Genomic DNA, 57,457 nt, shown 5'->3' with positions numbered 1-57,457 from the left:
GGCTCCCTGGGTGACGAAGGCATCGAGTACGCGGCGGTAGGGCGCGTGCGTCACTCCGATGGCGACGGGGGCGGGGCCGTCCTCGTCCTCGGACCAGGGGACCTCGCCGCGCATCTCGTCGACGTTCGTGGGGAGCAGATCGAGCCGGTCCCAGTCGCGGTGCGCGTCCGAGGTGCCGAACAGCTCGAACCGTGAGCCGCGGAGCTCGATGGCGTGTGCGTGGTCGTTCAGGTCGAGCCACCCGAGGGACTCGAAGAACGCCGTCTGCCGGTCGATGTCGAGCTCGACGGGCTTCGCCTCGCTGTGCATGCGGCTCGGGCCGGAGAAGTACTTCAGCGGGTTGCGCGGCGACGGTCCGAAGAAGTCGTTCGACCCGTACGCGAACACGCCGGGAACACCCCGGAACGGCTCCAGTGCGTACTCCACGGCGGCGTTCGCCGTGGGGTGCCCGAGGTTGTCGCCGGTGTTGACGATGAAGTCCGGCTCGACCAGGGACAGGTCGCGCAGCCACTGCTGCTTGTCGGCCTGCCACGGAGCCATGTGGATGTCGGACAGGTGCAGGACGGTGACGTCACGGGACCCCGGAGGGAGGACCGGGACGGTCTCCCACCGGATGCCGAAGCGTCGACGCTCGACCAGGGAACCCCAGGCGAACGAGGCGGCCCCGACGGCCGCGCCGGCTGCGAGGACCCCGAGCGCGGCGCGACCGCGGGTCACTTGCAGTCCTTGGGCGCCTTGCCGTTCTTGTCGCCGTAGAGCTGGATCGTCACACCGGCGTTCTTGTCCGCTGCCGAACTGATCGCCGGGTCGACGGCCGCGACCTTGCAGGTCTTGTTGCCGCCGCCCTTCGCGAAGTCGTCCGACACGCTGACGTTGCCGAAGCCGGCGTCGTTCAGTGCCGAGCGGGCATCACCGAGCGAGTCCCCGCCGATCTCGGGCACGTTGGCCTGCGACCCGTCCGAGGTGTAGACCGTCACGCTCGAGCCGGAGGACAGGAGTGCACCGGCGGACGGCGAGGTCGACGACACCGAACCGGGGTTGCCGGTGCCGGGGCGGGCGCCACCGTCGACGTAGTTGAAGCCGGCGCCGGAGATCGCTGCGCGGGCTTCGTCAGCGGTCTTCCCCTGCAGGTTCGGCAGCGCCTTGGCGTTGCCACGGATCGCCGTCGGCTGCGGGTCCGTGAAGGCACCGGCGGGGTAGGTGGCGTTGACCGCGGTCATCGCTTGACGCCAGACGTCGGCACGGGATCCGGCGTACGTGCCGTTGACCCCGTTGCTGTAGTGCCGGAGGTTGTTCTTCTTGCCGTCGGTGTTGCCCTGCCAGTAGGCGGTGGCGACGCGTGAGCTCGCGCCCACGAGCCAGATCTGGTCAGCCTCGTCGGTCGTGCCCGTCTTGGCGAACATCTGGGTGCCGTCCGGCGTCTGAGCACCGCGCGCGGTACCGCTGGTGATCGTGCCCTTCATGGCGTAGATCGCTGCCTGTGCGAAGGCGGGGTCGACAGCCTGCTGGCAGTCCTTCGTCTGGCCGCCGAGCTGCTTGCCGGACGGCGAGGTGATCTGGTCGATGGCGATCGGCTTGCAGTAGATGCCGTTGTTGGCGACGGCGGCGTAGGCCGCGGCCATCGTCATCGGCGCGATCTCGTTGGTGCCGAGGATGGCCGACGGGTTCTGGTACTGCAGCTCGCCACCGTCAGCGCGGTGCACGCCGAGCGACTGGGCGATGTCCCGGATGTCGCAGAGGTCGAGCTTCTGGGCCATCGACGCGAACGCGCCGTTGATCGACCCAGCGGTGGCCCCGAGCACGCTCCAGTTCCCGCCCTCGCCCGGAGCGTCGTTCGAGACGTCGAACTTCGTGTAGTCGGTCTGACCGCAGATGGTCCACGGCGTGACCACACGTTCAGCACCACTGACGGTCTCGTTGAGCCCGTGGCCGGTCTTGATCCAGTCGAGCAGCGTGAAGAGCTTGTACGTCGAGCCGGTCTGGAACCCGCCGGAGTTGCCGTACTTGTAGTCGACGCTGTAGTTCAACGAGGTCGAGGTCGGTGCCGACTTCAGGGACTCGTCGAAGTCCTTGTTCTGCGCCATGGTGATGATGCGGCCGGAACCGGCCTCGATCGAGTTGAGCGTCGCACCCAGGGCCAGGCTCGTCTCGGCCTTGTTGTCGTACGTGTTGAGGAGCTGCTTCTGCTCGGCGTTCAGGTCGATGTTCAGCGTCGTCTGGATCTTGTAGCCGCCGTTCCGCCACGCGGTGTCGCGCGCCTTCTGCGACGAGCCGAGCTGCGACATCTCGAGCACGACCTTCTTGGCGTAGTCGCAGAAGAACTGCGAGCCGTCGCCGACCGATGCCCGGCAGCCCTGCGAGGGCTGCGTCAGGTGCACGTAGTCCGCCGGCTTCGACAGGCGGGCCGTGCGGTACTCGGCTTCGGTCAGGTTCTTCTGGTCGTACATCGAGCGCAGGATGACGTTGCGCCGCGCGACGTTGGCGTCGTACTTCTTCGGGGTCGACAGGTTGCGTGCCTCGGGGTACTGCACGATGGCCATCAGCGACGCGGCCTCGGCTGGCGTCAGCTTCGTCGCGCTCTTGTTGTAGTAGTGCTGCGCCGCGGCCTGCACGCCGTAGGTCTGGTCGCCGAAGTAGGCGATGTTCAGGTAGGCGGTGAGGATCTCCTTCTTGGAGTACTTCTTCGCCAGCCCGATCGCGAGCTTCATCTCCTCGAGCTTGCGGGGGATGGTCTGCTCGACGGCCTCGTTGTAGGCCTTCTCCTGCTCCTTCTTGGTCGGCAGGTTCAGGGCCTCGTTCATCTTGATGTTGCGGACGAGCTGCATGGTCAACGTCGACCCACCGCCCGAGTCGCCGAGCCCGCCAGCGATGCTGCCCACGCCGGCACGGATGAGCGAGGTCATGTCGACGCCGCCGTGACTGTAGAAGCGCTTGTCCTCGCCGTCGATGGCGGCGTTCTTCAGCTGGTCGCTGATCTGGTCGTACTTCAGTTCCTGCCGGTTCTGGTCGTACAGCGTCGCGAAGTGCACCGACTTGCCGCCCGAGTACGCGTACAGCTCGTTGCGCTGCGGCAGGTCACCGATCTCGATGTACTCCGGCAGCGACTCGAACACACCGATCGTCGACGTCGTCGTGACACCGGCGACCGCGATGGCCGGGGTGACCCCGATCGTGACGAGCAGGCCGGCGAGGGCACTGAACCCGACGAATCCGATGAAGGCGCCGACTGCTGAGACGGGCTTGGTCCGCGAGGCAGACGTCTTCTGGGCAGACATAGGATGCAGCCTAAACGACACCCACGACTGAAAGGCTGGCAAGGAACCGCATGACTCGCTGGGAGTACTTCACCACGCCCCTGATGATCCACAACACCACCGCCATCCTCAACAACTACGGGGACGAGGGCTGGGAGCTGGTCCAGATCGTCACCGGCCCCGAGGGTGGGCTCGTCGCGTACCTCAAGCGCCCGAAGGCCGACGCATGAGCGTCGCGGACCGCCTCGCCGAGCTGGGGCTGACGCTCCCGCCGGTCGCCGCACCCGTCGCCGCCTACGTCCCCGCGGTCGTCACCGGCCAGTACGTCTACACGGCCGGCCAGCTGCCGTTCGTCGACGGCGCACTCCCCGTCACCGGCAAGGTCGGGGCGTCCGTCGACGCCGAGACCGCCACCGCACAGGCCCGCGTGGCCGCGCTCAACGCCCTGGCCGCCGTCGAGTCGGTCGCCGGCTCGCTCGACCGCGTCGCCCGGGTCGTCAAGGTCACCGTGTTCGTCGCGTCGGAGCCGTCCTTCACGGGTCAGCCCGGGGTCGCGAACGGCGCCTCCACCCTGGTCGGCGAGGTCTTCGGCGACGCCGGCGTCCACGCGCGCAGCGCGGTGGGTGTCGCGGTCCTCCCGCTGGACGCTCCTGTCGAGGTCGAGCTGGTGGTGGAGCTCACCGCCTGACGGCGGCGACCGACGGAACGAACGTGAGCAGGGCCTCCAGTCCGGATGTGACTGGAGGCCCTGCTTCCGTTCCCCGGACTACATGAGTTCCGCGATGGTCGCCATGATCGTCGGGTCGGCCAGCGTCGTCGTGTCGCCGATGCGGCGGCCCTCGGCCGCGTCGCGCAGCAGGCGCCGCATGATCTTGCCGGAGCGCGTCTTGGGCAGTTCGGGGACGATGACCACCTGGCGGGGCTTCGCGATCGCACCGATGCGCTTGCCCACCCAGTTGCGGAGTTCGGTCGATGCGGATTCGCGGTCGACGTCCGCCGCTGCCTCCGCCGTCAGGATGACGTACGCGACGACCGCCTGTCCGGTGGTCTCGTCGGCGGCTCCGACCACGGCGGCCTCGGCGACGCCCTCGTGCCCGACCAGGGCGGACTCGATCTCGGCCGTCGACAGGCGGTGTCCGGAGACGTTCATGACGTCGTCGACGCGGCCCTGGATCCAGATGTCGCCCTGACCGTCGAGCCGTGCACCGTCGCCGGCGAAGTACCGGCCGGGGAACCTCGACCAGTACGTCTCGACGAAGCGGTCCGGGTCGCCCCAGATGCCGCGCGCCATCGACGGCCACGGCTCGGTGATGGTGAGGTAGCCGCTCTCGCCGGGGTCGGCACGGTTGCCGTCGTCGTCGACGATCTCCGCGACGATGCCGGGCAGCGGCGTCTGCGCTGCGCCGGGCTTGAGCTTCGTGACGCCGGGCAGGGCGGAGATCATGATCGCGCCGGTCTCGGTCTGCCACCACGTGTCGACGATCGGCGTGCGGTCGTGGCCGATGACCTGGCGGTACCAGTTCCACGCCTCGGGGTTGATGGGTTCGCCGACGCTGCCGAGCAGACGGAGGGTCTCGAGGCTGCGCGCCTCGGGGATCTCGCGGCCGGCTTTCATCGCCGCACGCACGGCGGTCGGCGCGGTGTACAGGACGGTGACGCCGTAGGAGTCGACGAGGTCCCACCAGCGGCCGGGCTTCGGCTCGTCGGGCGTCCCCTCGTAGAGCACCTGTGTCACACCGTTCGCCAGGGGGCCGTAGACGACGTACGAGTGCCCGGTGATCCAGCCGATGTCGGCGGTGCACCAGTAGACGTCCCTGTCGGGGTGCATGTCGAACACGTTCTTGTGCGTGTACGCGGCCTGGGTCAGGTACCCGCCGGAGGTGTGCACGATGCCCTTCGGCTTCCCGGTCGTGCCCGAGGTGTACAGGATGAAGAGCGGGGTCTCGGCGGGGAAGGCCTCGGGCGTGTGCTCCGGGGCGGCCTTCGCGACCTCGTCGTGCCACCACAGGTCGCGGTCGTTCCAGGCGATCTCGTTGCCGCCGCGCTTGACGACCAGGACGTGCTCGACGCTGTCGGTGCCCTCGCCCTCGAGCGCCTCGTCGACCGCGGGCTTGAGCGCTGACACCGCGCCGCGGCGCCAGCCGCCGTCCGCCGTGACGACGAGCTTCGCGCCGGCGTCCTCGATGCGGGCGCGGAGGCTCTCCGCGCTGAACCCGCCGAAGACGACCGAGTGCACGGCGCCGATGCGGGCGACGGCGAGCATCGTCACGACGGCCTCGGGGATGAGCGGCAGGTAGACGACGACGCGGTCGCCCTGCCCGACGCCGAGGTCGGTGAGCATGTTCGCGGCGCGCTGCACGTCGGCGGTCAGTTCGGCGTAGGTGATCCGGCGGGTGTCGCCGGGTGCGCCCTCGAAGTGGATCGCCACCCGGTCCCCGTTGCCCGCGCGGACGTGCCGGTCGAGGCAGTTCTCGGCCACGTTGAGCGTGCCGTCGGCGAACCACTTCGCGAACGGGGCGCCGGACCAGTCGAGGGTCTGCGTGAACGGGGTGCGCCAGTCGAGCAGGCTGCGGGACTGCTCGGCCCAGAAGGCCTCGCGGTCGGCGGCGGCGGACTCGTGCAGGTCCTCGTGCGCGACGGCGTCGGCGACGAACTCGGGTGTCGGCGGGAAGGTGGCGCCGTCGTCCTCGCGGTGGTCGGTCTGGGTCGGAGTGGACATCGATGTCCTTTCGCGTCGTTGCGTCCTCAGGGTGCGCCACGGAGACTACCCCTCGGCCCGTGCGCTGCGCGGTTCCGTGACGAGCGGTGGCTTGGGCGGGGCGCGGGGCGGGTCCGGGTGTGTCCTGGTCGCGGCGGCACGCCCGGCGGTCGTGTCGGGGGTTGCCCCGAGGGGCGGATCGTGGGGTACAGTAGTTCCTGCTGGACTCGTTTCCGGCGGCATCGAATCGGATTCCCCCCAATCCTTCGATGTCCAGGCGGCACCAGTTCCCCCCAACCGGTGCCGCCTCTTCTTTTGCCCGGAGTCCGACTCGAGCGATCGACGCTCGTCGGCCGCCGGCGATCGGCGGCGATCCGCGCAGGCATGCCGGTCGAGTGGACAGACCGGTACATGCTCACGCATGGAGCGCGCAGCTCCGTCGTAGCAATTGCTACTCCCGTTCGGTAGCCCTGCGTCCGGGGTCCTGTCGCGATCAGCCGTGGCGAGGCCCGCCGACATTCGCGCCGTGGAGTGGGGTACGACTTTCTGTTTCGGGGGACAAACCGGTCCGTTGCTCGCTCGCGTCCATACCGCTCCACAGGCTGCTTGTGGCACCGGATGCCGAAAGCGGCTCGCCTCGTACGCTCTGGCGTCATGCACCGTCACCGCGCCGCGCCCTTCCTGCCCGGGGCTGGGCCTCTGCTTCCCGGGACCGCCACCGTCCTTCGACGCCGAACGCACGGTGTCGTCGAGTTCGAGGAACTCGCCGGACTCGTCTCCGATGCCGGGGTCACCGACGTCCTGGTCGTCGGCGGTGTCGGCACCTGGACCGACCGTGGCGGCGGACTCGAAGCCGCCGCGCCGCGCCTGACCGAGTCGCGCACCCGCGAGCTCGCCACGCGCCTGGTGGCGCTCGGCGGACGCCACGTCGACGAGACCACGCCGTGCGCCGACGTCCGGCACGGCGACGGCATCCGGGTGCACGTCGTACTCGCCCCGGTCTCGGTCGGCGGCACCGCGGTCTCGATCCGACTCCCGCACCCCGAGCGTCCGACCCTCGCAGCGCTCGAACGCGCCGGCACCTTCGAGCAGGTGCCACGCTCCGTCGTCGAGGCCGCCGTCGCCGCGCGCCGCAACGTCCTGGTCACCGGTGCGACCGGCAGCGGCAAGACCACCCTGCTCGCCGCGCTGCTCGGCGCCGTCCCTGCCGACGAGCGGATCGTCACGGTCGAGGACGTCGCCGAGCTGCGCATCGCCCACCCGCACGTGGTCGCGCTCGAGGCACGACAGGCGAACGCCGAGCGCGTCGGAGCGCTCGGCCTGGACCGCCTCGTGCGCGAGGCGCTGCGGATGCGACCCGACCGGATCGTCGTGGGGGAGTGCCGGGGCGCCGAGGTCCGCGAGCTCATGTCCGCGCTGAACACCGGCCACGACGGCGGTGCCGGCACCGTGCACGCGAACGGTGTCGCGGACGTCGCCGCTCGGCTCGAGGCGCTCGGTGCCCTCGCCGGGCTCGGGGTCGAGGCGCTGGCCCGACAGGCGGTCAGTGCGTTCGACCTGGTGCTCCACGTCGAGCGCCGGGCAGGCGGACGACGGCTCGCCGCGGTCGGCGCGTTCCACGTCGGGTCGGACGGGAGGCTCGGGGTCCGCCCGGTGGACGGCGCACCGTGAGCAGGTGGCCGCCCCGCCGGGGGCGCCGCGATCGGCGTCCGGCGCCGTTCGACCCGGCGCGCGTGGCCGGCACCCTGGACCGGGTGGCGACACTCATCGCGGCCGGGGTCCCTCCGGCACGGGCCTGGGAGCTCGTCGGCAGGCTCCCGGCCGGGAACGCCCCGGCCTCCGCGGACATCGCCGTCGTCCTCCGGGTCGCGGAACGGACCGGCGCCCCCGTCGCGGAGACGCTCGGCGCCCTCGCCGGCGCGCTCCGTCGATCGGCGGCATCGGACCGGGCGATCCGGGTCGCCCTCGCCGGCCCGCGCACCAGCGCCCGCGTGGTCCTGGCACTGCCGCTCTTCGGGCTCGGGCTCGGAGCTTCGTGGGGATCCGGAGCCGTGCAGGTCCTCACCGGATCGCCGCTCGGCTGGGGGTGCTCGGCGGTCGCGGCGCTGCTCGTGCTGCTCGGGCGGGCGTGGACCGCGCGGCTCGTCCGGTCGGCGACGCCGGACGGGCGCGTCCCCGGGGTCGTCCTCGACGCCTGGGCGGTCGCCGTGTCCGGTGGCGGTTCGTGGATCGCGGCCGGAGAAGCGGTCCGTCGTGCCACCGGCGGGAACGTCCCTCCGGCCGCAGACGCGGTCCGCCTGCGCGAGGTGCTCGACCTGGCCCAGCGCGCGGGCGTCCCCGCCGCGGGACTGCTGCGTCGTGCCGCGGAGGACGTCCGTGACGACGCCGCTGCCGCCGGACTCGCAGCGGCCGAGCGCCTGGCGGTCCGACTGGTGCTGCCGCTCGGCACCTGCGTCCTGCCCGCGTTCGTGCTCGTCGGGGTGGTGCCCGTCGTGGTCGGCGTCCTCTCCTCCACCGTCGTCGGTGCGCGGTGACCTCTCCACAGATGCCCATCGAGGTCCCGACCGGGCGGTGACCGCGCGCCACGCTGGGAACCACGCAACAGAAGGGACGAAACCCATGAGCACCACACCGAACCGCATCCGTCGCACCCACCGCGTCGTCGACCGGCTCCACGCCGCCGCCCAGGACGACCAGGGGTCCGCGACCGCCGAGTACGCGGTCGTCATCCTCGCCGCCGTGGCGTTCGCCGGCGTGCTCGTCGCCGTCATGCGCTCGGGCGAGGTCCAGACCATCCTCACCGAGCTCGTCCGCGGTGCCCTCGCGCTGTGACCGTGCTGGATCCGGTGACCGGGGCTCGGTCACGGTCGAGTTCGCGGTCGTGCTGCCCGTCGTCGCACTCGTCCTCACGCTGCTCGTCGCGGCCGTCCTCGTCGTCGACGGACAGGGACGCCTGCAGTCGGCCGCGGCGGTGGCTGCGCGGGGTGTCGGACGCGGGGACGACGCCGTCGGACTCGCCGCCGCCGAGCGGATCGCGCCGGGATCCTCCGTCACCGTCCGGCGCACGGCCGACCTGGTGTGCGTCGACGCCACGCGCGGCGGCACCGGTCCGTTCGCAGTGCTGCCGCTCCGGGCGACGGCCTGTGCTGCGGCACGAGGACGCTGACCCCGAGCGCGGATCGGTGACCGTGCTCGTCGCCGCGGTCCTGGGCATCGGGGTGCTCGTCGGGTCGGCGGCGCTCGCCGCGGCCGGACACCGCACGCAGGCGGTCCGGGCCGGGGACGCCGCCGACGCCGCCGCGACCTCGGCCGCCGCGACGTCGATCGGGCTCCTCACCGGACAGCCGTGCGACGTCGCCGAGCGGGTCGCGCGGGCGAACGGCTCGGCGCTCGCGAGCTGCGACCTCGCCGCCACGACGGCCCGGGTGCGCGTGGTCGTCGGCTCCGGACCGTTCGCCGTGGGCGCATCCGCGGTCGCCGGTCCGGCGGACTGCCAGCCCGAGCACTGTGTGTATGGTGTGCCTGTCGGCCACCGGTCACCGATGTCCCGGGCGACCCGGACACGTTCGTGTCCAGGGCCGACCAGCACCACGGATCAAGGAGACACGTGCCAGGCACGAAGAAGCTCGTGATCGTCGAGAGCCCTGCGAAGGCGAAGACGATCGCGCAATACCTCGGTGACGGATACGAAGTCCAGGCCTCGGTCGGACACATCCGCGACCTCGTCGAGCCGAAGAACCTGCCGGCCGAGCTCAAGAAGGGCTCCCTCGGCAAGTTCTCGGTGGACGTCGACAACGGCTTCGAGCCGTACTACGTCGTGTCCGACGCCAAGAAGAAGACGGTCGCCGAGCTCAAGCGTGCGCTCAAGGACGCCGACGAGCTCTACCTCGCAACAGATGAAGACCGCGAAGGTGAAGCGATCGCCTGGCACCTGCTCCAGGTCCTCAAGCCGAAGGTCCCCGTCAAGCGGATGGTCTTCCACGAGATCACGAAGGAGGCGATCCAGCGGGCGCAGGAGGCCACCCGTGAGCTCGACACCGCTCTCGTCGACGCGCAGGAGACCCGCCGCATCCTCGACCGTCTCTACGGGTACGAGGTCTCGCCGGTCCTGTGGCGCAAGGTCGCTCCCGGCCTCTCCGCCGGTCGTGTGCAGTCCGCCGCGACCCGGCTCGTGGTCGACCGTGAGCGCGAGCGCCTCGCCTTCGTCTCCGCGAACTACTGGGACCTCTCCGCGCGCTTCGAGAAGACGGGGGAGTCCTCCTTCTCCGCGCGACTCGCCCGGATCCAGGGCACCCGCGTCGCCTCGGGCCGCGACTTCGACGACCGCGGTGCGCTCAGCGGCGACGTCGTGCGCCTCGACGAGGCCGCAGCCGCCTCGCTGACCACCGTGCTCGAGCGCGCCGGGGACGCCACCGTCCGCAGCGTCGACTCGAAGCCGTACACCCGCCGTCCGGCGGCACCGTTCACCACGTCGACCCTGCAGCAGGAGGCAGCGCGCAAGCTGCGGCTGTCGCCGCGGCAGACGGCGCGTGCAGCCCAGACCCTGTACGAGAACGGCTACATCACCTACATCCGTACCGACTCCGTCTCGCTCTCGAAGCAGGCGATCGACGCCGCACGCAAGCAGGCGGCCGACCTCTACGGCGCCGCGACCGTGCCGGACAAGCCCCGGCTGTACGCGAGCAAGAGCAAGAACGCGCAGGAGGCGCACGAGGCGATCCGTCCGTCGGGTGACTCCTTCCGCACCCCGCAGGAGCTCCAGGGCACGCTGACCGGCGTCGAGTGGCGGCTCTACGACCTCATCTGGAAGCGCACCATCGCGTCCCAGATGGCGGACGCCAAGGGTTCGACCGCGTCGATCGTGCTCGGCATCGCGTCGACCGAGTCCGTCGAGGGCATCACGTCGACCGCGAACGGCACCGACGCCGAGTTCACCGCGTCCGGCACCGTCATCACGTTCCGCGGCTTCCTCAGCGCCTACGAAGAGGGCCGCGACGAGGACCGTCACGAGTCGAGCGAGCGTGCCGGGCAGGACGTCGCCCTGCCCGACGTCAAGCAGGGCGAGCACCTCGAGGTGCACGACGTGCTGGCGAAGGGCCACGACACCACGCCGCCGCCACGCTTCACCGAGGCCAGCCTCATCAAGACGCTGGAAGAGCTGGGGATCGGGCGTCCGTCGACGTACCCGACGATCAGCCCGACGATCATCGACCGCGGCTACGTGTCGCTGCGCGGTACCCAGCTCGTGCCGAACTGGATCGCGTTCAGCGTGGTCCGGCTGCTGGAGGAGTACTTCGGCGAACTGGTCGAGTACGACTTCACCGCCGAGATGGAAGAGGACCTCGACCGGATCGCCCGCGGCGACGCCGACCGGGTCGACTGGCTCAAGGGCTTCTACTTCGGTGGGGGCGACGACGACCAGCGCGGCCTGCGGACCGTCATCGACAACCTCGGTGAGATCGACGCGCGTGAGATCAACTCGGTCGAGCTCGCACCGGGCCTCACCCTGCGGATCGGTCGGTACGGCCCCTACATCGAGGTGCCGAGCGACGACCCGGAGAAGCCGCGTCGCGTCAACGTCCCCGAGGACCTGGCCCCCGACGAGCTGACCGTCGAGAAGGCGAAGGAACTCGTCGACGCCCCCGTCATCGGCGACCGCGTCGTGGGCATCAACCCGGACACGGGCAAGGAGGTCCTGGCGAAGGACGGCCGCTTCGGTCCCTACGTCACGGAGCGCACCCCGGAGCCCGAGCCCACCGTCGACCCGAAGACCGGTGAGGTCGTCGAGGCCGCGGCTGTGCCCGAGCCCGCAGCGGCCGAGGCCCCCGCCGAGACCACGACCGGCAAGAAGGCACCGGCGAAGAAGGCCCCGGCGAAGAAGACGACGAAGAAGGCCGCGGCGCCCAAGGAACGGACGGCCTCGCTGTTCAAGTCGATGGACCCGGCGACCGTCGACCTCGAGACCGCGTTGAAGCTCCTCGACCTGCCCCGCGTCGTCGGCCAGGACCCGGAGACCGGCAACGACATCACCGCGCAGAACGGTCGCTACGGCCCGTACCTGAAGAAGGGGACGGACACCCGGACCCTGCCCGGCGAGGACGCGATCTTCGACATCGACCTGGCCGGTGCGCTCGAGATCTTCTCGCAGCCGAAGTACGGCGGCAACCGTGCCGCGAGCTCCGCGCTGAAGGAGTTCGAGGCGGACCCCGTGTCCGGCAAGCCGATCAAGATGAAGGACGGCCGCTTCGGCCCCTACGTCACCGACGGTGAGACGAACGCGACGATCCCGAAGGGCGAGGACGTCGAGGCCGTCGACCACGCCCGTGCCGTCCAGCTCATCGCGGACAAGCGCGCGAAGGGCCCGGTCAAGAAGAAGACGCCGGCCCGACGGGCGCCGGCCAAGAAGAAGTGACCGGACGGTTCATCACGCTCGAGGGCGGCGACGGTGCGGGCAAGACGACCCAGGCCGAGCTGCTCTCGGCGTGGCTCGTCGAGCACGGTCGCACCGTCCTGCGGACCCGCGAGCCCGGTGGCACCGAGCTGGGACTGCGGATCCGCGAGATCGTCCTGCACGAGCGCGGGCACGTGTCGCCCCGAGCCGAGGCGCTGTTGTACGCGGCGGACCGCGCCCACCACGTCGAGACGGTCGTCCGTCCGGCGATCGCCCGCGACGAGGTCGTGCTGCAGGACCGGTACATCGACTCGTCGGTCGCCTACCAGGGGGTCGCGCGCGGTCTGGGCGCCGAGCACATCCGCTCGGTGTCGGCGTGGGCGGCGGACGGCCTGGTGCCGGACCTGACGATCCTGCTCGACCTCGACGTGACGGTCGGCCGCGCGCGGGTCGCCGCGGCCCGCGGGGACACGTTCGACCGCCTGGAGTCCGAGGCCGAGGCGTTCCACGAGTCGGTACGGCAGGCGTTCCTCGACATGGCGGCGGCCGAGCCCGACCGGTTCCTGGTGGTCGACGCCGGCGGCTCCACCGAGGACGTCCAGCGCGCCATCCGCGCCGCGGTCGCCCCGCTCGTCGCGATCGACCCGGCATGACCGTGGCCACCCGGACGACGATGGTCGGCCGCCTGACGGTGGTCGCTGACAGGATGGTCCCGTGAGCGTGTGGGACGGCCTGACCGGGCAGGAAGAGGCAGTCGCCTCCCTCCGGAACGCCGCGGAGTCGACCGACGGCACCGGTGGCATGACGCACTCGTGGCTGATCACGGGCCCTCCCGGATCCGGCCGGTCGAACGTGGCGACGGCGTTCGCGGCGGCTCTCGTGGGCAACGGTCCAGACGACGACCACACCCTGCAGCAGATCACCGCAAAGACGCACCCAGACGTGTCGGTGCTCACGACACAACGCGTGATCATCACCATCGACGAGATCCGGCAGCTCGTCACGTCGTCGTACTACTCGCCGTCGGTCGGGCGGTACCGCATCGTCATCATCGAGGACGCCGACCGCATGACGGAACGCACCTCGAACCTGCTGCTCAAGGCGCTCGAGGAACCACCGGAGCGCACGGTGTGGATCCTCTGCGCCCCGAGTGAAGCGGACCTGCTGCCCACGATCCGGTCGCGCGTCCGCTCCGTGCGACTCCGGGTCCCCGGCATCGAGTCCGTCGCCGACCTGCTCGTCGCGCGCACCGGCATCGACCGCGCCCTCGCGATGGACGCAGCACGGCAGGCGCAGAGCCACATCGGGATGGCGCAGCGTCTGGCGACGAGCGAGGACGCCCGCGATCGCCGTCGCCGCACCCTGACGACCGTGCTCGGCGTCCGGAGCGTCGGCGACGCGGTGATGGCCGCCGCCGACCTGCTCGCCGTCGCGGACGAGGACGCCAACGCCATCACGCAGCAGCGCGACTCCGAGGAACGCGACGCGGCGCTGCGGTCGCTCGGCATCGAGCCCGGCGGCACGATCCCGCCAGCCCTCCGCTCGCAGCTCCGCCTGCTGGAAGAGGACCAGAAGCGCCGCGCGACCCGCAGCCTGCGCGACGGCCTCGACCGCATCCTGGTCGACGTGTCCTCGCTCTACCGCGACCTGCTCCTGCTCGGTCTCGGTGCGCCGGCCGAGCCGGTCAACCTGGCGATGCGCGACCACCTCGACCACGCCCTGCAGTCGGTCACGCCGGCCGCGGCGCTCGAGGTGCTCGACGCGATCGCCCTCGCCCGGCAGCGGATCGCCGCGAACGTGGCGGCGTTGCTCGCGCTCGAGGCGCTGCTCGTCACGATCGCCCGCGTCCGGCACTGACCGCCGCCGACGCTCCCCGCGCCGATCGGGGCGTGGGACAATCACGGCATGCCCGACGCTGAACCCGGCCTGCGCGAACGGAAACGCCGCGCCACCCGCCGCGCCATCCAGGCCGCCGCGCTCCGCATCGCGATCGAGGACGGCCTCGGCGCGGTCACCGTGGACGAGATCTCCCGTCGGGCCGACGTCTCACCCCGCACGTTCTTCAACTACTTCCCGAGCAAGGAACAGGCGATCCTCGGGGACGACCCGGAACTGCCCGACGACGCCGCACTGCAGGAGTTCGTCGACGGCGGGCCCGGGGGCGACCTGCTGTCGGACCTCGGCGCGCTGCTCGTCCACTCGACGCAGGAGCTCATCGAGGAGCGTGGACTGATCGAGGAGCGACAGCAGGTGCTCCGAGCGAACCCCGAGCTCTTCAGCCGTCGCATGGAGTCGATGAAGGAGTTCCAGGCCGAGATCCAGGCCGCAGTCACCCGGCGGATCGAACGCGAGGACCCCGAGCTCGCTGCAGACCCCGATGCGCTCCGTCGGCGGGCGCGCCTGGCGTCGATCGTCGCCCTCGGCGCACTGCGGCACGCGTGGTGGGAGTGGTCCGGGTCCGAGGGCGGTTCGCACCTGGTCGACGAGCTCCGCCGGTCCTTCGCCGAGCTCGGCGTGCTCGTTTCGCGTTCACTCGTCTGAACCTGTATAGTCATTGCTCGTGCCGCTCCGGAATCGGAGCGAGCGCGCCGCCTTAGCTCAGTCGGTAGAGCGATTCACTCGTAATGAATAGGTCGTCGGTTCGATTCCGACAGGCGGCTCGGAACACGTCCCCGGTCACGGATCTGCATCAGGTCCTGACCGGGGATTTCTGCGTCTGCGGGAAACCGCACCCCTTGGCTCCGGACCAGACAGCGGGGTACGGCGCGGGATAGCCTTTCGGCGTTGCAGGGATCCCCGCGACCACCACCCGCACCGCCCCGCACCCCTCGGCGGCCGACCGACGGAGGCACCGTGTTCAAGCGCGCGACGACCGTCGTCCTGGTGGCTGCTGCGGCTGCCGCGTTGGCCATCACCGCCGCCGCCGTGCCGGAGTCGCGGGCGACGTCCTCGGCGACCGCGGCCGGGGGATCGACCAGCAGCGCGAGCGCGACCCCGCAACCGACCACCGCCGCGACCGACCCGACCATCGGGCGCACACCGACCTTCTCGGTGGACTTCGACACCCCGGCAGCGGCGGACGGTCCCTTCGCGGCGACGTACGCGCAGTCGTGGCAGCCGTACCCGGACGGCACCGGCGGCAAGTACTACCCGAGCAAGATGGTCAGTGCGCACGACGGGTACATGGACATCGCCCTCGACGGCGAGCACGGCTCAGCCGGCACCTTCGGCACCCCGGAGGACGCCTGGTCCCACGTCGGCGGGTCGTTCAGCATCCGTGCTCGGGCGACGGGCGGCGACAAGAACGGTGCCGCGATCATGCTCTGGCCGACGTCGAACGACTGGGCGGACGGGGAGCTGAACTACCCCGAGGGGAACTTCGACGGTTCGCCGCGGGTGTTCCACCACTCGATGCTGCCCGGGCTCGAGAAGGCCTCGGACAACTACAACACCCGGGTGTCCTGGCGCGACTGGCACACCTACACGACGGAGTGGATCCCCGGGCGGGCGATCCACTACTACCTCGACGGCAAGCTCGTCTTCACGGTCGCGCGGAACGTCCCGACGACCCCGCACCGCTACATGGTGCAGGTCGGCAACTGGGGCAAGGCCGGCCACCTGCAGATCGACTGGGTCCGCACGTACGACGCGCAGTGACGCCGACGCGCTCCCCGTTCTGGGGCTGCGCGGAAGCGCCGCCGTGCGCGACGATCGAACCGAAGCCGCGTTCTCCGTTCGAAAGGTCGTCATGCTCCTGTCACTCGTCTACATGAGCGCCGCCGACGAACCGTTCGACCAGGATCGCCTCGATGCGCTGCTCGAACACGCCAGAGCACGGAACGCCGCATCCGGCCTGTCCGGCCTCCTCGTGTACAAGGACGGTCGGTTCATGCAGCTGCTCGAGGGCCCGGAGGCCGCCGTCCTCGAGACGTACCAGCGCATCATCGAGGACCCCCGGCACACCGACGTCGGGCTGCTCGTCGAGGAGCGGATCCACACCCCGCGGTTCGGGGAGTGGACGATGGCGTTCGACCGCGGCCACGAGGCCGCGCTCCCCGACGGCTTCGACACGTTCCTGACCGACGGTGACCGGAGCGCGGACACCAGCAAGGCGCGAGCGCTGCTGCGCTGGTTCCGCACGCACCCGATGGCCGCCCCCGACGCCGCACTCGGCAAGCACCGACGCTGAGCGCACGCGCCGACGCGACCGCGCGGACGCGACCGCGCCGGCGCGGCCGGCTCAGGGCAGGTAGTACGTCGGGTTCGGCAGCTTGACGCTGCGGTCCGCCGAGCCCCCGAGCAGGTCGCTGTACTGGTCACCGAAGTTCGCGACCACGTCGTACCGGCCACCCGCTCGTGACTCGATGTGCGCCCGGGTCTGCGACTTGTACTCGACGGTGGTGCACTTCGCCGTGGCGCAGGTGATGTACGACGGCTGCTGCGACGCCCCGACCCCGGTCCACTTCGTGTAGTAGGTCTCGGTCCCGCGCTTCGTGGCCGAGAACTGCGGGTACCCGACCCGCTGCAGGTTGTCGATGGTGGCGGTCTCCTGATCGGCGTTCCGGCCGGTCAGCCCGATGATCGTGCAGCCGGAACGCTGGGCGATCGACACGAGCGAGGTCATCGACGGGGTCGCCGGGAACCGTTCGTCCTGCACCCATTCGTCCTGCAGCGCGGGGTCGAAGACGAAGTGCATGTCCGCGACCTCCATGTCGTAGGTCCACAGGGTGGTGTCGTCGGCGTCGAGCACGATCGCGGGGTTGCGGTGCAGCTTCCGACCGACGGCGCACTGGGCGGCGACGACGGGGGCCTGTCGCTGCACGATGGACCGCATCTCGCGGATGTACGGGGAGTCGGTGCGGTTCGCGAGTCCGGTGCCGGGGTCGCCGTAGTACGTGGCGATGGTCTTCTTGACGGAGTCGATGTTCGGGATGCCCTCGCCGGACTGCGTCGCGCCGGAGGAGCCGTCGGCCGCCATCGTGAACTGCGTCCGTGGGGACAGCCGGGGTTCGGAGACGCCGGGCAGGTCGGCCGAGGGCAGGTAGTAGGTGGGGTTCGGCAGCTTGAGGGACCGGTCGGCGTACCCGCCCTGCAGGTCGCTCCACTGGTCGCCGATGTTCAGCGTGATGTCGTAGCCGAGGTCCTGTTCGATGTGCTTGCGGGTGAGGGCCTTGTACTCGACGGTGGTGCACTTCGCCGTGGCGCAGGTGATGTACGACGGCTGCTGCGAGGCGCCCGTGCCGGTCCACTTCGTGAAGAAGCGGTCCTCGGCGAAGGCCGTGTACCCGACCTTCGACAGGTTCTGCACGGTCGCGGTCTTCTGGTCGTCGTTCCGGCCGGTCAGTCCGAACACGGTGAAGCCCATCGCGGCGGCGCGGTTGACGAAACCGACCATGGACGGGGTGGCGGCGAAGCGTTCGTCCTGCACCCATTCGTCCTGCCGCGCGGGGTCGAACACGAAGTGCATGTCCGCGACCTCCATGTCGTACGTCCACAGGGTGGTGTCGTCGGCGTCGAGGACGATCGCGGGCTTCTCGCCGTGCCGGACGGCCCGGTCGTGGATGCGCTGCAGCGACGCTCCCTGGCGGGCAACGATGGACCGCATCTCACGGATGTAGGGGGAGTCGGTCCGGTTCGCCAGGCCCGTGCCGGGGTCGCCGTAGTACGTGGCGATGGTCTTCTTGACGGAGTCGATGTTCGGGATGCCCTCGCCGCCCTGCGTCGCACCGGACGTGCCGTCGGCGGCCATCGTGAAGTGCGTCCGCGGCGTCAGGCCGGCGTCGGCGGAGTGCCCTGGCGAGCGCCCCGGTCCGTGTCCTGGTCCTCCCCACCCGTGTGCGCTGGCCGGGCCGCCGACCAGGGTGGACGTGAGGACGATCGCCGCGCTGGTGGCGACGACGGTGAGGACGGAACGGCGCATGGAGGACCTGCACACCTTCGACTCGGGGAGGAGTGACCCCCGGATGGGGGATCTCGCAGCACGTTAGCTGGCAATCACCCGTGGAGTCCATACCAAAGTGCTGCGGCCCGTCCTGGTAGACATGGCCGCATGACGGTTCGCTGGGGAGTCATCGGCACGGGCGGCATCGCCCGGTCCTTCGTGGGCGACTGCGTCGCCGCGGGCATCGAGTTCACGGCGGTCGGCAGTCGCACAAGCGGCGGCGCCGAGGCGTTCGCGGCGGAGTTCGGCATCCCCCGGGCGCACGGTTCCTACGAGGACCTCGTCGCCGACGACACGGTCGACGCCGTGTACGTCGCGACCCCGCACGTCCGGCACGCCGAGGACGCCCTGCTCGCGATCCGCGCCGGCAAGCACGTCCTCGTCGAGAAGGCCTTCACGATGACCGCGGCCGAGGCACGCACGGTGGTCGACGCTGCCCGTCGAGCCGGAGTCGCGGTGACCGAGGCGATGTGGACCCGCTTCCTGCCGCAGATGGCGATGATCCGCGAGGTCCTGGCCGAGGGGCGCATCGGACGGCCGGTGCTCGTCGAGGCGACGCACCACCAGGCCCTGCCCACCGATCCGTCGCACCGGCTGCGCGACCCCGCCCTCGGGGGTGGGGCCCTGCTGGACCTGGGCGTGTACCCGGTGTCCTTCGCCGTCGACGTGCTGGGGGTGCCCACCTCGCTCGTCGCGGCCGGCACACTGAGCGAGCAGGGCGTCGACACGCAGATGGGCGTCGTCCTCACGCACGACGGCGGGACGCAGTCGATGATCCACTTCGGGATGGACCTGCGCAGTCCGAACACCGCGTCGGTCATCGGCGAATCGGGGCGCATCGACCTCGACTCGACCTGGTACACCCCGACGACGTGGCGGATCCGGGACCGCGACGGTGTCGTGGTCGAGGAGTTCGACGCACGCGAGGAACTCGCCGGCTACGGGCACGAGGCCCGTGCGTTCGAGGCGATGATCAGGTCGGGTGTGCACGAAGGCGGTCCGATGGACGCCGAGCAGTCGGTCGCGATCATGGCCGTCATGGACGAGGCCCGCCGACAGGTCGGCGTGCGCTATCCCGCGGACGACGCCCCCACAGCACCCTGATCCGGGTCGCGTCGTCCACACGGCGACGATCCGGCCTGGAGGCTCCTGCCGCAGTTCCGTAGGATCGGTCGCGATGTCCGAGCAGCAGCCCACCCCGCCTTCCGTACCGGAGCGTCTCCGCGCCGCCGTCGCAGCAGCGCGCGCCTCCGCCGTGCGACGTCCGGTGCCCTGGATCGCCGGTGGGCTCGCCGCCCTGCTCGTGGTCGGTTCGGGCGGGGCAGTCGCGGTCGCCGCGGCGATGACACCGGACACCCGCACGTCCGCCGCACCGCCGACGACCTCGAGCGCGACGTCGACGCCGAGTCGCTCGACCGCCGCGACGAAGCGACCGACGAGCACGCCGACACCGACCCCGGACGCCCGCGCGGTGCCGAAGGACCCGGCCGGCCCGTCCGCGCTGCGCACCTGCTCGATCGCGGGCGCGGCGTCGGCGAGCGGTCTCGGCGCGTTCGAGGGCTACGTCATGGACGCGAAGACGGGCGAGGTCCTGTTCTCGAAGAACGGGGACACGGCAGCCCAGACCGGCAGCGTCATGAAGACCCTGACGACGGCGACGGCACTCTCGGTGCTCGGGGGCGACCACCGCATCCCGACCACGGTCACGCAGGAGTCCGGCGGGACCATCGCACTGGTCGGACACGGCGACGCGACCCTGTCGGCGGGCAACGGCACGGTCTACCCGGGCGCCCCGACGCTCGCGCAGCTCGCCCAGCAGGTGAAGGCGAAGGTCGGCGACGCCGCCGTCAGCACGATCGTGACCGACGACACGTACTGGAGCGACGCCGACGCGTGGGACCCCACGTGGCCGGTGTCCGAGCGCACCATCGGGTACCAGCCGAAGGTCACCGCATTGATGGTCGACGGTGACCGGGCGAACCCGGCCGCGGCGACCTCGCCCCGGTCCGAGGACCCGGTCGGTCGGGCCGGCGCGGCGTTCCGGACGGCACTGGCGAACGCCGGGGTGGCGGGCGCCGCGAACGCACAGATCGTCAAGCGTGCCACGACCAGCACGGACACCATCGCGACGGTGTCGTCGCAGCCGGTGTCGACGCTCGTCGGGCAGATGATCCCGAACTCGGACAACACCCTCGCCGAGATGCTCGCCCGGGTGTCGTCGAAGGAGTCCGGCTCGAACGGCTCGGCGGCGTCGCTCACCTCGGTGTACCAGTCGGCGCTCGGCTCCTACGGCGTCGACCCGGCCGGGATCGTCATCAAGGACGGGTCGGGCGAGAGCGCTGCGAACGCGGTGTCGCCGAACTTCGTCGCCCACCTCATGGTGCAGGTCGCCTCGGGAGCGAAGGGGCTCGGGACCCTGGCGAACGCACTGCCCGTGTCGGGCCAGTCCGGCACCCTCGCCAGCCGCTTCACCGGCGCGAACGCCGTCGCGCGCGGCAAGGTGCACGCGAAGACCGGGTGGATCGACAGCGCGAACACACTCGGCGGGTACATCGACGCCGCGGACGGATCCCGCCTGACCTTCGCGTTCTACGCCATCGGGTCGTCGCGAGCGGCCGCGCTGCCGGCGCTCGACGCGGTGACCGCGGCGACGTACTCCTGCGGGAGCAAGCTCACCGACTCCTGAGTCACCGGGTGTTGGATGGGTCCATGGCACGGGCACTCCTCATCGTCGACGTCCAGAACGACTTCACCGAGGGCGGTGCGCTCGGGGTGGCCGGCGGTGCGGCCCTCGCGGAACGGATCAGCGCGTTCCTCGGCCGGCACGCCGAGGAGTACGACCTGATCGTGGGCTCCCGCGACTGGCACCACGGGGACGACGACAACGGCGGACACTTCGCCGGACCGGAGGGCCCCGACTTCGTCGACACGTGGCCCGTGCACTGCGTCGCCGGCACACCGGGCGCCGAGTACCACCCGGAGCTCGACACCGATCCGATCGACGTCGACGTCTTCAAGGGCCAGGGCACGCCGGACTACTCGGCGTTCCAGGCGAGGACCGAAGACGGCGTGCCGTTGCCGGAGATCCTGACGGACCACCGGGTGCACTCCGTCGACATCGTCGGCATCGCCACCGACCACTGCGTCCGGGCCTCGGCGCTCGACGCGCGCGCCGCCGGCATCGACGTCGCCGTCTACGAGGACCTGGTGGCCGGCGTCGACCCCGAGCGCAGCGACCGCGCGCTCGACGAGATCCGAGCGGCCGGCGGACACGTCGACCGCAGCGACATGGACGAGGGGCTCGCGAACCCCGGAGGAGCACAGCTGTGACCGACACCACGAGCACCGACACCGACACCACGACCGGCGACCTCGTCACGACCGTGGGCGACGACCACGTCACCGTGCGGGGCGTCCCGACCGGCCTGTTCATCGGCGGGGCGTGGCGGTCGTCGACGAGCGGCGCCACGTTCGCCGTCCGCGACCCCTCGACCGGCGACGTCCTGGCCGAGGTCGCCGACGCCACCCCCGAGGACGGCATCGCCGCACTCGACGCCGCGGTCGCCGCGCAGCAGGAGTGGGCCGCCACCGCACCGAGGCAGCGCTCCGACCTGCTGCGCCGCGCGTTCGACCTGGTCCGCGCGCACGAGGACGACCTGGCCGCCCTGATGACGCTCGAGATGGGCAAGCCGCTGGCCGAAGCCGGCGGCGAGGTCGTCTACGGCGGCGAGTTCCTCCGCTGGTTCTCGGAAGAGGCCGTCCGCATCGGCGGCGACTACCGCACGAACCCCGAGGGCACCGGACGTGCCATCGTGCTGAAGCGTCCGGTCGGCCCGGTGTACGCGATCACCCCGTGGAACTTCCCGCTCGCGATGGCCACCCGGAAGATCGGTCCCGCGCTGGCGGCCGGCTGCACGGTCGTCGTGAAGCCCGCCGAGCTCACACCCCTGACCACGCTGTTCCTGGTCGAGCTGTTCCGCCGTGCCGGGCTGCCGGACGGCGTCCTCAACGTGGTGCCGTCCCTCGACGCCAAGGGGCTGTCCGAGCCGATCATCGCGGACCGCCGACTCCGCAAGCTCACGTTCACCGGGTCGACGCCGGTGGGGTCCGCGCTCCTCAAGCAGGCGGCGGACAACGTGCTGAAGACGAGCATGGAGCTCGGCGGCAACGCGCCCCTGTTGGTCTTCGACGACGCCGACCTCGACGCCGCGGTGGACGCCGCGATGCTCGCGAAGTTCCGGAACGTCGGCGAAGCCTGCACCGCCGCGAACCGGTTCTTCGTGCAGGAGGGCATCGCCGACGCGTTCGTCGCCGCACTCACCGCGAAGGTCGACGCGCTCCGCATCGGCCGTGGCACCGAGGACGGTACGACGATGGGTCCGCTCATCGACGACCGCGCGGTCGACAAGGCCGCCGGACTCGTCGACGACGCCGTCGCCCGCGGCGCCCGGCTCGTCACCGGTGGACACCGCGTCGAGCGGCCCGGCACCTACTTCGCGCCGACCGTGCTCGACGAGGTGCAGCCGGGGTCGGAGATCCTGACGACCGAGATCTTCGGACCGGTCGTGTCGATCACCCGCTTCGCGACCGAGGACGAGGGCATCCGGCTCGCCAACGACACCGAGTTCGGGCTCATCGCCTACGCCTTCACGACGGACTTCCCCCGTGGGCAGCGGCTCGCCGAGCGCCTGGAGACCGGGATGCTCGGGCTGAACACGGGCGTGGTGTCGAACGCGGCGTTCCCCTTCGGCGGGGTGAAGTCGTCCGGCCTCGGCCGAGAGGGCTCGCACGAGGGCATCGAGGAGTACCTCGAGACCGTGTACGTGCTCACCCCGGACCCGTTCGCCGCCTGAACGAGCCCGGCGGCGGGTCTCAGACCAGCAGCTGGTGCTTCGCCAGGTCGCGGTAGAGCGGCGTCGACTCGACGAGCTCGGAGTGCGTGCCGGCACCGACGACCCGGCCGTGCTCGAGCACGACGATGACGTCGGAGTCCACGACGGTGGACAGCCGGTGCGCGATGACGAGCAGGGTGCGGTCCTCGGCGACGGCGTCGATCGCCAGACGCATCTTCTGCTCGTTCACGCCGTCGAGCGACGACGTCGACTCGTCGAGCAGCAGGATCGGGGGAGCGGCGAGCAGCGCGCGGGCGATCGCGAGGCGCTGCCGTTCCCCGCCGGAGAGCATCACCCCGTCCTCGCCGACCTGGGCGTCCAACCCGCGCGGATCGCGGTGCAGCACCTCGCCGAGGTTGACCGCCTCGAGCACCCGGACGCAGTCGTCCTCGGTGGCGCCGGGCGACCCGAGCAGCAGGTTGGCGCGGATGGTGCCGGCGAGCACCGGGGCGTCCTGTTCGACGTAGCCGATCTGGGCACGGAGCTCCTGGCGGTCCATGCCCCGGACGTCGATGCCACCGAGCCGGATGACGCCCTCGGTGGGGTCGTAGAACCGCTCGATCAGCGCCAGGGTCGTCGACTTGCCGGCACCCGACGGACCCACGAGTGCCACACGCGAGCCGCGGGGAACGCGGAACGACACGTCGTGGAGCACCACGTCGTCGGCCGGACGTTCGTCGGCGAGGCGATCCGGGCCTCCTGGACGGTCCGCGGGGTCGGACGCGACCGCGCCGTCTGCTCCGGACGCATCTGCCGCGGCGGCGTAGCGGAAGGTGACGTGCTCGAACGTGATGGCGTCGTCGGAGGCGACCGCGGCGGCGGGGCGTGCAGCCGCGTCGTCCTGCGCCTCGGTCGGCAGGTGCAGGATCTCCTCGATGCGGCCGAGCGCACCGAGCGCCTGGGCGACCGCGACCGCGGCACCCATCGCCTGACCGAGCGGCATGATCATCATGAAGAGCAGCAGGATGAACGTGATGAGCGTGGCGATGGTGATGGTGCCCGCAGCGACCTGCGCGCCGCCGACGCCGAGCACGGCGATGAACGCCACCTGCATGACGATGCTCGCGACCGGCACGACGAACGCGGACATCTTCGCGATGTCGAGGCCGCGCTGGTAGGCCTCGGTCGCGTGTCCGTCGACCTCGTGCACCTCGCGCTCGGTCGCGCCCGCGGCGCGGATGGTGCGGACGGCGCCGATGCCCCGCTCGACGGCCGCGGTCAGGTCACCGACCTTCTCCTGCGCCCGCTTCGACGCGACCCGGATGCGACGGCTCAGCCCGCCGACGACGACGATCGCGACCAGGACGATGACGACCACGATCACGAGGAGCAGCGGGTCGATGATCGCCATCGCGATGATCGCGCCGATGAAGGTGAGGGCGCCGCCGATCGACTCGATCAGGCCCTGGGTCAGGACGGCGCGCAGGAGCGTGGTGTCGCTGCCGACGCGGGACACCAGGTCGCCGGTGCGACGGGTGTCGAACTCCGAGATCGGCAGGTTGAGGATGCGCGCGATGAGCTTGCGGCGCGTGGAGAGCACGACGCCCTCACCCGCACGCTGGAGCAGGAAGTGCTGCACACCGTTCAAGATGCCGGCGACCAGGACGAGCCCGACGAGCAGCCACACGAGCGTGCTGAGCGTGTTGCCCTGCTGCACCGCCGTGACGACCTGGTTGACGAGCAGCGGCTGCGCGAGGGACGCCCCGGCGCCGAGGATGCTGAGCACGATGATGACGACCATCGCCGGCTTGTTCTCGAACAGGTAGGACAACAGGCGGCCGAAGGTGGCGCGGGGGCCGTCGGTCTTCTTGGGGCGCGCGAAGGGGAGGCTCATCGTGTTCCTAGTTTCTGCCGTACTTCTTGTGCACTGCCTGTCGGCTGACACCGAGCAGGGTCGCGATCTCCTGCCACGACGCGCCGGCGTTGCGGGCGGCACGGGCAGCGAGTTCCTCGGTCCGGTCGAGTTCACGGCGGAGCTCGCGCACGCTGGCGAGGGCGGAGAACGGGTCGTCCCCGGAGGCGCCGGCCGCGAGGCTCGTGATGGTCGGTCGGTCCATGGGCGTCAACCTACATTGACGCACCGACATCTGTCAACCTGAGTTGACGGACAGGCTGGTGCGTCGGCATCGTGCGCCGGGCGGTCGCGGCTCGCACACGACGGACGGGAGGCCCGGTGCCAGCTGGCACCGGGCCTCCCGTTGGTCAGTGGTGACGTCTCAGGCGTCGGCGAACTCCTTGCTCTTCGTCTCACGGACGAAGAGCAGCGCGACGAGCGTCACGACGGCGGCGATCGTCAGGTACAGCCCGACCAGGAAGATGTTGCCGTCGGGCTGCCAGAGCGCCAGGGCGATGGTCGGGGCGAGCGAGGCGCCGAGGATCGACGCGACGTTGTACGCGATCGCCGAGCCGGTGTACCGGACGTTCGTCGGGAACAGCTCCGGCAGGAGCGCGCCCATCGGCCCGAAGGTCAGGCCCATCAGGGACAGCCCGACGATCAGGAACGTCACGACCGTGATCGGACCCTGCGACGCCGCGAACCAGAACTGGAACGTCAGACCGAACAGCGCGATGCCGATCGTGGTCGGGATGAGGGTCTTCCGGCGACCGAAGCGGTCGGCCAGCATGCCGGCGATCGGGGTGAAGATGCCGAAGAAGACGACGCCGATCATGAGCAGCGTCAGGAACTCGCCACGGCTGTAGCCGAGGCCGACCTTCGGCACGAGCGGGCTGGCCTCGGCGCCGGTGGTGCCGTAGGACAGCGTGAACGTCGTCATGAAGTAGAAGAGGACGTAGGTCGCGACCATGCCGAGCGTGCCGACGATGAGCGCCTTCCACGAGGTGCGGAACACCCGGCCCAACGGGATCTTCGCGACCGTGCCGGACTCCTGGACGCCGCGGAACACCGGCGACTCGACGAGCTTGAAGCGCACGTAGAGCCCGACGATGACGAGCACCGCCGAGAGCAGGAACGGGATGCGCCAGCCCCACGCCTGGAAGTCGGCGTTCGGCGTGCCGTCGGCCCCGGCGGGCATCGCGGCGTTGATCGCGATGAACAGGCCGTTCGCGAGCAGGAAGCCGATCGGCGCGCCGAGCTGCGGCATCGAACCGAAGACGCCGCGCTTGCCCTTCGGGGCGTTCTCGGTCGCGAGCAGGGCCGCGCCGGACCACTCGCCACCCAGGCCGACACCCTGGGCGAAGCGCATCACGGCGAGCAGGACCGGAGCCCAGACGCCGATGCTGCTGAACGTCGGCAGGCACCCGATCAGGAACGTCGCGGTGCCCATGACGAGGAGCGAGGCCACGAGTGTGGTCTTGCGGCCGACCCGGTCACCGAAGTGCCCGAAGATGATCGACCCGATCGGCCGCGCGAAGAAGGCGAGGGCGAACGTCACGAACGACGACAGCTGCGATGCCGTGGGGTCCTCGTTCGGGAAGAACAGCGTCGGGAAGACGAGGACCGCCGCCGTCGCGTAGACGTAGAAGTCGTAGAACTCGATCGAGGTGCCGACGAGGCTGGCGATGACGACCCGCGAGCGCGGGTTGCCTGCTGGTGCCGGAGCTGAGGTCGGGGTTGCTGGTGCCGGTGCGGCGGTCATGGGTGTCGTGTGGTCTTCCGTGGTGCGCGCTCCTGGCAGGGAGCACGGATACCCGAAGCGGCGGACACCGATCGGTTCGCGCGGGGTGGCGCGGGCACCGATCGGGTGCGTTCGGTTGGTGGGGGACCGCTTGTGACGGAAGCCCGATCATACGACAGATGTCGTCTGCCTGCGAATCAGCCCAGAGTCAGCTGGCCGCAGCGTCCGCCGCCTGCGCGCGCTCAGGCGCCCGCGCCGGCCCCCGCTTCGAGGTGCTCGGGCAGCTGGTGGCCCATCCGGTCGCGCTTGGTGTCGAGGTACCCGGCGTTCTGAACCGAGACGCCGACGACGAGCGGCACCAGGGAGTCGACGGTGATGCCGTGCTCCTCGAGCTGGCGGCGCTTCTCCGGGTTGTTCGACAGCAGCCGCACCCGGGTGATGCCGAGGTCGGCGAGGATGCCCGCGGCCCCGCCGTACGCGCGCGAGTCGGCCGGCAGCCCGAGTGCCAGGTTGGCGTCGAGCGTGTCGAGGCCGTCTTCTTGCAGGCGGTAGGCCTTGAGCTTGTTGATGAGTCCGATGCCGCGCCCTTCCTGCCCGCGCAGGTAGACCACCACCCCGCCCTCGGCGGCGATGGTGTCGAGGGCGGCGTCGAGCTGAGGCCCGCACTCGCACTTCAACGACCCGAACGCCTCGCCGGTCAGGCACTCGGAGTGCACACGGACCAGGGCGCCGTCCGACGGTGCGGACCCGTCGGGCAGCGCACCGATGATCGCGACGTGCTCCGCACCGGTGACGAGGTCGCGGTAGGCGCGCATCTGGAACGTGCCGTGGGTGGTCGGGACGTTCGTCGACACCTCGAACTGGACGGGGCTGCCCGGGGTGGAGGAGGTCAGCGCGTCGGTCATGGGGTACTCCGGTCGTTCGTGGGCCCGTCGTCTCCGAACCCGGGTGCTGCGTCGTGCTGCTGCTGTGTCTGCGGCTGCGTCGTGTCGGTGCGCTGCGGTCGGACTCGGACCAGCAGATCGGGGCCGAGGCTGGTGGTCGATAGTACGTCCAACCGCCGACGCTCGGACATGCTTCCCACTCCGAGGTCGTCGAGGGCGACCCGGGGTCCGCCGAGCAGGACGGGGGCGACGTACACGAGGTACTCGTCGACGAGTCCGGCGGCGATGAGTGCGGACGCGACGGTGGGGCCGCCCTCGACGAACACCGAGTGCACGCCGCGCCCGCGCAGGGCGGCGAGCGAGGCCGCGAGGTCGTGCCCCGGCAGGGTCACGAGCCCGCGCGGGTGTCGTCGGACCGCGGCGTCGTCGGGCACGGCGCGGTCGCCGAGCACGACCGCGAGCGGCTGGTCGGCGAGCAGTTCGCCGGCGTCGCCCCGAGCGGTGAGGCTCGGGTCGTCCGCCAGCACGGTGCCGGTGCCGACGAGGATCGCGTCGTGCGCGGCACGCTGCTCGTGGACGTGCTGCCGGGCGGCGGCGCCGGTGATCCACTTGCTCGTGCCGTCGGCAGCGGCGGCGCGGCCGTCCAGGCTCGACGCCCACTTCACGGTGACCCAGGGACGTCCGAGGCGGACCGACAGGAGCCACCGTTCGAGGAACGCCTCGGCCTCGTCCGCGAGCACGCCGGACACGACGTCGACCCCGGCGGCCCGGAGCCGGTCGGCGCCACCGTGCACGTCCGCGCCCGGGTCGTCGATCGCGTACACGACGCGGGCGACCCCGGCCTCGATCAGGGCGACCGCGCAGGGGCCGGTCCGTCCGGTGTGGTTGCAGGGTTCGAGGGTGACGACGGCCGTGGCGCCGCGCAGCTGTGCCGGGTCGACCTTCGCCATCGCGTCGACCTCGGCGTGCGGGGTGCCGGCACCCTTGTGCCATCCCTCGGCGAGGACGTCGCCGTCGGGGGAGAGGATCACCGCGCCGACCCGTGCGTGGTCGCCCACGACGGGGCCCAGGGCCGCGAGTTCGAGTCCGCGGCGCATTGCCCGGACCTCGGTGGGTCGTGCCGTGTCGCTCACGGATCGAGCCTACCGGCGGGAGGGTCGGTGACGCGTCACCACGAGGAACGGAGCGTCACGGAGCGTCGGGCCACGCGAGTTCGGACGCGGGCGCACCGTCGGCACGACGCACCGCGGTCCAGGCGGTCGTCGGTCCACCGTCGCGTCCGGGGATCCGTGCGGGCCCGGTTCCGGTGAACGAGAACCCGGCGCTCCGGGCGACCGCGGCCGACGCCGTGTTGCCCTCGTAGCACTCCCAGTAGACGTCCGGGGCCCCGTCGGCGAACGCCCACTCCACGACGAGCTCGACCGCGTCGTGCATCAAGCCGGCACCGCGGGCCGAGGGCGCCAGCCAGAAGCCGAGGTCACGGCCCGCCGTGCGGTAGCCGATGATCCCCTCGAGCCAGGTCGATCCGCGGCGACGGATCGCCCAGGTGTACTCACGGTCCGATGCCCACCCCGGACCGACGAGGGCGTCGACGAACGTCCGTGCGTCCTGCTCGCGGTACGGCGTCGGGATCGTCGTCCAGCGGACGATGTCCGGGTCCTGGCAGGCATCGGTGATGGCCGCGGTGTCCGCCCGGGTCGGGACGTCGAGTCGGACCCGGGCGGACTCCAGCGTGACCGGCAGCACGGTCAGCCGCGCGAGCGCGGGACGAACCCGATCCGGTCGTACACGCGCGCCAGGGTCTCCTGCGCGATGGACTCGGCACGGTCCGCGCCGACGGCCAGCAGACGGTCGAGCTCGGCCGGGTCGTCGAGCAGCTCGAGCGTGCGGGCGCGCACCGGTTCGAGCTCGGCGACGACGGCCTCGGCCACGGCGCCCTTGAGGTCCCCGTAGCCCTTGCCCGCGAACGAGGCCTCGAGCTCGGCGACGGGGGTCCGGCTGAACGCCGACAGGATCGCGAGCAGGTTCGTCACGCCCGGCTTGGCCTGGCGGTCGGAGCGGATCTCGCGCTCGTCGTCGGTGACGGCCGACTTGATCTTCTTCGCGGTGCGCTTCGGGTCGTCGAGCAGACGGATCAGGCCGCTGTCGGACGCCGCCGACTTGCTCATCTTGCTCGTCGGGTCCTGCAGGTCGTAGATGCGCGCCGTCTCGGTGCCGATCCGGGCCTCGGGCACGACGAACGTGTCGCCGAACCGCGAGTTGAAGCGTCCGGCCAGGTCGCGGGTCAACTCGACGTGCTGGCGCTGGTCGTCGCCGACCGGCACGACCTTGGTGTCGTACAGCAGGATGTCGGCCGCCATCAGGACCGGGTACGTGAAGAGCCCGACCGAGGCCGCCTCGGAACCCTGCCGCGCCGACTTGTCCTTGAACTGGGTCATGCGGCTCGCCTCACCGAACCCGGTGAGGGTGTTGAGCACCCAGGCGAGCTCGGCGTGGGCGGGCACGTGGGACTGCACGAACAGCGTCGACTTCGTCGGGTCGATGCCCGACGCGATGTACTGCGCTGCCGTCGCCCGGGTGCTCGCGCGGAGCTCTGCCGGGTCCTGCGGCGAGGTGATCGCGTGCATGTCGACGACGCAGTAGATGGCGTCGAAGTCGTCCTGCAGGTCGCGCCACTGCATGAGCGCCCCGACGTAGTTGCCGAGGTGCAGCGAGCCGGCGGACGGCTGGATGCCCGAGAAGATGCGGGTCTTGGTCATGGTGGTGTTCCTGTGGGTCAGGTGGAGCGCAAGCAGAGGGGTCAGAGTTCGTAGTCGACGACCACGGGGGCGTGGTCGGACCATCGCTGGTCGTACGCCGCAGCCCGGTCGACCGTGTACTCCGTGACCTTCGCCGCGAGGTCGGGCGTGGCCATCTGGTAGTCGATGCGCCAGCCGGTGTCGTTGTCGAACGCCTGTCCGCGCCAGGACCACCACGTGTAGGGCCCCTCGACGTCGCCGGCCTGCGCGCGCCCGACGTCCACCCAACCGAGGCCGGGCCCCGTCGAGCCGTCCGCGCCCTCGACCGGTTCGCCGTCGGCGCCGAAGAAGCGCGAGAAGTAGGCACGCTCGCGCGGCAGGAAGCCCGCACGCTTGACGTTGCCCTTCCAGTTCTTGATGTCGCGCTGGTCGTGCCCGACGTTCAGGTCACCGACGACGACGGCGAGCGGGTTGTGCGCGCGGAGTGCGGGCAGCCGCTCGGTCATGGCGTCGAGGAACTTCCACTTCTCGTCCTGCTTGGGGGTGTCGACCTCGCCCGAGTGGACGTAGGTGGACACGACCGTGACCGTGGTGCCGCCGATCTCGTAGTCGGCCTCGAGCCACCGTCCGGCGGAGTCGAACTCGTCGGGTCCGAGCGCGACGCGGTGGATGTGCGCGGAGTGCCGCGAGGCGATCGCGACCCCCGCCCGGCCCTTCGCGGTGGCCGGGTCGTGCACGATGTCCCACCCGTCGCCGAGCAGACCTTCGAGGTCCTCGCTCGAGGCACGGACCTCCTGCAGGGCCAGCACGTCGACGTCGCGGGTGGCGAGCCAGTCGCCCATGCCCTTGCGGAAGGCGGCGCGGACGCCGTTCACGTTGACGGATGCGAGGCGCAGGCGTGTCATGCAGACCACCTTATCGGCGGGTGCCGACAGCCCTGGGCAGCACCGGTTCGAGGTTCGGCGACTCGCCGTGTGCGCGTCGCCGAGGTTCCACGACTCGCCGTGTGCGCGTCGCCGAGGTTCCACAGATCGCCAGGAGGGGCACCGAGGTTCCGAGATTTCGGAACCCCGGGAGCGGGACTGCGGGCGGGCTGCGGACGGCGGGGCGGCCGGACGACGGACGGGAGGCACGGTGCCAGCCGGCACCGTGCCTCCCGTCCGTCGAACCGCGCGATCAGGCCGCGTCGTGGTCCGTCTGCAGGAACTCGACCAGGCTGTCGGCGGTCGCCTCGGCGTCGTCGCCGGTCACGGTGAGGGCGACCTCGTCGCCGTTCTCGATGCCCAGGCCGAGCAGGGCGAGGATGCTGCCGGCGTTGCCGGACTTGTCGCCCTTGGCGATCGTGACCTGGTGGCCGGAGGCCGTCACGGTCTGGACGAAGAGGGACGCGGGGCGCGCGTGCAGTCCGGACGCGCTGGCGACGGTCACGGTGCGGGTGGCTTCGGACATCGATGTACTCCTGTCGATGGGTGGTGCGCTCATGCTAGCGAGCGCCGGATGGGCGGGTCGGGGGAGCGGTCAGGGTCGACCGGGCCAGAACACCTCGGTGCCGGCGGCCTCGACCTCGCGGACCAGGTCGAGGTTGACGGCGGGATCGGTGATGATCGTGTCGATGGCGGCGAGGGGTGCGACGCGGCCGAACTCCTCGCGACCGAACTTGGTGTGGTCGGCGAGCAGGATGCTCCGTCGGGCGGACTTGATCATCGCCGACTTCACCGCCGCCTCGGCCATGTTGTGGGTCGTCAGGCCGCGCTCCGGGGTGATGCCGTTGATGCTCACGAAGGCGACGTCGACGCTGACCATGCCGATGAGCTGGTGCGTCCACGTGCCGACGCCGGCCAGGGAGTCGCTGCGGATGTTGCCGCCGAGCAGATGGAGGTCGATGCCCGGACGGTTCGCGACGGCCATCGCCACGGGGAGCGAGTGCGTGACGACGGTGAGTCCGCGGTCGGTCGGCAGCATCTCGGCGAGGCAGATGGTGGACGTGCCGGCGTCGATCATGACCGAGCCGTTCTCCGGCAGCTCCTCGAGCGCGGCCTCGGCGATGACCATCTTCTCGGCCTGGTTGATGCCGCCGCGGTCGCCGACGCCGGGGTGGATCGTGATGCGCTCGACGGGGATCGCGCCGCCGTGGGCACGTCGGACCAGCCCGCGGCGTTCGAGGCTCGTCAGGTCGCGACGGATGGTCTCCGGCGTGACCTCGAGCAGTTCGGCGAGGTCCTTGACGTCGACCCGCCCCTGCGCGCGCGCCTGCTCGACGATGCGCTGGTGGCGTTCTGGTGCGTACATCGGACCTCGTCGTCTCCTGGTCGGAACGGAACGGACATGTCCGGGCACGAACCTGACGGAACCGAACCGGCGCGGCTGGCCGCCAGACGCAAACGGGCATCTGTTTCTGCATTTTTATCCCCGGATGTGTTTGTTTGTCAACGCGGATCGGGGTAGTGTGCTGCTCAGCCGCACCGGCGAGGTCCCGTCTCAGCCGTGCGCGCACCGAACGAACACCCCACCGCAAGCGCGTGTGAGATGAAGGAGTCTCGAATGTCCGAACTGCTCGGCACCGGCGTCGGCCGTGGCGTCGCCCACGGCCCCGTGCTCCGCATGGCGGACCCGCTCGGCGAACCGTCGAAGGACGCCCTGACCGGCTCGGCGGACGACGCGAAGCAGGCCGTGCACGACGCACTGGCCGCCGTGGCCGAGGACCTCAACAAGCGCGGACAGCTCGCCGGCGGCGACGCCCAGGCCGTGCTCGAGGCGCAGGCGCTCATGGCGCAGGACCCGACGCTCCTCGACGACGTGCACACGCGCATCGACGGCGGCACCAACGCCGAGCGCGCCGTGTACGAGGCGTTCGCCCAGTTCCGCGAACTGCTCGTCGGCATGGGCGGCTACATGGGGGAGCGCGCAGCCGACCTCGACGACGTCGCCCAGCGCATCATCGCGAAGCTCCGCGGCGTGCACGCCCCCGGGGTCCCCGAGTCGGACACCCCCTTCGTCCTCGTCGCCCGTGACCTCGCCCCGGCCGACACCGCGCTGCTGGACCTCGACAAGGTCCTCGCACTGGTCACCCGAGACGGCGGCCCGACCTCGCACACCGCGATCCTCGCCCGCGCCAAGGGCATCACCGCGATCGTCGGCGTCACCGGCGCCGACGACCTGGTCGACGGTCAGGCGATCGTGGTCGACGCCGTCGCCGGCACGGTCGTCACCGAGCCGTCCGAGTCCCTCGTGTCCGAGGTCGAGCAGCGCATCGCCGACCGGCTCGCCGCAGCCGCCGCACCGCTCACCGCCGGTGCCCTCGCCGATGGTCACGTCGTGCCCCTGCTCGCGAACCTCGGCAGCCCCGCCGACGCCGCGGGTGCCGTTGCTCTCGGTGCGGAGGGCGTGGGGCTCTTCCGCACCGAGTTCCTCTTCCTCGACTCACCGAAGGCGCCGACCGTCGACGAGCAGACCGAGTCGTACCGCCAGCTCCTCGCCGCGTTCCCGGGCAAGAAGGTCGTCGTCCGTGCGCTCGACGCCGGCGCCGACAAGCCGCTGCCGTTCCTCACCGACAAGGACGAGGAGAACCCGGCGCTCGGCCGTCGCGGACTCCGTGCGCTGCGCAACCACCCCGAGGTCCTGCGCGACCAGCTCGTCGCACTGGCCCAGGCGGACGCCGCGACCGAGGCCGACCTCTGGGTGATGGCTCCGATGGTCGCCGACGCCGAGGAGACCGAGTACTTCGTCACCCTGGCCCGCGAGCTCGGCATCCGCACCGCCGGCGTGATGGCCGAGGTGCCGTCGCTCGCGCTCATGGCCGAACAGGTCTTCCAGAACGCGGACTTCGTGTCGATCGGCACGAACGACCTGACCCAGTACACGATGGCCGCCGACCGCATGCTCGGCACCGTCGCGTCGTACCAGGACCCGTGGCACCCCGCCGTCCTGCGCCTCGTCGCGCAGCTCGGTGCGGCCGGTGCCGACGCGGGCAAGGCCGTCGGCATCTGCGGTGAGGCCGCCGCCGACCCGCTGCTCGCCGTGGTGCTCGTCGGCCTCGGCGCCACCACCCTCTCCATGACTCCCGCGGCCCTGGCCGACGTGCGCGCCGAACTCGGTCAGCACACGCTCGAGCAGGCCCGTGAGATGGCCCAGGCGGCACTCGCCGCGAGCACGGCGGCGGCCGCGAAGTCCGCCGCGGCCGCAGCGCACGCCGCCTGAGCACGCACCACCGGCACCACCCCTCCCCGCACCACGCAGCAGCTCCACCACACAGAAAGTCACCGCACATGACAACGTCGTCCGTTGCAGCGCCCGACGCACCCGCGAAGTCGCGGGGCGGCGCACGCGTCGCCGTTCAGAAGTTCGGCACGTTCCTCTCCGGCATGGTCATGCCCAACATCGCGATCTTCATCGCGTGGGGCATCATCACCGCCTTCTTCATCGAGACCGGCTGGACGCCCGTGGGCATCCTCGGTGGCTTCGGTGAGACGGGCGGCGTCGCCAACGTCGGCTTGGTCGGGCCGATCCTGACCTACCTCATCCCGCTCGCGATCGCGATCCAGGGCGGCCGGATGGTCTACGAGACCCGCGGCGCCGTCGTCGGTTCGATCATGACCATGGGCGTCATCATCGGTGCGAACGGCACCACGATGATCCTCGGCGCGATGATCTGCGGACCGCTCGGTGCGTACCTCATCAAGCAGATCGACAAGATCTGGGACGGCAAGATCAAGCCGGGCTTCGAGATGCTCGTCAACAACTACGCGGCCGGCATCCTCGGCTTCGGTCTGGCGATGGCCGGGTTCTTCTGGCTCGCCCCGCTGTTCAAGCTCATCGCCGAGGGCCTCGGCGACGCGGTGAACTTCCTCGTCCAGCACTCGCTGCTGCCGCTCGCCAGCGTCATCATCGAGCCGGCCAAGGTGTTCTTCCTCAACAACGCGATCAACCACGGTGTGCTCGACCAGCTCGGCGCGCAGCAGGTCCAGGAGTCGGGCAAGTCGATCCTGTTCCTGCTCGAGGCGAACCCCGGCCCCGGCCTCGGTCTGCTCCTCGCCTTCACCTTCTTCGGTGTCGGCATCGCCCGCTCGACCGCTCCCGGCGCGATCATCATCCAGTTCTTCGGTGGCATCCACGAGATCTACTTCCCGTACGTGCTGCAGAAGCCGGTCCTGTTCATCGCCGTCATCCTCGGTGGTGCCACGGGCGTCGCGACGAACGTCGCGTTCCAGTCCGGCCTCGTCGCTCCGGCGTCGCCCGGGTCGATCTTCGCCGTGCTCGGTGCCACGGAGCGCAACAGCTTCCTCGGCGTCATCCTGTCGGTCGTCCTGTCCGCCGCGGTGTCCTTCGCGGTCTCGTCGTTCTTCCTGCTCGCCAGCCGCAAGCGCGACCTGGCCAACGGCGGCGGCGACATGAGTGCCGCGATGGCGAAGCTCCAGGCGAACAAGGGCCGCGACGTCAACTCGGCGACGGCGGGTCTGCTCGGCACCAACGCCCCGGCGAACAGCGAAGAGGCCTCCGCGTCCGGCACCACCGCCACCGCGACGAAGGTCCAGAACCTGGTCTTCGCCTGCGACGCGGGCATGGGCTCGAGCGCCATGGGCGCCAGCGTCCTGCGCAACAAGATCAAGAAGGCAGGCATCGAAGGGGTCACGGTCTCCAACAAGGCGATCGCGAACCTGTCCGGTGACGAGGACCTGATCATCACGCAGGAAGAACTGACGGACCGCGCCAAGCAGAAGAACCCGAACGCGCAGCACGTGTCGGTCGGCAACTTCATGAACGCGCCGCAGTACGACCAGGTCGTCGAGCAGCTCAAGAACCAGTAACGCCACAACCAGTAACGAAGTGCAGTATCGGAGGGGACGGGGATGACCCGTCCCCTCCGACACGCCCTCGAACACCAAGGAGAACCACGATGCCCGTCCTGCAGGAGAGCCAGATCCGGATCCACACCGAGGACACCGCGCCGACCAAGTCGGAGGCGATGAAGGAGGCGGCCGAGATCCTCGAGGCTGCGGGCGCGGTCACCTCGGACTACTACCCGGCGATGCTCGAGCGCGAGAAGAGCGTGTCCACCTACATGGGCAACTTCCTCGCGATCCCGCACGGTACCAACGACGCGAAGGACGCCATCAAGTCGTCCGCCCTGTCGTTCATCCGCTACGCCAGCCCGATCGACTGGGACGGCAACCCGGTGCGCTTCGTCGTCGGCATCGCCGGCGTGAACAACGAGCACCTCGACATCCTGTCCAAGATCGCGATCGTGTTCTCCGACGAGGACGAGGTCCAGAAGCTCACCGACGCGGCCGACACCAGCGCGATCCTGTCGATCCTCGGCGAGGTCAACGAGTGAGCACCACCGACCGGGGTACCGCCGTCCACTTCGGCGCCGGCAACATCGGCCGCGGCTTCGTCGGGCTGCTCCTGCACGAAGCGGGCTACGAGGTCGTCTTCGCCGACGTCGCCGCGCCGCTGATCGACGCGCTGGCCGCCGCCGACTCGTACACCGTCCACGAGGTCGGCGCCGGCGCGCAGGACCACGAGGTCACGAACTTCCGTGCGCTGAACAGCGCGCAGGACGAGGACGGTGTCGTCGCCGAGATCGCCGCCGCCGCCGTCGTCACCTGCGCCGTGGGCCCGAACGTCCTGAAGTTCATCGCGCCGGTCATCGCGCGTGCGCTCGTCGCCCGCGACGCCTCGGCCGCTCCGATCGCCGTGATGGCGTGCGAGAACGCGCTGAACGCCACGGACCGCCTGCGCGAGTTCATCGTCGACGCGCTCCCGGCCGAGGGCCGCGACGCGGCGCTGGCGAAGGCCGTCTTCGCGAACACCGCCGTCGACCGCATCGTGCCGGCCCAGCCCGAGGGCGCCGGCCTGGACGTCACCGTCGAGACCTACTTCGAGTGGGCCATCGACCGCACGCCGTTCGGCGGGAACGAGCCGGAGATCCCCGGTGCGCACTACGTCGACGGCCTCGCCGCCTCGATCGAGCGCAAGCTCTTCACGGTCAACACCGGGCACGCCACCGTCGCGTACCACGGCTTCGTCGCCGGTGCGGACAAGATCTCCGACGCCGTCGCGATCCCGGCCGTGCGCGCCGAGCTCGAGTCCGTGCTCGCCGAGACGAGCGACCTGCTCGTGCGTCGTCACGAACTCGACCCCGAGGTGCACCGCGCCTACGTCCAGGCGATCATCGCGCGGTTCGAGAACCCGCACCTGCCCGACACGGTGACGCGCGTCGGCCGTCAGCCGCTCCGCAAGCTGTCACGCGACGAGCGGTTTGTCTCGCCGGCCGCGTCGCTGGCCGAGGACGGCACCGAGCCGACGGCGCTGCTCGACGCGATGGGCGCGGCGCTCCGCTTCGACGTCGCGGACGACGAGCAGAGCGTCGAGCTGCAGGCGCTCCTGGCCTCGGACACGTCCGATGCCGACGTGGTGACGCAGATCACCGGCCTGGCCGCGGAGCACCCGCTGCACGCGGCGTTCGCGGACCGGGTGCGTGTCGCGCGCGGCTGACGCTCTCGACGTGGCCCGATGACGACGGGAGGCCCGGTGCCAGCTGGCACCGAGCCTCCCGTCTTCACGTGGTCACCGCGACGGCCCCACCCGGATCGTGAGCCCGCCGTGGTCCACCGTCAGCCGCACCGCGACCACGGTGCCGAACGGGTCACCGTCGAGCTGGATCTGCTCGGGGTGGTCGAGCGCGAGGTCGAGGACCCGCGCGCTCGTGTACCGCAGCGTCCGGGTGGCCGGGATGAGCCACGACAGGAAGCGCCCGAACCCGGTCCGGTGGAAGAACCGGTTCAGGGACAGCCCGTAGCCGACCCCGGCCCACCCGACCGTCCGACCCGGTCGGAACGCGACCGCGTCGAGGACCCCGTCGTCCGGTTCCGCCTCGGGCAGGAGGAGGACGCCGGCGGTCAGCGTGCCGCAGTTGCCGACGATGACCGTGTGTGCCCGCATCGTCCGGGTGTCGCCGTCGTCGAGTGCGTACCGCAGGTCGATCTGCCGGTTGCCGATGACGGACCGCATGATCGGGTCGGAGTAGGCGAGCCACCCGAACCGCTTCTTCAGGCGTGCGTTGGTGTTGGCCGCCATGTTCGCGTCGAGTCCGATGCCGGCCATCACCAGGAACGCGTGGCGTGTCGTCGTGCCCTGCGGGTCGGTGAGGTCGGCGAACGCGAGGTCGACCGGCCGATCGGTCCCGCTGAAGGCGGCTCGGACCGAGCCGGCGACGTCGTTCAGCGGGATGCGCAGGTTCCGGGGGTACAGGTTCCCGGTCCCGACGGGGAGCAGGGCGAGCGGCACGCCGGATCCGTGCAGTGCCTCGGCTGCGACGCGCAGCGTGCCGTCGCCACCGACGACCAGGACGACGTCCGGTGCGGTGGCCAGCGCCTCGCGTGCGGCGGCGAGGCCGTCGTCGGACGCCGCCGTCTCGAACCAGGTCGTGGGCGCCCAGCCGTTCCGCTGCTCTTCGGCGGCAACGGTGTTGCGGAGGACCCGCAGGTCGACCTTGGACGGGTTGACGACGATCGCGGCGCGCGGCATGAGAGGACGATACCGAACAGCCGTCGTCGACCAGAACGGACGGGTTCTGTCCGGTATCGGCTGATCCGGGCGAACCTGGGAGTCAGGGCCGCGGAACACATTCGATCCGGACACACTCGGGACACGGTGAACGCCGGGTGTCTCCGACGCTCCTTACGCACTTCGCCATCACAGGCAGGGGCCGTCGTGGCCAGAACCCCCATCCTCCGTCCGCTCATCGTCGTCAGCACCGGGATCGGGTTGGCCGCGGCGCTGGCCCTCGGTGGTTCCTCAGCAGCGTCCGCCGCCACCATCATCGACGGCCCCGTGGGCCTCGGGACAGCGGCGAGCTACGGCGTCCTCGGCGCCCAGAGCGTCACCAACACCGGGCCGAGCGTGGTCAACGGCGACCTCGGCGTCTCGCCGGGCACGTCGATCACCGGCTTCGGCGGTCCTGGCAACGGGATCGTGAACGGCACCGTCCACCAGACCGACGCCGCCGCGGCCCAGGCGCAGGCCGACACCACGACCGCGTACGGCGTCGCGGCGTCGTTGACCCCCACGCGCGGCGGACTCGAGGAACTCAACGGGCTGAGCCTGACCCCGGGCGTCTACAACGGCAGCACGTTGCAGCTGGCGAACAACGGCCAACTGACGCTCGCCGGCAGCGCGGACTCCGTCTGGGTGTTCCAGGCCGCATCGACCCTGACCATCGGATCCGGCACGAGGATCGTCATCACCGGCGGCGCGAGCTCGTGCAACGTGTTCTGGCAGGTCGGCAGTTCCGCGACCATCGGCACCGCCGCCCAGTTCCAGGGCACGGTCCTCGCCGACCAGTCCGTGACCGCCACGACGGGTGCGACCGTCGTGGGCCGACTGCTCGCCCGGAACGCATCGGTGACGCTCGACGACAACACCATCACCCGGCCGACGAACTGCCCGGCTGCCGGCACACCGTCCGAGAGCGTTGCTCCGACGATCACCTCGGGCACGCCGACCGACGCCACCGCTGGCACGCCGTACTCCTTCCCCGTCACCGCGACGGGCAACCCGGCGCCCACCTACTCCGACGGCGGGACCCTGCCCCCGGGCCTCACGATCAACCCGGACACGGGCGTCATCTCCGGCACGCCGACCACGCCCGGCACCACCACGGTGACGATCACGGTCGACAACGGAACCGCACCGCCGGACACCGAGACCTACGTCGTGACCGTCCGCGCGCCCGCGCCCACCGCGACACCCACACCGACGCCGACCGCCTCGGCCCCCGTGCCCACCGCACCCGCCTCGACGGCTCCCGCCGTGCCGGTCGTGGGTGGGAACGGCAGTGGTGGTGGCGGCACCACCGAGCTCGCCTTCACGGGGAGCGACCCGACGATCCCGCTCACCGCGGCGGGCGCGATGCTGCTCGCCGGCATCGCCGTGACGGTGCTCCGTGGACGGACGCTCCGTGCACGACGCCGGATCCTGTCCGAGGACCACTGACGGGTGACCGAGCCGGCGCCGTCGGCCGTCCCGGCACTGACGGTGCCGGCGGCCCCGGCGTAGCGTCGGCCGCATGACGAAGCACTGGGTGGCACCGCGGTTCGGCGGCAGCGAGGTCCTCGAGTTCGTGGACACCGAGGTCGCCGCACCCGGGCCCGGCGAGGTCACCATCGCCGTCCGAGCCGCCGGCATGAACCCCGCCGACACGAAGCACACGCGGCAGGGCGACCCGGCCGACCTGCCGATCCCCGTCGGCTACGAGGTCGCCGGGGTGCTCACCGCCGTCGGACCCGACACGACCATCGCGTCGGGTGGGGGAGCGGTCGGCGACGAGGTCCTGGCGTTCCGGGTCGCCGGTGGGTGGGCGTCGGAGCTGACCGTGCCAGCGGCCGACGTGTTCGCCAAGCCCGCAGCGCTCGGGTTCCCCGAGGCGGCGAACCTGCTCCTCGCGGGCACGACCGCCGCCGACATGCTGCGCGTCACCCGCGCCGCCGGGCGCGACACCGTGCTCGTGCACGGCGCGACGGGGGCGGTCGGCGTGAGCCTGCTGCAGCAGCTCCGCCTGCTCGGCGCGCGGGTGATCGGCACGACCTCCGAGCGTGGTGCGGACGTCGTCGGACGCTTCGGCGGCGAGTGGGTCGCGTACGGTGACGGCCTGGAGGCGCGGGTCCGGTCGATCGCACCCTCCGGCATCGACGTGGCACTGGACTGCGTCGGGACCGACGAGGCCGTCGACGTCTCGCTCGCGGTGGTCGCCGACCGCGACCGCATCGTCACGATCGCCGCGCCGGCGCGCGCCGCCGAGGCGGGGTTCGCGGCGGTCGGCGGAGCCCAGCCCGAGAGCAAGGCGTTCCGTGACTCGGTGCGCCAGCGACTGATCGACCTGGCTGCGGCCGGCGAGCTCGAGGTCCCGGTGGCGCGCACGTTCCCACTCGCCGAGGCGAAGGCGGCCGCGGAGCTGCTGGAGTCCGGACACCCCGGGGGCAAGCTGGCCCTGCTGCCCTGAGCCGCTCGGTGCGCTGTCGGCGCTGTGGCTTCGCTGTACGTCGCTGTCCTCCGCTGTCCTCCGCTGGGGGGACGCGTCCGGTCGGTGCCGCTGCCAGACTCGGTCGTGGTCGATGTCCGGCCACCGGAAGGAACGAACCAGTGAGTGACCAGTACCCGCCGCAGAACCCGTACGGGCAGCAGCCCGGACCGTACGGGCAGCAGCCCGGACCGTACGGCCAGCAGCCGACCGGTCCGCGCCAGCCGCCGCTGTGGGCTCCCTGGTACGGGATCCCGTTCGTGCAGGCCTTCCCGCGGTTCTGGAAGAAGTACGTCCGGTTCGACGGCCGCGCGAGCCAGTCGGAGTTCTGGTTCTGGGCCCTCTGGTACGTCATCGGCTCGGCGGCCACCGGCATCGTCGGGGGGTTCTTCAACGTGCTGCCGTTCGTCGACGACGCGTCGAACGGGCTGAGCGGCCTGTGGACCCTCGCCTGCGCGCTCGGCTTCATCGCCCTGACGGTGCGCCGACTGCACGACGTGAACCTGAGCGGGTACTTCGCCTTCTTCTTCCTCATCCCGCCGCTCGGCGTCCTGTTCTCGCTGATCGTCGGCTTGATGGGGTCGAACCCGCAAGGCCAGCGGTACGACGAGCCCCACCGCGGGTAGCGAGCGACGGCCCCGCGACGCTTCTGGTTGACTCGGACCCGAGTATCAGCCAACGATCGAGGGGGACACCGTGAGTGACCAGTACCCGCAGAACCCGTCCGGCCAGCAGCCGGGCGGTCAGCCGAACCCGTACAACGGAACGCCGCAGTACGGCCAGCAGCCGGCGACCGGCCCGAACGGCGAGCCGCCGATCTGGGCCCCCTGGTACGGGATCTCCTTCGGCAAGGCCGTCGGACGGTTCTTCAAGAAGTACGCGACGTTCAGCGGCCGCGCGAGCCGCAGCGAGTTCTGGTGGTGGTACCTGGCGAACGTGATCGTCGGGATCGTCCTCGGCATCCTGTACGGCATCGGTTTCGCCACGTCCGAGCGTTCGACGGTTTCCACCTCGACGGCGACCTCGGCGAGCGTGCAGTCGACCATCACCAGCCCGTCGGCGCTCTTCGTGATCGCTGGTATCCTCGCGCTGCTCTGGGGCCTCGCGATCATCATCCCGACGCTCGCCCTCGGTTGGCGCCGCCTGCACGACGCGAACCTGCCCGGTGCCCTGTGGATCATCGCGATCTTCGTCGGCATCGTCGGCATCGTCTTCGGCCTGCTGCCCTCGAACCCGCAGGGCGAGCGCTACGACCGACCCACCGGCGCTCGATGAGCAACGACACACCGCAGTGGGGCCAACCCGGCGGTGACCAGCCGTCGGGGCAGCCTGACCACGGACAGCAGCAGCCAGGGTACGGGCAGCAGCCCGGTCCGTACGGCCAGCAGCCCGGGTACGGCCAGCAGCCCGGTCCGTACGGCCAGCAGCCCGGGTACGGCCAGCAGTACGCCGACCCGTACCCGCAGTACGGACCGCCGATCCCGGTTGGACCGGACGGCGCTCCGCCGCTGTGGGCGCCCTTCTACGGGGCCGGGTTCCTCGACGCCTTCACCCGGTTCTTCAAGAAGTACGCCCGGTTCGACGGCCGTGCCAGCCGCAGCGAGTTCTGGTACTGGATCCTGGCGAACGCGATCGTCACGATCGTCCTCTACGGCGGTTTCATCGCCGGTCTGATCGCCTGGAGCGTCTCGGCCTCGACCACCGACGAGTACGGCTACACCCAGACCGAGGGCGCACCCCCGGCGTGGATCTTCATCCTGCTCGTGCTGTTCGGCCTCTGGACCCTGGCGACCCTCGTCCCGAACATCGCACTGGGATGGCGCCGCGTGCACGACGCGAACCTCGCGGGGCCGTTCTGGCTCATCGCGATGTTCGTCGGCGTCGCCGGGATCGTCTTCGGCTGCCTGCCGCCGAGCCCGGCCGGCGCGCAGTACGACCGTCCCGACCAGGCGTAGCACCTCCGAACGGCAATCGGCCCGCAGCGCGCGAAAGCGCGGTGCGGGCCGATCTGCGTCGTGCGTGGAGTCAGACCACGCGGAGTCGAGCCAGCGCACCGTCGACGACGAGGTCGCGGACGGTGACCGTGGGATCGGCGATCTGGAAGCGGAGCGCCCCGCCGGGCTGCTCGAACCACGGCTGCACGAAGCGGACGTTCACCATGAACGGGCGCTCGACCAGGTAGCGGTGGGTCTCCGGGACGCCGGCGACGTGCGGCGGCAGCGACCGGCTCGGCAGCGGGGTGTCGAGGGGGTGCAGCAGGTAGCCGTCCGGACCACCGATGCGGTCGACGGGGACGCCCGCGGGGATCTGGATGGTCAGCCCCTGTTCGCCGGCCTGCGACACCTGCTGCGCCAGCTGCGGGTACGTCGACGCCGCACGGTCACGGAGCCCGTCGAGCTCGTGCCGGGCGATGTCGCGCGGAGCTGGGAACGGCCGGTTCAGGAACCGACGGAGCATCTCGACCGCGTCCTCCTCGCCGCGCGCGGTGGCGAGGCGGCGGGCCGTGCCGTAGTCGACGACCTCGAGCGCGAACTCGTCGGACGCCTCGGCCGGGACCACGCGGAGCGCGCCCTCGACCGGCGGCTCGTGCAGGGTCTCTCCGGGGAGCTGCACGTAGCGGATCGTGTAGCCGAGCTGGTCGAGGATGGGGCGGGTGGCCGCGAACGTCATGGAGCGGAGCCTATCGGTGGAGTCGATGTCGAGTCTTGGACGCCCCCGAGTGTCAGGCGCGACCCCGCATGACGGCCTGCTTGACCTCGGAGATCGCCTTCGTCACCTGGATGCCACGGGGGCAGGCGTCGGTGCAGTTGAAGGTGGTGCGGCAGCGCCAGACCCCTTCCTTGTCGTTGAGGATGTCGAGGCGGACCTCGGCGGCATCGTCACGCGAGTCGAAGATGAAGCGGTGCGCGTTCACGATCGCGGCCGGCCCGAAGTACTGCCCGTCGGTCCAGAACACCGGGCAGGACGAGGTGCACGCGGCGCACAGGATGCACTTCGTGGTGTCGTCGAACCGGGCACGGTCGGCCACCGACTGGATGCGCTCCTTGCCCGGGGTAGGGGCGGTCGCGGGCTGCAGGAACGGCTGGACCTCGCGGAAGGACTTGAAGAAGGGCTCCATGTCGACGACGAGGTCCTTCTCGAGCGGCAGGCCCTTGATCGCCTCGACGTAGATCGGCTTCGAGACGTCGAGGTCCTTGATCAGGGTCTTGCACGCCAGACGGTTCCGGCCGTTGATGCGCATCGCGTCCGAGCCGCAGACGCCGTGTGCGCAGGACCGACGGAACGTCAGGGAGCCGTCCTGGTCCCACTTGATCTTGTGCAGGGCGTCGAGGATGCGGTCGGTCGGCAGCATCATGACGTCGAAGTCCTGCCAACGCGGCTCGTCGTCGACGTCCGGGTCGAAGCGCCGGATGATGAGCGTGACGGAGAAGGACCCGGGAGGCGCCTCGGTGGTGTCGGTCCGGGGTGCGTCGGAGACCAGGGTGTCGGTCATCTCAGTACTTCCTCTCCATCGGCTGGTACCGCGTCACGACGACCGGCTTCCAGTCCAGCGTGATGTGGTCGTCGGCGAGTGACGAGTGCGGGTCGCCCGTCAGGTACGCCATCGTGTGCTGCATGTAGTTCTCGTCGTCGCGCTTCGGGTAGTCGTCGCGCATGTGGCCGCCGCGGCTCTCCTTGCGGTTGCGGGCCGAGTAGACGACCACCTCGGCCAGGTCCAGCAGGAAGCCGAGTTCGACGGCTTCGAGCAGGTCGGTGTTGAACCGCTTGCCCTTGTCCTGCACGGAGACCTGCATGAAGCGGTTCCGGAGCGTGTGGATCGTCTCGGTGACCCGGGCGAGGGACTCGTCGGTCCGGAACACCTGGGCGTTCTTGTCCATCTCGTCCTGCAGTTCCTTGCGCAGGACGGCGATGCGCTCGGTGCCGGTCGACGCACGCAGCTGGTCGAGCATGGCTCGGACACCGGCGGCGGGGTCTTCCGGCAGCGGGAGGAACTCGGCGGTCTTGACCCACTCGGCGGCGTTGTTGCCCGAGCGCTTGCCGAAGACGTTGATGTCGAGGAGCGAGTTCGTGCCGAGGCGGTTCGAGCCGTGCACGGACACGCAGGCGCACTCGCCAGCGGCGTAGAGCCCGGGGACGACGGTGGTGTTGTCGTAGAGCACCTGCGCGTCGGTGTTCGTCGGGATGCCGCCCATCGCGTAGTGCGCGGTCGGCATCACCGGCACCGGCTCGACGACGGGGTCGACGCCGAGGTAGGTACGGGCGAACTCCGTGATGTCCGGGAGCTTGGTCTCGAGCACCTCGGCACCGAGGTGCGTGCAGTCGAGCAGGACGTAGTCCTTGTTCGGACCGGCCCCCCGGCCCTCGGCGACCTCCTGCACCATGCACCGGGCGACGATGTCGCGGGGCGCGAGGTCCTTGATGGTGGGGGCGTAGCGCTCCATGAAGCGTTCACCCGAGGCGTTGCGGAGGATCGCGCCCTCACCACGAGCGCCCTCGGTCAACAGGATGCCGAGGCCCGCGAGCCCGGTCGGGTGGAACTGGAAGAACTCCATGTCCTCGAGCGGCAGACCCGTGCGCCACACGATGCCGACGCCGTCGCCGGTCAGGGTGTGTGCGTTCGAGGTCGTCTTGTACATCTTGCCGAAGCCGCCGGTGGCGAAGATCATCGCCTTGGCGTGGAAGACGTGCAGCTCACCCGTGGCGAGTTCGAACGCGACGACGCCGGCCGGCTGCTTGCGTGTGACGCCGTCCTCGCCCACGACGTCGACCATGATGAGGTCGAGCGCGTAGAACTCGTTGTAGAACTCGACGCCGAGCTTGACGCAGTTCTGGAACAGCGTCTGCAGGATCATGTGGCCCGTGCGGTCGGCCGCGTAGCAGGCCCGGCGGACGGGCGACTTGCCGTGGTCGCGGGTGTGACCGCCGAAGCGACGCTGGTCGATCTTGCCCTCGGGTGTGCGGTTGAAGGGCAGGCCCATGTTCTCGAGGTCGATGACTGCGTCGATCGCCTCCTTCGCGAGGATCTCGGCGGCGTCCTGGTCGACCAGGTAGTCACCGCCCTTGATCGTGTCGAAGGTGTGCCACTCCCACGAGTCCTCTTCGACGTTCGCGAGGGCCGCGGCCATCCCACCCTGCGCCGCACCGGTGTGCGAGCGGGTCGGGTAGAGCTTCGAGATGACGGCGGTCTTCGCCTTCGGGCCGGCCTCGATCGCGGCACGCATGCCCGCGCCTCCTGCGCCGATGATGACGATGTCGAACTGGTGGTGGTGCACGGTGGTCTCGGTCACAGGGGTCTTTCCGTAGACGGTGGGAAGGCGGTCGGCAGCGGGGATGGTGCTACTGCGCCGGGCAGAAGGAGGGCAGGTCCGCGGCGGCGGCGCCGGCGGGGCACGGGTCGAACGTCCAGCAGACGAGCAGGCCGAGGACGATCAGCACCACGCACGCGACGAGGATCGCGCCGAGGAGCGTCTTGCGGATGCCCGGCTTCGACACGTAGTCGTTGACGATCGTGCGCATGCCGTTCGAGCCGTGGATGAGCGCCAGGACGAGCATGAGGGAGTCCCACACCTGCCAGAACGGGTTGGCCCACTTGCCGGCGACGAAGGCGAAGTCGATCTGCTTGACGCCCTCGCCCGCCACCATGTTGACGAAGAGGTGGCCGAAGATCAGCACGACGAGCAGGACGCCCGAGCCGCGCATGTAGATCCAGCCCCACTTCTCCCAGTTGGTGGAGCGGCGGGCGGCCGAGGCGGAACGGGGAGGTTCGACGATCTGCGTGGTCATCAGGTGCCCCTCTAGTTGAAGTCCGCGAAGAGGTTCATGAGCTGGCGGGGCAGGAAGCCCGCGATCGCGATCGCCCACAGGACGATGACGATCCAGAACATGGCCCGCTGGTACTTCGGCCCCTTGGACCAGAAGTCGACGAGGATGATCCGGAGCCCGTTGAACGCGTGGAACACGATGGCCATCACCAGGGCGATCTCGCCGAGGTTCATGATCGGCGTCTTGTACGTGCCGATGACCGCGTTGTACGCCTCGGGGGAGAGCCGCACCAGCGCCGTGTCGAGGATGTGCACGAGCAGGAAGAAGTAGATCGCGACACCGGTGATCCGGTGCAGGACCCACGACCACATGCCGGTCGATCCGCGGTACAGCGTGCCCTCGAGCTTCCGAGAGGCGCGAGGCGCCTCGATCGTGACGTCGGGGACGGCGGTCGCCGTACCGCCGCCGGTGGGCTCAGCCATGAGCTCGTCCTTCCGTAGGACGGGCTCGCCCGATCGGCGAGCCCTTGCCGTTCGCGTTCGTGTGGAACACGACCCATCCTATGCTCGGGCGCTGACCTTCTCGTCCCGACCGGCCCGCAGGCCCCGACCGACGGGCGGCGCGCCGATGGTGCGAGCCGTGTCGTGGTGCCCGAGGAGCTGGTCGCCGACGGCCTCCCACGTGGTGCCCTCGACCCGGAGACGGCCCGCGGAACCCATCCGATCCGCGAGAGCGCGGTCGTGGTGCAGCCGCAGGACCGCCTGCCGCAGGGCCTGCGGTGCGTCGGGATCGTAGAGCTCGCCGTCGAGTCCGGGGGCGACGAGGTCGAGCGGACCACCCGACGCCGGCGCGATCACGGGCAGCCCCGAGGCGTGCGCTTCCTGGAGGGTCTGCCCGAAGGTCTCGGCCGGACCCGTGTGCACGAAGAGGTCGAGCGAGGCGTACGCGTCGGCGAGGGCGTCGCCGCGCAACGGTCCGGTGAAGGTGACGTCGAGGTGCCGCAGGCGTCGCTCGAGCAGCGCCCGGGACGGCCCACCGCCGGCCACGACGACGCGGATGCCGGGGATCCCGCCGAGCTCGGCGAGCCGTTCGACCTCCTTCTCCGGCGCCAGCCGCCCGACGTAGCCGACGATCGTCTCGCCGTCCGGCGCGATCCGGCGTCGGAGCGCTCGCACGTGGGCGGACTCCCGCCGGGCCGGGTGGAAGAGCTCGGTGTCGACGCCGCGACCCCAGCGGGCGACGCGGGGCACGCCGTCCTCGGCGAGCATCGCGGCGGTCGCGCTCGACGGCGCGAGCGTCAGCGAGGCGCCGGCGTGGATGCGTCCGAGGATCCTCCGCACCAACGGGACGGTCGCGGTCAAGCCGTTGCGGCGGGCGAACCCGGCCACGTCGGTCTGGAAGACGGCGACGGAGGGGATGCCGAGCCTCCCGGCCGCCGTGATCGCGCGCCCACCCAACAGGAACGGACTGGCGGCGTGGAGCACGTCGGCGCCGGAGGCGGCGAGGATCGTGTCGAGCACCGGGTGGGGGAGTGCGACCGGGAACTGCCGGTACGCGACGGCGGGGACCCGGTGGACGTCGAAGGAGCGGTAGCGCTCGACGCTGGTGCGCGAACGGAACTGTGCGAGTCCCGGGGTGTCCGGTGCGATCACGACCGCGCGGTGGCCACGGCGCTCCAGGTGGTCGAGGACCGCGAGGACGCTGGTGGTCACGCCGTTGAGGGTGGGCAGGAAGCTCTCGGTCACGACGGCGACGGTCCGGGGGGACGTGCCGCGCTCCACGCTGCGTGCGCTCATGGTGCTGCCCATGCTCCGGGCGCCACGTGACCCCGCGGGGCCGACGACGTGAACGGGGCGGAGGCGACGGGTGAACAACGCGACGCCGTCGCCGCGCGCACGCTCGACGCTGCCCTGCGGGAGCCCGCATGCGGGAATCGTGCGGAGACCACCCAGGATCCGCGCCGTGGGACCGGTACGGTGAGCGCGTGGCTGACGCTCTCGAAGACTTCTACGCGATCATCCCCGCAGGGGGCATCGGATCGCGCCTGTGGCCGCTGTCGCGCGCGGACGCACCCAAGTTCCTGCACGACCTGACGGGCTCCGGTGCCTCGCTGCTCCGGCAGACCTGGGACCGGCTCGCCCCGCTCGCGGGCGAGCAGCGGATCATGGTCGTGACCGGACGGGCGCACCGCGTCGCCGTCGAGTCGCAACTGCCGGGGGTCGAGGACCACAACGTGGTACTCGAGAGCGAGCCGAAGGACTCCACGGCGGCCATCGGCCTCGCCGCGGCGATCCTCGTCCGCCGCGAACCCGACGTCGTCATCGGGTCCTTCGCCGCCGACCACGTGATCGGTGACGCCCGCGGCTTCCGCCGTTCCGTGCGCGAGGCCGTCGCCGTCGCCCGCGCCGGCTACATCACGACCATCGGCATCACGCCGACCGAGCCCGCCATCGGCTTCGGCTACATCCACGCGCACGGCGACACCCTGGACATCGAGGGTGCACCGACCGCGCACGCCGTCCGGTCGTTCGTCGAGAAGCCCGACCTGGACACCGCACGCTCCTACGTCGAACAGGGCACGTACCTGTGGAACGCGGGCATGTTCATCGCCCGCGCCGACGTGCTGCTCGAGGAGATCGGCCGGAACAACCCGACGCTGCTCGCCGGCATCAACGAACTCGCGGACGCCTGGGACACCTCGGCCCGCGGCGCGGTCGTCGACGCGGTGTGGCCCACGCTCGAGAAGATCGCGATCGACTACACCGTCGCCGAGCCCGCTGCCGCTGCCGGACGCATGGCCGTCGTGCCCGGTGACTTCGACTGGGACGACGTCGGCGACTTCGCCTCGCTCGCCAAGCTGCAGTCCGGTGGTCGACCGAACAACCTCGCCGTCCTCGGCGACGGTGCGCGCATCCTGGCCGACTCGTCGAGCGGCATCGTGATCTCGCACAGCCAGCGGCTCATCTCGCTCATCGGGGTCGAGGACATCGTCGTCGTGGACACTCCCGACGCGCTGCTCGTGACGACCAGCGCGAACGCGCAGCGGGTCAAGGGCGTCGTGGATGCGCTCAAGATCAGCGGCCGCGGCGACGTCCTGTAGCGCTCCACCGACAAACCCCTCGAAATGGGGGTCTGCGGGTGACCCCGCGTTACGGGCGCGTTTCGGCGCGGTCGCGATCCCGTAACCGATCCACCGGACCGGGGCAACGGGTCCTGTACCGGCCGGGCGGTCGTGTACTGTCGCCACGATCGCCCGGAACGCACGTGGTCCGGGCACGCTCCCCGGAGGAACCCACCCGTGACATCTCGTACCCGACGCGTCGTCCTCAGCGGCTTCGCGCTCCTCGGCACCGCCGCCGTCCTCGCCGGTTGTGCCTCGGCGCCGTCCGACACGACGACCGCCAAGAAGACCGACTTCCGCCCCTGCATGGTCTCCGACGCCGGTGGCTTCGACGACAAGTCGTTCAACCAGCTCGGCTACGAGGGCATGAAGGACGCCGCCAAGGAACTCGGTGCCACCTACAAGGAGGCCGAGTCGAAGGACGCCACCGTCTACGACTCGAACATCGAGCAGCTCATCGGCCAGAACTGCAACCTCGTCGTGACCGTCGGCTTCAACCTCGCTGACGCCACGAAGAAGCAGGCCGCCGCGAACCCCGACACCGACTTCGCCATCATCGACGACAGCTCGATCGACGCGGAGAACGTCAAGCCGATCACGTTCGACACCTCGCAGGCCGCGTTCCTCGCCGGCTACGCAGCGGCGTCGTACTCGAAGACCGGCGTCGTCGGCACCTTCGGCGGCATGCAGATCCCGACCGTCACCATCTTCATGGACGGCTTCGCGGACGGCGTGAAGTACTACAACGAGCAGAAGGACAAGGACGTCAAGGTCGTCGGCTGGAACGTCGACTCCGGCAAGGGCTCCTTCACCGGTGGCTTCGAGGCCGGCACGCAGGCCAAGTCGGTCGCGCAGACGCTCCTCGACCAGGACGCCGACGTGATCCTGCCCGTCGGTGGCCCGATCTACCAGTCGGCTGCCGAAGCCATCAAGGACGCCGACAACGGCTCCGTCCTGATCGGTGCGGACAGCGACCTCTACGAGGCCGACCCGCGCTACAAGGACATCGCCTTCACCTCGGTCGAGAAGGGCATGCGCCCGGCCGTGAAGGACGTCGTCGAGCAGGCGGCGGACGACAAGTTCTCGAAGACCCCGTACGTGGGGACGCTCAAGAACGAGGGCGTCGGCATCGCGCCGTTCCACGACTTCGAGTCGAAGGTCGACAAGAGCCTGCAGGGCGAGCTCGACGACGTGAAGGCCGGCATCATCGACGGCTCGATCAAGGTCAAGACCCAGTCCTGACCCGACGGACGCGGGCGAGGGGCTTCCCTCGCCCGCGTTCTCGTGCGCCCGAGTGGTGCACGCGAGACCGTGCGCCCGCGTGGCGCACTCGAGACAGAAATAGACTCCCGAACATGAAGCTCGAACTCCGCGGCATCACCAAGCGGTTCGGCGCCCTGGTCGCCAACGACCACATCTCGCTCACCGTCGAGCCGGGTGAGGTCCACTGCCTCCTGGGTGAGAACGGCGCCGGCAAGTCCACCCTGATGAACGTGCTCTACGGCCTGTACGACGCCGACGAGGGCGAGATCCTGCTCGACGACGTGGTCCAGGACTTCGACGGCCCGGGCGACGCCATGCGCGCCGGCATCGGCATGGTGCACCAGCACTTCATGCTCGTGCCCGTGTTCACCGTCGCCGAGAACGTCATGCTCGGGCAGGAGCAGACCACCTTCGGCGGCCGGCTCGACCTGGCCGGTGCCCGCAAGCGGGTCAAGGAGATCTCGGACCGGTTCGGGTTCGACGTCGACCCCGACGCCAAGATCGAGGACCTGCCCGTCGGCGTGCAGCAGCGCGTCGAGATCATCAAGGCACTGTCCCGCGACGCCTCCGTGCTGGTGTTCGACGAGCCGACGGCCGTGCTCACCCCGCAGGAGACCGACGAGCTGATGGGCATCATGCGCCAGCTCCGCGAGGCCGGTACCGCGATCGTCTTCATCACCCACAAGCTCCGCGAGGTCCGCGAGGTCGCCGACCGCATCACGGTGATCCGGCTCGGCAAGGTCGTCGGTGAGGCATCGCCCACCGCGACGAACAACGAGCTCGCTGCCCTGATGGTCGGCCGCGCCGTCTCGCTCGTCGTCGACAAGACGCCGTCGACCGGTGGCGAGGACGCCCTCGTCGTCGAGGGCCTCACCGTCACCGACCCGTCGGGCATCGTGCTCGTCGACGACGTGTCGTTCTCGGTCCGTCGTGGCGAGGTGTTGGCGATCGCCGGGGTGCAGGGCAACGGCCAGACCGAGCTCACCGAGGCGATCCTCGGCCTCGAGCCCGTCCACGCCGGCCGCATCACGCTGGACGGCAAGGAACTCACCGGCCGCAGCGTCAAGCAGGTGCTCGACGCCGGCGTCGGCTTCGTCCCCGAGGACCGCAAGGAGGACGGCCTGGTCGGCGAGTTCACCATCGCGGAGAACCTCATGCTCGACCGGTCCGACCACGACGCGTTCGTCCGCGCCGGCACCATCCGCGCCGCCGAGCGCGACGCCTTCGCCGACGAGAAGATCGCCGAGTTCGACATCCGCACGCCGGGCCGCGCGACCGCTGCCGGCCGGCTGTCCGGTGGCAACCAGCAGAAGATCGTCCTCGCCCGCGAGCTCAGCCGCGAGCTCCGGCTCTTCGTCGCCGCGCAGCCCACGCGCGGCATCGACGTCGGGTCGATCGAGTTCGTGCACAAGCGCATCGTCGCCACCCGCGACACCGGTGTGCCCGTCATCGTCGTCTCCACCGAGCTCGACGAGGTCGTGGCACTGGCCGACCGCATCGCCGTCATGTACCGCGGCGGCATCGTCGGGATCGTGCCGGCGACCACCCCGCGAGACGTCCTCGGCCTCATGATGGCCGGCGAGATCCCAGAAGGAACGGAGCTGGCCGCATGACCGGTTCGGCCGGCGAGATCCAAGCCACATCCACGACCGGAACGGAGCTGGCAGCGTGACCGCGCAGGACCCAGACAACACGCAGCCCACCCCCGGCACCGAGGCCGATGCCCCGCTCACCGACGACCGCCTGCAGGAGGCGCCGGAGACCCCGCACCTGATGACGGACTCGGTCGACGACACCGAACGCCGCAACGGTGCCCCCGGCACCGACCGCTGGCACGCCGCCCTGCAGAGCATCCTGAACGGGTCCGTGCTCGTCACGGTCCTCGCCGTCGTGCTCGCGCTGGTGGCCTGCGGCATCCTCATCGCGCTGACGGACGAGAACGTCCGCGCCACCGCGGGCTACTTCTTCGCCCGCCCGGCCGACATGCTCCAGGCCATCGGCACCGCGGTCGGCGGCGCCTACGCCTCGCTGTTCCAGGGGTCGGTGTTCAACTTCGGCGCCGACAGCTTCCAGCAGGCCATCGGGCCGCTCACCCGCTCGATCGACTACGCGGTGCCGCTCGTCGTCGCCGGGCTCGGGATCGCGCTGTCGTTCCGCGCCGGGCTGTTCAACATCGGCGGCCAGGGTCAGATCCTGATGGGTGCCGCGGCGGCCGGGTGGGTCGGCTTCTCGTTCGACATGCCCGCCGCGATCCACATCCCCCTCACCATCGTCGCCGGCATCGTCGGCGGTGCGGTCTGGGGCGGGATCGTCGGTGTCCTCAAGGCCCGCACGGGCGCGAACGAGGTGGTCGTCACGATCATGCTCAACTACGTCGCGCTCTACCTGGTCAGCTACCTGCTCCGCACCCCGGGCCTGCTGCAGGCCCCGGGCAGCAGCAACCCGATCTCGCCCGCCACGAAGGACAGCGCCCTGCTGCCGCAGCTCTTCGGTGTGCGGTACGGGGTGGACGCCGGGTTCATCGTCGCGATCCTCGCGGTCGTCGTGGTCTGGTGGCTCGTCAACAAGTCCTCGCTCGGCTTCCGGTTCCGCACCATCGGTGAGAACCCCCGTGCCGCCCGCGTCGCCGGCATGAGCGTTCCGGCGCTGACGATCTGGGTGATGGTCATCTCCGGTGCCCTGGTCGGCATCGCCGGTGCCTACCAGGTGCAGGGCGCCGTCACGACGGGCTTCACCTCGGGCATCGACGCCGGCATCGGCTTCGACGCGATCACCGTCGCGCTGCTCGGCCGCTCGAAGCCGTGGGGCGTGTTCTGGGCCGCGATCCTGTTCGGCGTGCTGAAGAACGGTGGCTACGCGATGCAGGCCGCCAACGGCATCCCGATCGACATCGTCGGCGTCATCCAGGCCCTCATCGTCCTGTTCATCGCGGCGCCGCCGCTCGTCCGCGCGATCTTCCGGATCCCGCAGCCGGGAGCCCGCCAGCGCACGAAGACGAGCAAGAACAGCAAGAAGGCGGTCGCCGCGTGAGCACCCTCAGCACCACCGCGGCGCCCGCGTCGCCCCTGTCCGACCGTCCGGTCGAGACGACCCGCAGCTGGAAGCTCCCGATCGGGTACGGCGTGTTCACGCTGCTCGCGGTCGTGTTCTTCGTCCTGCTCAGCCGCACCGGCACGACGACCTTCCGGCTCGCGAACGCCGGCGACTTCATCGCCCTGCCGAACGTGCCGCTGTCCGCGGCACCGACCGGCTACGTGGTCGTCGTGCTCCTGGCGATCGCCACGGTCTACGCCGTCGTCGAGGTCCGCGCGTACCGGCACGTCCCGCTCTGGGTCACGTCGGTCTTCGCGATCGTCTTCGTCGTCGGGTTCCTGACGTGGGCAGCTGCCGGCGCCACGATCCCGTTGCCGGGCCTGCTGGTCGGTGCGCTCGGACTGAGTGTCCCGCTCGTGTTCGGTGCCCTCGGCGGCGTCATCTCCGAACGGGTCGGCGTGGTCAACATCGCCATCGAGGGCCAGTTCCTCGCCGGTGCGTTCACCTCGGCGCTCATCGCGTCGATCACCGGCTCCGCGTGGGTCGGACTCGTCGGTGCGCTCGTCGCCGGTGTGCTCGTGTCGTTCATCCTCGCCGCGTTCAGCATCAAGTACCTCGTCGACCAGGTGATCGTCGGCGTCGTCATCAACGCCCTCATCTCCGGCCTGACCGGCTTCCTGTACTCGCAGGTGCTGTCGCCGAACGAGACCACGCTGAACATCGGCATCCGGTTCCCGAAGTTCGAGATCCCGCTGCTCCACCAGATCCCGGTCATCGGCCCGGTGTTCTTCGAGCAGAGCGTCATCGTCTACCTGGCCTACGTCGCCGTCGCGGTCGTCACCTTCGGCCTGTTCAAGACCCGCTGGGGCCTGCGCCTCCGCGCGGTCGGGGAGCACCCGCAGGCGGCCGACACGGTGGGCATCAACGTCACGAGCACCCGGTTCTGGAACGTGTCGCTCGCCGGCGCGATCGCGGGCCTCGGTGGCGCGTACTTCACGCTCGACGCGGTCGGACCGTTCACGAAGGACATGACCGCGGGCGCCGGCTACATCGCCCTGGCCGCCGTCATCTTCGGTCGCTGGGACCCGATCAAGGCCACGCTCGCCGCCCTGCTGTTCGGCTTCGCGTCGAACCTGCAGAACACGCTCGGGGCGATCGACTCGCCCGTGCCGAGCGAGTTCCTGCTCATGCTGCCGTACGTGGTGACGATCTTCGCCGTGGCCGGCCTGGTCGGCCAGTCACGCGGCCCCGCCGCGTCCGGCAAGCCCTACATCAAGAGCTGACGGCCTGGAGGCACGGCACATGACCGACACGCACGAACCAGGTGACCAGGCGGTCACCGCCACCGCCCCTGCGGACGCAGCCACGGGCCTCCCGGTCGACGACGTGGACTGGACCGCCCTGCGGACGGCAGCGACCGCCGCGATGCGGCGCGCCTACGCGCCGTACTCGTCGTTCCCGGTGGGCGCCGCGGCGCTCACCGACGACGGTCGGATCGTCTCCGGCTGCAACATCGAGAACGCGAGCTACGGGGTGACGCTCTGCGCCGAGTGCTCGCTCGTGTCGCAGCTGCACATGACCGGCGGCGGCAAGCTCGTCGCGTTCACGTGCGTCGACGGCGACGGCGCCACCCTGATGCCGTGCGGCCGCTGCCGCCAGCTGCTGTTCGAGCACTCGACCGAGGGCATGCTCCTCGAGACGGTCTCGGGCATCCGCACCATCGACGAGGTCCTGCCCGATGCGTTCGGGCCGCGCACCCTCGCCACCTACCAGCAGGAGCACTGATCCACATGGCCGTCGAGCCGTTCGACACCGTCGACCTCATCCGCACGAAGCGATCCGGTGGCGCTCTGAGCACCGCCGAAGTCGACTGGCTCGTGGACGCCTACACGCGCGGCTACGTCGAGGACCCGCAGATGGCCGCGATGGCGATGGCGATCTTCCTGAACGGGATGGAGCGGCGCGAGGTCAAGGACCTCACGCTCGCGATGATCGCGTCGGGGGAACGGATGTCGTTCGGGTCGCTCGGCAAGACGACCGTCGACAAGCACTCCACGGGCGGGGTCGGCGACAAGATCACGCTGCCGCTCGCACCGCTGGTGGCGTCGTTCGGTGTCGCGGTGCCGCAGCTGTCCGGTCGTGGCCTCGGGCACACCGGCGGGACGCTCGACAAGCTCGAGTCGATCCCCGGGTGGCAGGCCGCGCTGTCGAACGACCGGATGATGGAGATCCTGTCCGACGTCGGCGCGGTCATCTGCGCCGCTGGCTCGGGCCTGGCACCCGCCGACAAGAAGCTCTACGCGCTCCGCGACACCACCGGCACCGTCGAGTGCATCCCGCTCATCGCGTCGAGCATCATGTCGAAGAAGATCGCCGAGGGCACCGGTGCGCTCGTGCTCGACGTGAAGTTCGGGTCCGGGGCGTTCATGCCCACGTACGAGGCATCCCGTGAGCTCGCGCAGACGATGGTGGACCTCGGCAACGACGCCGGGGTGAAGACCTCGGCGCTGCTGACCGACATGGAGGTCCCGCTCGGACTGACCATCGGCAACGCGCTCGAGGTGCGGGAGTCGGTCGAGGTCCTGGAGGGCGGCGGTCCGGCCGACGTCGTGGAACTGACGGTCGCGCTCGCGACCGAGATGCTCACGCTCGCCGGACTGCCGGACGCCGACCCGGCCGCAGCGCTGGCCGACGGCCGGGCGATGGACACCTGGCGCCGGATGATCCAGGCGCAGGGCGGGGACCACTCCGCCGCGTTGCCGGTCGCCCGGGAGCAGCACGTCGTGACCGCGCCGTCGTCCGGTGTGCTCGCGCAGCAGGACGCCCTGCCGTTCGGTGTCTCGGCCTGGCGCCTCGGTGCCGGCCGCGCCCGAGCACAGGACCCGGT

General features: G+C 70.6%; 53 protein-coding genes, 1 tRNA gene and 1 pseudogene (2 of these 55 running past the window's edge). 34 read left to right on the top strand and 21 right to left on the bottom strand.

What is annotated here, in order from left to right:
• Both ACVKXF_RS01855 and ACVKXF_RS01850 read right to left on the bottom strand, forming a co-directional pair.
• A protein-coding gene (locus ACVKXF_RS01855) for a metallophosphoesterase (RefSeq protein ID WP_456794661.1) crosses the window boundary here: on the bottom strand, positions 1–717 show its 5' portion. 240 nt of this gene lie to the left of the window's left edge; 717 of the gene's 957 nt are visible here — the first part of the coding sequence; the start codon lies at positions 715–717; its stop codon lies off the left edge, out of view.
• Positions 714–3,275, bottom strand: a complete 2,562-nt coding sequence (locus tag ACVKXF_RS01850; RefSeq protein ID WP_123313799.1) for a transglycosylase domain-containing protein — start codon at positions 3,273–3,275, stop codon at positions 714–716. The genes ACVKXF_RS01855 and ACVKXF_RS01850 overlap by 4 nt, the downstream gene beginning before the upstream one ends.
• 50 nt (positions 3,276–3,325) lie before the next feature.
• Here ACVKXF_RS01850 and ACVKXF_RS01845 point away from each other — a divergent pair, with 50 nt between their 5' ends.
• Both ACVKXF_RS01845 and ACVKXF_RS01840 read left to right on the top strand, forming a co-directional pair.
• Positions 3,326–3,484, top strand: a complete 159-nt coding sequence (locus tag ACVKXF_RS01845; protein WP_017888699.1) for a DUF4177 domain-containing protein — start codon at positions 3,326–3,328, stop codon at positions 3,482–3,484.
• Positions 3,481–3,942, top strand: coding sequence for a RidA family protein (locus ACVKXF_RS01840; RefSeq protein WP_263089851.1), 462 nt, complete (start codon positions 3,481–3,483; stop codon positions 3,940–3,942). The genes ACVKXF_RS01845 and ACVKXF_RS01840 overlap by 4 nt, the downstream gene beginning before the upstream one ends.
• 78 nt (positions 3,943–4,020) lie before the next feature.
• Here ACVKXF_RS01840 and acs read toward each other — a convergent pair whose 3' ends face one another.
• Positions 4,021–5,973, bottom strand: coding sequence for an acetate--CoA ligase (gene acs / locus ACVKXF_RS01835; protein ID WP_123313797.1), 1,953 nt, complete (start codon positions 5,971–5,973; stop codon positions 4,021–4,023).
• A 633-nt stretch (positions 5,974–6,606) separates the two neighbouring features.
• Between acs and ACVKXF_RS01830 the strand changes: the two genes are divergently transcribed.
• The 12 genes from ACVKXF_RS01830 to ACVKXF_RS01775 all read left to right on the top strand — a co-directional run bounded on the left by ACVKXF_RS01830 (position 6,607) and on the right by ACVKXF_RS01775 (position 16,532).
• Positions 6,607–7,623, top strand: a complete 1,017-nt coding sequence (locus tag ACVKXF_RS01830; protein WP_456794660.1) for a CpaF family protein — start codon at positions 6,607–6,609, stop codon at positions 7,621–7,623.
• Positions 7,620–8,486 carry a type II secretion system F family protein gene (locus ACVKXF_RS01825; protein WP_456794659.1) on the top strand — a complete coding sequence of 289 codons (867 nt, stop codon included), beginning with the start codon at positions 7,620–7,622 and terminating at the stop codon, positions 8,484–8,486. The genes ACVKXF_RS01830 and ACVKXF_RS01825 overlap by 4 nt, the downstream gene beginning before the upstream one ends.
• Positions 8,487–8,571: 85 nt before the next feature.
• Positions 8,572–8,784 carry a DUF4244 domain-containing protein gene (locus ACVKXF_RS01820; RefSeq protein WP_340196299.1) on the top strand — a complete coding sequence of 71 codons (213 nt, stop codon included), beginning with the start codon at positions 8,572–8,574 and terminating at the stop codon, positions 8,782–8,784.
• The gene (locus ACVKXF_RS01815) at positions 8,768–9,118 is read left to right on the top strand and encodes a TadE family type IV pilus minor pilin (RefSeq protein ID WP_222658086.1); all 351 of its coding nucleotides are present in this window, start codon (positions 8,768–8,770) and stop codon (positions 9,116–9,118) included. Before ACVKXF_RS01820 ends, ACVKXF_RS01815 begins: the two co-directional genes overlap by 17 nt.
• 16 nt (positions 9,119–9,134) lie before the next feature.
• A complete protein-coding gene (locus ACVKXF_RS01810) occupies positions 9,135–9,584 on the top strand; it encodes a hypothetical protein (RefSeq protein WP_185021450.1) in 450 nt (149 codons plus the stop codon).
• Positions 9,560–12,364, top strand: a complete 2,805-nt coding sequence (topA, locus tag ACVKXF_RS01805; protein ID WP_123313792.1) for a type I DNA topoisomerase — start codon at positions 9,560–9,562, stop codon at positions 12,362–12,364. Before ACVKXF_RS01810 ends, topA begins: the two co-directional genes overlap by 25 nt.
• A complete protein-coding gene (gene tmk, locus ACVKXF_RS01800; protein ID WP_456794658.1) occupies positions 12,361–12,996 on the top strand; it encodes a dTMP kinase in 636 nt (211 codons plus the stop codon). The genes topA and tmk overlap by 4 nt, the downstream gene beginning before the upstream one ends.
• 61 nt (positions 12,997–13,057) lie before the next feature.
• The gene (locus ACVKXF_RS01795) at positions 13,058–14,200 is read left to right on the top strand and encodes a DNA polymerase III subunit delta' (RefSeq protein ID WP_456794657.1); all 1,143 of its coding nucleotides are present in this window, start codon (positions 13,058–13,060) and stop codon (positions 14,198–14,200) included.
• Between the two features lie 48 nt (positions 14,201–14,248).
• Positions 14,249–14,884: a TetR/AcrR family transcriptional regulator gene (locus ACVKXF_RS01790; protein ID WP_340196294.1), complete on the top strand. Its 636-nt coding sequence runs from the start codon at positions 14,249–14,251 to the stop codon at positions 14,882–14,884.
• A gap of 46 nt (positions 14,885–14,930) precedes the next feature.
• A tRNA-Thr gene (locus tag ACVKXF_RS01785) sits at positions 14,931–15,003 on the top strand.
• 193 nt (positions 15,004–15,196) lie between these two features.
• Positions 15,197–16,000, top strand: coding sequence for a glycoside hydrolase family 16 protein (locus ACVKXF_RS01780; protein WP_456794656.1), 804 nt, complete (start codon positions 15,197–15,199; stop codon positions 15,998–16,000).
• A gap of 43 nt (positions 16,001–16,043) precedes the next feature.
• Positions 16,044–16,532 (top strand): BLUF domain-containing protein, encoded by a 489-nt coding sequence (locus ACVKXF_RS01775; protein ID WP_261783901.1) that lies wholly within the window; start codon positions 16,044–16,046, stop codon positions 16,530–16,532.
• A 51-nt stretch (positions 16,533–16,583) separates the two neighbouring features.
• Here the strand turns inward: ACVKXF_RS01775 and ACVKXF_RS01770 are convergent, their stop codons facing one another.
• Complete coding sequence (locus ACVKXF_RS01770) at positions 16,584–18,263, bottom strand: HAD family acid phosphatase (protein WP_456794655.1); 1,680 nt, start codon at positions 18,261–18,263, stop codon at positions 16,584–16,586.
• Positions 18,264–18,392: 129 nt separating this feature from the next.
• On the opposite strand from ACVKXF_RS01770, the gene ACVKXF_RS01765 reads away from it, so the two are divergent.
• From ACVKXF_RS01765 to ACVKXF_RS01750, 4 genes are all read left to right on the top strand, one after another.
• Complete coding sequence (locus ACVKXF_RS01765) at positions 18,393–19,388, top strand: Gfo/Idh/MocA family protein (RefSeq protein WP_456794654.1); 996 nt, start codon at positions 18,393–18,395, stop codon at positions 19,386–19,388.
• Between the two features lie 73 nt (positions 19,389–19,461).
• Positions 19,462–20,970: a D-alanyl-D-alanine carboxypeptidase/D-alanyl-D-alanine endopeptidase gene (dacB, locus tag ACVKXF_RS01760; protein WP_456794653.1), complete on the top strand. Its 1,509-nt coding sequence runs from the start codon at positions 19,462–19,464 to the stop codon at positions 20,968–20,970.
• Positions 20,971–20,993: 23 nt separating this feature from the next.
• Positions 20,994–21,614, top strand: a complete 621-nt coding sequence (locus ACVKXF_RS01755) for an isochorismatase family protein (RefSeq protein WP_396288885.1) — start codon at positions 20,994–20,996, stop codon at positions 21,612–21,614.
• Between the two features lie 53 nt (positions 21,615–21,667).
• A complete protein-coding gene (locus ACVKXF_RS01750; protein WP_456794896.1) occupies positions 21,668–23,137 on the top strand; it encodes an NAD-dependent succinate-semialdehyde dehydrogenase in 1,470 nt (489 codons plus the stop codon).
• Positions 23,138–23,156: 19 nt separating this feature from the next.
• Here ACVKXF_RS01750 and ACVKXF_RS01745 read toward each other — a convergent pair whose 3' ends face one another.
• The 10 genes and pseudogenes from ACVKXF_RS01745 to ACVKXF_RS01700 all read right to left on the bottom strand — a co-directional run bounded on the left by ACVKXF_RS01745 (position 23,157) and on the right by ACVKXF_RS01700 (position 32,662).
• Entirely contained in the window at positions 23,157–25,010 is a 1,854-nt protein-coding gene (locus ACVKXF_RS01745; RefSeq protein WP_123313782.1) for an ABC transporter ATP-binding protein, read from the bottom strand.
• Between the two features lie 7 nt (positions 25,011–25,017).
• Positions 25,018–25,233 carry a hypothetical protein gene (locus ACVKXF_RS01740; protein WP_111084200.1) on the bottom strand — a complete coding sequence of 72 codons (216 nt, stop codon included), beginning with the start codon at positions 25,231–25,233 and terminating at the stop codon, positions 25,018–25,020.
• 159 nt (positions 25,234–25,392) lie between these two features.
• On the bottom strand, positions 25,393–26,772 hold the full coding sequence (locus tag ACVKXF_RS01735) for an MFS transporter (protein ID WP_222658073.1): 1,380 nt from the start codon (positions 26,770–26,772) through the stop codon (positions 25,393–25,395).
• 221 nt (positions 26,773–26,993) lie between these two features.
• A pseudogene (ribA, locus tag ACVKXF_RS01730) lies at positions 26,994–27,623 on the bottom strand (GTP cyclohydrolase II); the annotation flags it as partial.
• A gap of 29 nt (positions 27,624–27,652) precedes the next feature.
• A complete protein-coding gene (ribD, locus tag ACVKXF_RS01725; RefSeq protein ID WP_456794895.1) occupies positions 27,653–28,732 on the bottom strand; it encodes a bifunctional diaminohydroxyphosphoribosylaminopyrimidine deaminase/5-amino-6-(5-phosphoribosylamino)uracil reductase RibD in 1,080 nt (359 codons plus the stop codon).
• Between the two features lie 91 nt (positions 28,733–28,823).
• Positions 28,824–29,381 (bottom strand): GNAT family N-acetyltransferase, encoded by a 558-nt coding sequence (locus ACVKXF_RS01720; RefSeq protein ID WP_185021447.1) that lies wholly within the window; start codon positions 29,379–29,381, stop codon positions 28,824–28,826.
• Between the two features lie 2 nt (positions 29,382–29,383).
• Positions 29,384–30,394: a tryptophan--tRNA ligase gene (gene trpS / locus ACVKXF_RS01715; protein ID WP_123313778.1), complete on the bottom strand. Its 1,011-nt coding sequence runs from the start codon at positions 30,392–30,394 to the stop codon at positions 29,384–29,386.
• A gap of 41 nt (positions 30,395–30,435) precedes the next feature.
• Positions 30,436–31,278, bottom strand: coding sequence for an exodeoxyribonuclease III (locus tag ACVKXF_RS01710; RefSeq protein WP_456794652.1), 843 nt, complete (start codon positions 31,276–31,278; stop codon positions 30,436–30,438).
• Between the two features lie 271 nt (positions 31,279–31,549).
• Entirely contained in the window at positions 31,550–31,822 is a 273-nt protein-coding gene (locus ACVKXF_RS01705; RefSeq protein WP_396288883.1) for an HPr family phosphocarrier protein, read from the bottom strand.
• Positions 31,823–31,891: 69 nt separating this feature from the next.
• A complete protein-coding gene (locus ACVKXF_RS01700) occupies positions 31,892–32,662 on the bottom strand; it encodes a DeoR/GlpR family DNA-binding transcription regulator (RefSeq protein WP_222658067.1) in 771 nt (256 codons plus the stop codon).
• 252 nt (positions 32,663–32,914) lie between these two features.
• Between ACVKXF_RS01700 and ptsP the strand changes: the two genes are divergently transcribed.
• The 4 genes from ptsP (at position 32,915) to ACVKXF_RS01680 (ending at position 37,867) form a co-directional block, all read left to right on the top strand.
• Positions 32,915–34,570: a phosphoenolpyruvate--protein phosphotransferase gene (gene ptsP / locus ACVKXF_RS01695; protein WP_456794651.1), complete on the top strand. Its 1,656-nt coding sequence runs from the start codon at positions 32,915–32,917 to the stop codon at positions 34,568–34,570.
• Positions 34,571–34,638: 68 nt separating this feature from the next.
• Positions 34,639–36,177, top strand: coding sequence for a PTS mannitol transporter subunit IICB (locus ACVKXF_RS01690; RefSeq protein WP_456794650.1), 1,539 nt, complete (start codon positions 34,639–34,641; stop codon positions 36,175–36,177).
• A gap of 89 nt (positions 36,178–36,266) precedes the next feature.
• Positions 36,267–36,704: a PTS sugar transporter subunit IIA gene (locus tag ACVKXF_RS01685; protein ID WP_123313772.1), complete on the top strand. Its 438-nt coding sequence runs from the start codon at positions 36,267–36,269 to the stop codon at positions 36,702–36,704.
• Positions 36,701–37,867: a mannitol-1-phosphate 5-dehydrogenase gene (locus ACVKXF_RS01680; protein ID WP_340195693.1), complete on the top strand. Its 1,167-nt coding sequence runs from the start codon at positions 36,701–36,703 to the stop codon at positions 37,865–37,867. Before ACVKXF_RS01685 ends, ACVKXF_RS01680 begins: the two co-directional genes overlap by 4 nt.
• A gap of 72 nt (positions 37,868–37,939) precedes the next feature.
• Here the strand turns inward: ACVKXF_RS01680 and ACVKXF_RS01675 are convergent, their stop codons facing one another.
• On the bottom strand, positions 37,940–38,899 hold the full coding sequence (locus ACVKXF_RS01675) for a diacylglycerol/lipid kinase family protein (RefSeq protein WP_456794649.1): 960 nt from the start codon (positions 38,897–38,899) through the stop codon (positions 37,940–37,942).
• 186 nt (positions 38,900–39,085) lie between these two features.
• Between ACVKXF_RS01675 and ACVKXF_RS01670 the strand changes: the two genes are divergently transcribed.
• From ACVKXF_RS01670 to ACVKXF_RS01650, 5 genes are all read left to right on the top strand, one after another.
• Entirely contained in the window at positions 39,086–40,366 is a 1,281-nt protein-coding gene (locus ACVKXF_RS01670; protein ID WP_456794648.1) for an ice-binding family protein, read from the top strand.
• Between the two features lie 73 nt (positions 40,367–40,439).
• A complete protein-coding gene (locus ACVKXF_RS01665; protein WP_456794647.1) occupies positions 40,440–41,372 on the top strand; it encodes an NADP-dependent oxidoreductase in 933 nt (310 codons plus the stop codon).
• Positions 41,373–41,512: 140 nt separating this feature from the next.
• A complete protein-coding gene (locus tag ACVKXF_RS01660; protein ID WP_456794646.1) occupies positions 41,513–42,016 on the top strand; it encodes a DUF805 domain-containing protein in 504 nt (167 codons plus the stop codon).
• 70 nt (positions 42,017–42,086) lie between these two features.
• On the top strand, positions 42,087–42,665 hold the full coding sequence (locus ACVKXF_RS01655; protein ID WP_456794645.1) for a DUF805 domain-containing protein: 579 nt from the start codon (positions 42,087–42,089) through the stop codon (positions 42,663–42,665).
• Complete coding sequence (locus ACVKXF_RS01650; protein ID WP_123313765.1) at positions 42,662–43,345, top strand: DUF805 domain-containing protein; 684 nt, start codon at positions 42,662–42,664, stop codon at positions 43,343–43,345. Before ACVKXF_RS01655 ends, ACVKXF_RS01650 begins: the two co-directional genes overlap by 4 nt.
• A 70-nt stretch (positions 43,346–43,415) precedes the next feature.
• Here ACVKXF_RS01650 and ACVKXF_RS01645 read toward each other — a convergent pair whose 3' ends face one another.
• The 6 genes from ACVKXF_RS01645 to ACVKXF_RS01620 form a co-directional block, all read right to left on the bottom strand.
• Entirely contained in the window at positions 43,416–44,060 is a 645-nt protein-coding gene (locus tag ACVKXF_RS01645) for a TNT domain-containing protein (RefSeq protein ID WP_111086631.1), read from the bottom strand.
• A 52-nt stretch (positions 44,061–44,112) separates the two neighbouring features.
• Positions 44,113–44,883, bottom strand: coding sequence for a succinate dehydrogenase iron-sulfur subunit (locus tag ACVKXF_RS01640; protein ID WP_456794644.1), 771 nt, complete (start codon positions 44,881–44,883; stop codon positions 44,113–44,115).
• Between the two features lies 1 nt (position 44,884).
• Positions 44,885–46,678 carry a succinate dehydrogenase flavoprotein subunit gene (gene sdhA / locus ACVKXF_RS01635; RefSeq protein WP_111086629.1) on the bottom strand — a complete coding sequence of 598 codons (1,794 nt, stop codon included), beginning with the start codon at positions 46,676–46,678 and terminating at the stop codon, positions 44,885–44,887.
• Positions 46,679–46,727: 49 nt separating this feature from the next.
• Positions 46,728–47,174 carry a succinate dehydrogenase, hydrophobic membrane anchor protein gene (sdhD, locus tag ACVKXF_RS01630; RefSeq protein ID WP_340195686.1) on the bottom strand — a complete coding sequence of 149 codons (447 nt, stop codon included), beginning with the start codon at positions 47,172–47,174 and terminating at the stop codon, positions 46,728–46,730.
• 11 nt (positions 47,175–47,185) lie between these two features.
• A complete protein-coding gene (sdhC, locus tag ACVKXF_RS01625; RefSeq protein WP_222658055.1) occupies positions 47,186–47,635 on the bottom strand; it encodes a succinate dehydrogenase, cytochrome b556 subunit in 450 nt (149 codons plus the stop codon).
• Positions 47,636–47,713: 78 nt separating this feature from the next.
• Positions 47,714–48,949 carry a glycosyltransferase family 4 protein gene (locus tag ACVKXF_RS01620; protein WP_260233126.1) on the bottom strand — a complete coding sequence of 412 codons (1,236 nt, stop codon included), beginning with the start codon at positions 48,947–48,949 and terminating at the stop codon, positions 47,714–47,716.
• Positions 48,950–49,137: 188 nt separating this feature from the next.
• Here ACVKXF_RS01620 and ACVKXF_RS01615 point away from each other — a divergent pair, with 188 nt between their 5' ends.
• From ACVKXF_RS01615 to ACVKXF_RS01585, 7 genes are all read left to right on the top strand, one after another.
• A complete protein-coding gene (locus tag ACVKXF_RS01615) occupies positions 49,138–50,253 on the top strand; it encodes a mannose-1-phosphate guanylyltransferase (protein ID WP_396288870.1) in 1,116 nt (371 codons plus the stop codon).
• A 198-nt stretch (positions 50,254–50,451) separates the two neighbouring features.
• On the top strand, positions 50,452–51,516 hold the full coding sequence (locus ACVKXF_RS01610; protein WP_123313760.1) for a BMP family lipoprotein: 1,065 nt from the start codon (positions 50,452–50,454) through the stop codon (positions 51,514–51,516).
• A 113-nt stretch (positions 51,517–51,629) separates the two neighbouring features.
• Positions 51,630–53,150 (top strand): ABC transporter ATP-binding protein, encoded by a 1,521-nt coding sequence (locus ACVKXF_RS01605; protein WP_123313759.1) that lies wholly within the window; start codon positions 51,630–51,632, stop codon positions 53,148–53,150.
• A gap of 55 nt (positions 53,151–53,205) precedes the next feature.
• On the top strand, positions 53,206–54,567 hold the full coding sequence (locus ACVKXF_RS01600; RefSeq protein WP_456794643.1) for an ABC transporter permease: 1,362 nt from the start codon (positions 53,206–53,208) through the stop codon (positions 54,565–54,567).
• Positions 54,564–55,853: an ABC transporter permease gene (locus ACVKXF_RS01595; protein WP_456794642.1), complete on the top strand. Its 1,290-nt coding sequence runs from the start codon at positions 54,564–54,566 to the stop codon at positions 55,851–55,853. Before ACVKXF_RS01600 ends, ACVKXF_RS01595 begins: the two co-directional genes overlap by 4 nt.
• A gap of 19 nt (positions 55,854–55,872) precedes the next feature.
• A complete protein-coding gene (locus ACVKXF_RS01590; RefSeq protein WP_123313758.1) occupies positions 55,873–56,355 on the top strand; it encodes a cytidine deaminase in 483 nt (160 codons plus the stop codon).
• Between the two features lie 5 nt (positions 56,356–56,360).
• Positions 56,361–57,457 carry the 5' portion of a thymidine phosphorylase gene (locus ACVKXF_RS01585; RefSeq protein ID WP_456794641.1) on the top strand. It continues 202 nt past the right edge of the window, so the window shows 1,097 of its 1,299 coding nt (coding positions 1–1,097); its start codon is at positions 56,361–56,363; the stop codon falls past the right edge of the window.

Source organism: Curtobacterium sp. PvP017 (assembly GCF_054060195.1).
The sequence above is the reverse complement of the archived record's forward strand: the minus strand, read 5'-3'. Positions and strand labels throughout refer to the sequence as shown.

Bases quoted from the DNA above. Each gene is read 5' to 3' on its own strand.
- ACVKXF_RS01735 (WP_222658073.1), bottom strand. From the start codon at position 26,772: ATGACCGCCGCACCGGCACCAGCAACCCCGACCTCAGCTCCGGCACCA.
- ACVKXF_RS01675 (WP_456794649.1), bottom strand. From the start codon at position 38,899: ATGCCGCGCGCCGCGATCGTCGTCAACCCGTCCAAGGTCGACCTGCGG.
- sdhD (WP_340195686.1), bottom strand. From the start codon at position 47,174: ATGACCACGCAGATCGTCGAACCTCCCCGTTCCGCCTCGGCCGCCCGC.
- ACVKXF_RS01685 (WP_123313772.1), top strand. From the start codon at position 36,267: ATGCCCGTCCTGCAGGAGAGCCAGATCCGGATCCACACCGAGGACACC.
- ACVKXF_RS01740 (WP_111084200.1), bottom strand. From the start codon at position 25,233: ATGGACCGACCGACCATCACGAGCCTCGCGGCCGGCGCCTCCGGGGAC.
- ACVKXF_RS01820 (WP_340196299.1), top strand. From the start codon at position 8,572: ATGAGCACCACACCGAACCGCATCCGTCGCACCCACCGCGTCGTCGAC.
- ACVKXF_RS01620 (WP_260233126.1), bottom strand. From the start codon at position 48,949: ATGAGCGCACGCAGCGTGGAGCGCGGCACGTCCCCCCGGACCGTCGCC.
- ACVKXF_RS01710 (WP_456794652.1), bottom strand. From the start codon at position 31,278: ATGACACGCCTGCGCCTCGCATCCGTCAACGTGAACGGCGTCCGCGCC.
- ACVKXF_RS01690 (WP_456794650.1), top strand. From the start codon at position 34,639: ATGACAACGTCGTCCGTTGCAGCGCCCGACGCACCCGCGAAGTCGCGG.
- ACVKXF_RS01650 (WP_123313765.1), top strand. From the start codon at position 42,662: ATGAGCAACGACACACCGCAGTGGGGCCAACCCGGCGGTGACCAGCCG.
- ACVKXF_RS01640 (WP_456794644.1), bottom strand. From the start codon at position 44,883: ATGACCGACACCCTGGTCTCCGACGCACCCCGGACCGACACCACCGAG.
- ACVKXF_RS01645 (WP_111086631.1), bottom strand. From the start codon at position 44,060: ATGACGTTCGCGGCCACCCGCCCCATCCTCGACCAGCTCGGCTACACG.
- sdhC (WP_222658055.1), bottom strand. From the start codon at position 47,635: ATGGCTGAGCCCACCGGCGGCGGTACGGCGACCGCCGTCCCCGACGTC.
- ACVKXF_RS01700 (WP_222658067.1), bottom strand. From the start codon at position 32,662: ATGTACGCACCAGAACGCCACCAGCGCATCGTCGAGCAGGCGCGCGCG.
- ACVKXF_RS01665 (WP_456794647.1), top strand. From the start codon at position 40,440: ATGACGAAGCACTGGGTGGCACCGCGGTTCGGCGGCAGCGAGGTCCTC.
- ACVKXF_RS01845 (WP_017888699.1), top strand. From the start codon at position 3,326: ATGACTCGCTGGGAGTACTTCACCACGCCCCTGATGATCCACAACACC.
- ACVKXF_RS01765 (WP_456794654.1), top strand. From the start codon at position 18,393: ATGACGGTTCGCTGGGGAGTCATCGGCACGGGCGGCATCGCCCGGTCC.
- ACVKXF_RS01755 (WP_396288885.1), top strand. From the start codon at position 20,994: ATGGCACGGGCACTCCTCATCGTCGACGTCCAGAACGACTTCACCGAG.
- ACVKXF_RS01705 (WP_396288883.1), bottom strand. From the start codon at position 31,822: ATGTCCGAAGCCACCCGCACCGTGACCGTCGCCAGCGCGTCCGGACTG.
- ACVKXF_RS01790 (WP_340196294.1), top strand. From the start codon at position 14,249: ATGCCCGACGCTGAACCCGGCCTGCGCGAACGGAAACGCCGCGCCACC.
- ACVKXF_RS01830 (WP_456794660.1), top strand. From the start codon at position 6,607: ATGCACCGTCACCGCGCCGCGCCCTTCCTGCCCGGGGCTGGGCCTCTG.
- acs (WP_123313797.1), bottom strand. From the start codon at position 5,973: ATGTCCACTCCGACCCAGACCGACCACCGCGAGGACGACGGCGCCACC.
- ACVKXF_RS01850 (WP_123313799.1), bottom strand. From the start codon at position 3,275: ATGTCTGCCCAGAAGACGTCTGCCTCGCGGACCAAGCCCGTCTCAGCA.
- ACVKXF_RS01590 (WP_123313758.1), top strand. From the start codon at position 55,873: ATGACCGACACGCACGAACCAGGTGACCAGGCGGTCACCGCCACCGCC.
- ACVKXF_RS01840 (WP_263089851.1), top strand. From the start codon at position 3,481: ATGAGCGTCGCGGACCGCCTCGCCGAGCTGGGGCTGACGCTCCCGCCG.
- ACVKXF_RS01745 (WP_123313782.1), bottom strand. From the start codon at position 25,010: ATGAGCCTCCCCTTCGCGCGCCCCAAGAAGACCGACGGCCCCCGCGCC.
- trpS (WP_123313778.1), bottom strand. From the start codon at position 30,394: ATGACCAAGACCCGCATCTTCTCGGGCATCCAGCCGTCCGCCGGCTCG.
- ACVKXF_RS01605 (WP_123313759.1), top strand. From the start codon at position 51,630: ATGAAGCTCGAACTCCGCGGCATCACCAAGCGGTTCGGCGCCCTGGTC.
- ACVKXF_RS01770 (WP_456794655.1), bottom strand. From the start codon at position 18,263: ATGCGCCGTTCCGTCCTCACCGTCGTCGCCACCAGCGCGGCGATCGTC.
- ribD (WP_456794895.1), bottom strand. From the start codon at position 28,732: ATGCGCCGCGGACTCGAACTCGCGGCCCTGGGCCCCGTCGTGGGCGAC.
- dacB (WP_456794653.1), top strand. From the start codon at position 19,462: ATGTCCGAGCAGCAGCCCACCCCGCCTTCCGTACCGGAGCGTCTCCGC.
- ptsP (WP_456794651.1), top strand. From the start codon at position 32,915: ATGTCCGAACTGCTCGGCACCGGCGTCGGCCGTGGCGTCGCCCACGGC.